The following is a 57,671-nucleotide window of genomic DNA, read 5'->3' as shown; positions in this document are numbered from 1 at the left end:
GCCATGCTCTCTGGTGAGCAACTGCCATTGCATAAAACAACGTTAGATAATCTTTATGCCGGTACCATAAACGGTGATGGTAACCTAACCGCAAAAGTTAATCACAGTAACCAAGAATCATTTTTAAGTCAGTTAATTCGCTTAAGTGAAAGCGCCCAAAGCCATAAACCTAAATTGGCACAACTGTCAGATAAAATAGCCCAATATTTTGTTGCTATTATCCTAGTTGTTGCCATTGTTACCGCAATATATTGGTCTCAACATCAACCAGCAGAAGCATTTTGGATCACCTTATCTGTTTTAGTGGTCACTTGCCCCTGTGCTTTGTCATTAGCAACACCTACGGCATTAACTTGTGCAACCACTCGCCTGAACCGTGAAGGGATCATGATTAAATCAGCACATGTGCTAGAAACTATGCCGGAAATTGAGGTGATGGCTTTTGATAAAACTGGTACCTTAACGACGGGTGAATTTACCATTACAGAAGTAAAAATTTATGGCGTATTTGCAGATAAAAACGCTCCAGATGGTCAGCAACAAGTGTTGGCTATTGCAGCGGCCCTAGAGGCACACTCGGCTCACCCCCTAGCAAAAGCCTTTAGCCAGTTTCGTGATTTTAGCCAAACAACAACTCAAGTGGTGGTTGCGCCAGGTGCCGGTATTTCTGGTGTGGTTAATAGCCAGCATTACAGAATTGGTAAAAACTCATGGCTACTCAGTAATAGTGACAACAATGCGCACAGTGCGCAGTGTGTTTTAATGCAAGATGATAACTTAGTTGCTGAATTTTATTTACATGATGGTCTGCGCGAAGATGCTAAAGCATTAATTAATTTTTTACATCATGAAAACATTAAAACTGTCATGTTATCGGGTGATCATCAACAAGGCTGTAATAAACTACAAGCAAAGCTGCAACTTAATAGTGTACAAGCAGATTTGTCTGCACAAGACAAAGTCAACGCTATTAAACTACAGCAAGCCTCACATGCTGTAGCTATGATAGGTGATGGCGTAAACGATACCCCAGTATTAGGCGCAGCGCATTTGTCTATTGCCATGGGCAGTGGTACTGATATTGCTAAAAGCGGTGCGGATGTGATATTACTGAACAATAAGCTCAAAGGTGTGCAAACACTGCGACAGGTATCGTTAAATACTGCGCGAATTATAAAGCAAAATTACCTTTGGGCTTTTAGTTATAATGCCATTGTCTTGCCACTAGCAGTTATGGGCTATATAGCGCCATATATGGCAGTAATTGGCATGTCGGCCAGTTCAATACTAGTGGTAAGTAATTCTTTAAGGTTATTAAAAAAATGAGTGTGATATACGTATTAATTCCCATTGCTGTGTTACTTACCGCCATTGGTATTTACCTCTTTTTTTGGGCGGTAAAAACTGAGCAATTTGATGATTTAGAAAAGCAAGGCTTGAGTATTTTATTTGAAGATGATCATGATAAAAAAAGTATTCATCAAAGTAATAATGCTTCGCCAATAACAACACAGATAGACAAAAAAAATACGTCACAGGAGCAGACAGACGCACAGGTCAAAAAGAATAGTCGATGAGCCTTGATTTTTTCTCCGCGTTTGTCATCGGATTATTAGGCTCAGGCCATTGTATAGTGATGTGTGGTGGTATCAGCACCATGCTCACGACGGCTATTTCTGATACCTCTCGTCATAAAAAATACGCGATTATATTGGCCTATAACTTTGGCCGTATCGCCTCTTATAGTCTTATTGGCGCTCTTGTCGCATTCACCAGCTCAATGGCTACCAAAAATATTGGCCTACCTGTTTCGCTGTTAAAAACTATTGCGGGTATTTTTCTTATCTTATTAGGTTTGTATTTAGGCCAGTGGTTTATGGGGTTAAGCCGCGTCGAACATTTAGGCAGAAATATTTGGCGCTACATTGCCCCACACACTAAAAAATTTATTCCCATTAAAAACGTGCAAAGTGCTTTCGCTTTAGGTGCACTATGGGGCTGGTTACCTTGTGGTTTGGTATATTCTACACTAACTTGGGCATTGGCTAGTGCCGATCCCCTTGATGGTGCCTTAATCATGTTTTTCTTTGGACTAGGCACCTTACCTGCCTTACTTTCAGTATCACTGGGCACCATAAGTATTAAATCATTATTGAGTCATACACTATTTAGAAAGGTGGCGGCCAGCTTAGTGATTTCATACGGAATCTATACTATACTCATTTTATATATATAACGTACCTGATGTAGACATTATATATATAAAAAATCATGGAAAAAGTCATGGAATCTTCATGAAAAATTTTAAAGGATATTATGAGTTATAAATCATGCACTATTCATCAGCATATTCACTGCCAAAACTGTAGTATTAGTGAATTATGTTTACCCTTTTCCCTCAATGATAAAGAGTTAGAATCGTTAGATAATATTATCGACCGTAAGCTGCCGATCCATAAAGGTGAGCAAATATTTAACGACGGTCAACCCATGCATGCCCTTTACGCTATCCGTTCGGGCACATTTAAAACCTACACTATTAATAAACATGGTGAAGAACAAATTACTGGCTTTCATTTAGCGGGTGATTTGCTTGGCTTTGATGCTATTGCCAATGCTCAACATCCAAGTTTTGCTAAAGCGTTAGAGACTTCAATGGTTTGTGAAATTCCTTACAACACGCTCGATAATTTATCGAACAACATGCCAAAATTAAAAAAACAAATTTTGCGTCTGATGAGTACTGAGATCCGTGAAGATCAAGAAATGCTAACATTACTGAACCGTAAAAATGCTGAGCAACGACTAGCAACATTTATCAGTACCTTAAGCATTCGTTACCATGCCCGTGGTTTATCTCCATCTGAGTTTCGTTTATCTATGACCCGCAGTGATATTGGTAACTATATTGGTTTAACCGTTGAGACCATCAGCCGTTTGCTTAACCGTTTTCATAGAAATGGTTTAATTGCAGTTGATGGCAAACTCATTACTATTCTAAGTTTCGACAAATTAAACGAATGTGCCGCACTGTAATGTAATGCTAACACCGGTTTTTTTACATTGCCTTATTAAGATATTTCACGCTATGGTTAGCGTGAAATATTATTTATCGCTGACAGCATAATAATGTGATTTAAGACAACTATTATGGCTTCAAAGTAGACTATTGTTATAAGACTAGTAGGCAATTGATAAAGGAATTAGCTATGGAAAAATATCAAAAAATACTCGCGATTGTTGACCCAACAACAGAAGAGCAAAAAGCAGTAAACCGGGCAATAGAATTAGCGCGTAAAACTGGCGCTAGCATTACGGCATTTTTGACCATCTATGACTTTTCTTATGAAATGACCACCATGCTGTCAAGTGATGAGCGTGAAGCCATGCGCCAATCGGTTATTAATGATCGCACTCAATGGCTAGAGTCTTTACTGGTTGAGCTTGATTTAAGCGGAATTTCTATCGATTGTCGGGTTATATGGCATAACCGTCCCTTTGAGCAAATTATTGCTCAAGTACTCGATAATGGTTATGACATTGTCATTAAAGGTACTCATCAACACGACAAATTCAAATCTGTGATATTTACTCCTACCGATTGGCATATTCTACGTAAATGTCCTTGCCCTGTTTTACTTGTGAAAGAGCATTTGTGGCCTGATAACGGTAATATTCTTGCGGCGTTAAACATTGGTAGTGCAGAGGAAGAACATAAAGCACTTAATAACAAAATCACAGCAGAAGCTAAACAGCTGACCCAAGTCATGAAAGCTAATTTACACCTAGTTAACTCGTTCCCGGGTACGCCAGTTAATATCGCCATAGAAATCCCAGAGTTTAATGCCAGCGATTATAATCACTCGATGTTAAAACATCATCAAAAAGCGATGTTAGCACATGCAACTGCCTTTAATATTGCACCCGAAAACACCCATATTAAAGAAGGTTTACCGGAAGATATCATTCAAAGCATAGCCGCTGAATTAGATGCCGAATTAGTCATACTTGGTACTATTGGCCGCACAGGTTTATCGGCTGCGCTAATTGGTAACACCGCAGAGCATGTTATTGATAGGCTTAATTGTGATGTATTAGCATTAAAACCCGATGGTTACATTTCACCACTTGATGTTAATTAATATCAGCTAACATCACTAATATAAAGTTGAATTGGGCCATTAAACACCTAGTTCAACTTTTCTTGTTTAATCACTTAAACTAAATTATGCGCAGAAATTTATCAGGGGTTTTTTACCAAGATCTCTGATGTAAAATCGCCCCTTTTTTCAAACTAAAAAACACTATTACTGAAGTTTTAACAGCCTTTAGCAAAAGTATATGACGATAATATCTTTAAGGTAAAATGCAAAACGGTTACCTGTAATAACATAATAAGGCTATTATTATGTTATCGGTTATTACTTTTGCTGACAAAAAAATGAGGAAGTAATATTTTTTCAAGGCAATTAAAGTGCAAATTTTTTAACCGACATAACATTGGAATTTATTTATATAATCTATTTTTATACATAAATTGAGAATAGTACATTTACATAGTGCTTATTTATTATATAGCGCGAAGTAATGTTGATTATGGCGGATCATATCAGTTAATTCCAATACATAATCTATGCCACGTTCAGAATAACGAATTAATCCCGTTGCAAGAATTTCTGGCGCTAGTGGCTGTTTTTGATCGCGTAATTGGCCTCTAATCGATCTAAATACCGTATAAGCACCGTTGGTATTAATATTGTGCAAATAACGTGCGACACCTAAACTAATAGAGCTATAAGCGGCAACTTCATGCTTAGCGCCGTTATTACGGCTACCTGGCACCATACCGCAACCTTTCCTATAACACCATACACCAAAAAAGTTTAAACCTATTCGAGCAAAGCGAGAGGTTCCCCAAGCAGATTCATTGGCCGCTTGCACTAAAACAAGTGCTAGTGGAATGATGTCAATTTTAAGCTGTAATTCATATAGTTGTCGTAATAGAGAAAACTTGTTACTGACTTTATATTTTTTGCTCAAACTGCTTACTAAAGTATGTTCTTCCGCACTAAAGGGCTGTTCTAAGGTTAACTGCGCAATTAAGCGTGCCACTTCAGCACGCAAAATCAATATTTTTTTATTTTCAGCTTGTACTGTAGGTTTAATAAAAGCAAAAAAACGACGTTTTTTCTCTTTTACATCACGAATTTTAGCGAAGTCGGGTAAAGTGACCTTGTGTAACGGTTGCTCAACTATCTTAATGACCTTCTTAACCGTTTTCGGTGCTACCAGCACCGGTTCTTCAGTCGGCATACTTTGGGGCAAAGGTAGGAAGGTAAATGGTGCGATTAACCCCGCACTCAGCAAAACTAAAAAAATAAACCCTAAAAAATTTTGCTTATTAAATATCGTCAAGCTAATAGCTCCTTACACCGTCATCTTTAGTCTCATATAGTGAAAAACACGGTAAATCAGGCTGAAAAGGTGTCATTTATTGTCTTGGTTTGATCAGCGGCTATTTCCATCTGTAAACCAAATATTTCTCGGTATAAAATTCCCTTTACGTTATAAAATAAAGGCACTATATAAGCTAAACAAAATAGAAAAAATGCGATAGCGATAAAGCTAAGTTCAGATTCACCCGCCATTACAACAGGTAAAGCTGATATAAGTACAGCTAAAGCCAATATTAGATAAATAGCGAAAATTTTGAACCATTGAAAACGCATAGCTTGAATACTTATTGAAATTGCTTTTATAGGTGACATTTTTTTTTCTACCACCAAAGGCAACGCGAGTGACAAGGCTACCGCCAAAAATATGCCAGGCAAGTAAAATAATGTTAAGCCGATGGTAACCAAGGTTGAGCTTAATAAGGCACTAACAGCAACCCAGCTGCCACGCTTTAAAAAGCCAAAGACTAATTTTGGTCGTGTTTTTAAGCCAACTGAGTGGAAAATACCCATCATTTCAACACCAACGATAAAAGGATAAACCACTAAAGTAACGATAATATTAAGTAAAGTCGCTGATCTTTGATCTTGAATGGCCACTTCAATGCCACCCAACTGGCTGCTCACTAGCATTGAAACCAACATGCCAATCATCAAACAGGTAAACAGCCCCAAATTAATCGCCATGCGCGATTTTAAGGTTATTTGCCAGCCTTCTTTCAATATAGTCGCTACATCAAGGTTATATTCACCTTTTACAGCTTCTTCGACACTACCACCAACGTTTTCAACCGGAAGTTTTTCCACAAAAATATTACCTAATGAGTAAGCGTATCACTGACGCTTGTCTTAATTGCCATTAGTATATCGTAATTCACCACTACCTGTGAATAAGCAGAGAAAAGTTATTAACATTCAGCCTATCCAGTTTACCAAGGTTATAGGGTAAGCCCGTTGACTTGAATGCATCAACACCAATTTACAGGAGATAGAATGCCTTGACACTAACTTGCTAATAACAGTGTTTAACGTTAAAAAGGTCTAAGAATTGTTTTTAATACTCATTAACAAGGTTTTAAAATAGTGAGCGCCTTTCTTCTTGGCTAAAGCGATATTATTATCTGGAATACTCTCAGGGTTTTTATAGATACTCAGTACTTTTTCCATGCTGTGTTCACGAATTAAATGTAAGGTAGGATAGGGAGAACGATTGGTGAAATTGCCCGCATCGTCATAATCAGCCTCAGCAAAGCAATATTCAGGGTGAAAGGTAGCCACTTGGAATATACCTTCAAAACTATGATCAACAATAATGTCATTGGCATAATCAACCAAGTCTAAAAAGCGATTAAAGTCTCTAAAACCTTGATTATAGATTAATAAACTCGTTTCTATTTCAGGATTGTCATGTAAGTAGTGACATTGCGATAAAAATTCAACTAGCGCTGACTTTAGCTGTTCTTTATCGCTAATAAAATAATGAATAGTTTGATTAACAAACTCTTTTTTGGCGAATGGACAAAAATTTAGCCCAATAATCACTTGCTCTAGCCATTGTTTGGTTTGGTCAACTTCATCTATTGTGCTCATAACAACTTTCTCAATGTTCTACTTATTTACATATGGGTGTTCGCTTACTGGTATTGGCTTACTAACCGGCTATTACTAGTGCTCAACAACCGGCTATTATTAGTGCTCAACTACCGCTAGGCTATTAGCTGTTATCACTTTGTTGCAGTTGCCACATTTTGTGGTAATAGCCTTTTTTAACCAATAAACCTTGATGTGTACCCTGCTCAACAATCTCACCTTGTTGCATAACGATAATATTATCAGCGTCCACTATCGTGGATAGTCTATGGGCGATCACTAAACTGGTTCTATGTTCGGCAACTTCTTTAATGGCGCTGAGTATTGCTTGTTCTGACTGACTATCAAGTGAGGAAGTTGCTTCGTCAAACACCAAAATACGAGGGTTTTTCAAAATAGTACGGGCAATAGCAACACGTTGTTTTTCACCACCTGAGAGCTTTAAGCCGCGCTCTCCTACCATAGATTTTGCGCCATCGGGTAATCTGCTGACAAAGTCAGATAAATGCGCCAGCTTAAAAGCCTTATTGACCATTTCTTCATTGGCTTCAGGTGCACCATAATTAACATTAGCAAAAAGTGTATCGTTAAATAACACGGTATCTTGTGGCACAATACCAATATTTTTTCTCAGCGAGTGCTGAGTTACTTGACGTATATTTTGTCCATCAATAGTTATTTTTCCACTGTCACAATCGTAAAACCTAAACAGTAACTTCACTAAGGTAGATTTTCCTGATCCACTTTCACCCACTACTGCCACTTTTTGTCCTGACTTGATAGTAAACGATATATTTTTAATGATGGGTCTTTTTACATCATAGGCAAACGATACACCGGTAAATTTAATTTCCGCATCCGATAAGGTCAAAGTGTCCGCATCGTCATTATCTTCTACTTTGGGTTTCTTTAGCATCAGGTCAAACATGTGCTCAATATTGGCTAATGAGCCTCTAATTTCGCGATAAACAAAGCCTAAAAAGTTTAACGGAATAAATAGTTGCATCATGAAGGCGTTAATCAGCACAAAATCACCTAAGGTCATTTTTCCATAAGTAACTTCATATGCTGCTAAGGCCAACATAGCGGTCATCGAAAAAGAGATAATAAGGGCTTGGCCACCGTTTAAGGCAAATAAAGATAAGCGATTCTTCATTTTTGCCTGTTCCCAAGTCGCTAATTGGCTGTCGTATGCTTTTGCTTCAAAGTCTTCATTAGTAAAGTATTTTACCGTTTCATAATTAAGTAAACTGTCGATAGCTCGAGTGTTACTTGATGAGTCTGCCTTGTTGGCTTCGCGTATAAAACGTGTGCGCCAATCTGTTGCATAAACAGAATACACCACATAGAACATAATAGAAGATAGAGTAATTAGCGCAAACCAAATGCCATAATTGAAAAACAAAATACCCACCACCATGATAATTTCAATTAAGGTGGGGATAATATTAAAAACCATAAAGCGCATTAAAAAATTAATACCCGAGGTACCACGGTCAATATCACGCGATAATCCACCGGTTTGGCGATTTAAATGAAAGTCTAAATCTAACTTATGTAGATGCTGAAAAACCTTTAAGCCAATTCTGCGGATCGCCCGTTCAGTTACTCTGCCAAATAAAGTATCGCGAATTTCTGCAAATATAACTGTAGTTAGTCTTACCAATCCATAAGCACCCACTAGCGCAAAGGGGACTAAATAAACCCGATTTTCTTCTTGATTATCTAAAATATCAACAATATCTTTAAGAATAAAAGGCAAATAAACGCTGGCAACTTTTGTTAGCACTAAGCAGGCTAAGGCTAAAAAGATACGGGCTTTGAATTCAAATAAATAGGGTAGTAAAAGTTTAACAACACGCCAATTAAAGGTGGTAACTTCATTATCTGGTTGATGAGAGGATCTGCGCATAATCGCTAGTAGTTTCCAATTGAATTTCAGTCAAAAGCAACTGTTTTGATGGTCAGTATATTAACATCGATTCTGTACGAATATCTGAAAAACCTGACTTTTGAATTAACATTTTATTGCCGATGAACTTTGTCAGTAGTTGTGCTAACGTGAGACTATTATACTAACAGGGTAACTAGCCATTATGTTTGCCTTAATTAACAATGTTATTGATCGTTGTTTTTTCACGCTTACTTTTATATTAGGTGTGCAACTGCCTGAGTTTATGCAGCAATATCAACAGCGACTCGCTGGTCAATTAGCTGAAGCTAGCTCGCAATTAAACCAATTTGAGAACATCGCTCAGCAACACTTTGATGGCAATCTAATCACCATGATCACACGTTACAAAGACGATGCTGAAGCGTCTATTATCAGCACAGGTGAGCTCATTGAGCGTTTGTCCGTTCGTGTTGAATATCTAACAAGTCATTTAACGCAAATTACCCAAACAGATTACCTCCGTGGCGTTTATCACTTCATTTGGCATTTAGATCAAGAAATTGCTCGTGGTACTGCTGAGCATTTTTCTATGGCTATTCCACTTGAGTTAAATGCTATTGCTACCGGTGCAACGCTGGCAATTGGTGCATTATTATTGAAAGAGTTAATGCTACTTACTATTAAACGTACTTTTAAAACCAAGAAAAATACACTTATTTAAAGTCCTATTTGAAAGAATCGCTATTTTTTTGACAATAAAAAAGGTTGCCAAAGCAACCTTTTTTATACAACATTTTATTCGATACTAATGCAAACTGACTTGCTAACTTATTCGCCGTTACCGTTTTCAACACGACTTTTAAGTTTTTGACCTGGGCGGAACGTCACCACTTTACGTGCTAAAATTGGAATATCTTCACCCGTTTTAGGGTTACGTCCAGGACGTTCATTTTTAACTCTAAGGTCAAAGTTCCCAAAACCAGACAATTTTACTTGCTCGCCTGCTTCGAGTGTTTCACGAACTTCTTCAAAAAAAACTTCAACCATATCTTTTGCGTCGCGCTTACTCAGCCCAACTTTTTCAAATAAATTTTCTGCTACTTCTGCTTTTGTTAGCGCCATGATTCAATCCCTCAGAGATGCATTTAGTTCAGTTTTCAAGGTGTCAACCACAAGGTTAACCACGTCAGTGATATCCTTTTCTTCTAAGGTTTTATTATTGTCTTGCAATATCATTGCTATTGCTAAGCTCTTAAAACCAGAGTCAATACCATTACCTCGGTATACATCGAACAAGTTTAGATCAACTAAATAATTTCCGCCAACCTTTTCAATAAGTTGTAGTACCTTATTTGCACTAACTTGTTCTTCAATCACTACAGAAATATCACGTCTATTGGCCGGAAAGCGAGATATGTCGCGTGATTGCGGTATATTCTGTGTGCAAATTTCAGACAATAAAAGTTCAAAAACTAATGTCCGACCGTTAAGGCCTAATTTCCGTTCTAATTCAGGATGTAAGGCTCCAACATGCCCAACCAGCACACCATTTTTGTGAATAGCAGCAGTTTGTCCTGGATGTAAAGCGTCTACTTCAGACTTTGAAAATACAAATGCACTTTCATCGCTGGTTAAGCCAAGTAACGCTTCAACGTCAGATTTAATATCATAAAAATCTGTTGCTGCTTTTTCAATATCCCAATGTTCTTCGCTGCGTTGACCACTTAGTACACCGGCGATCATATTCTCTTGGCGCACACCATTCTCAACACTTTCATCCGGAATAAAACGTAAACCTGTTTCAAATAAACGCACTCGGTTTTGTTGACGATTTTGATTATAGACAACTGATTGCAATAATCCTGTCCATAAACTCACCCGCATTTCTGACATTTCAGATGAAATAGGATGTGGTAAAGTCATGGTCGCCTGACTAGGATGAAGCTGCGCTTGTACTTTTGGATCAACAAAACTATAAGTAATCGCTTCTTGATAACCACGGTTAACTAAAACATGACGTAATTTGCTTAAAGGTAACTTGGCTTCTTTTTGCTCGCGCATTGCTAAGGTTGCTTTTGGCGAAACATTTGGAATATTGTTGTAACCAAAAATGCGGGCTACTTCTTCAATTAAGTCAACTTCAATGCTGATATCAAAACGATATGCCGGTACAACAACCGTCCAAACTTTATCTTGACCTGTCCCCTTTTCTGCGACAGTAAAGCCTAGGCGCGTTAATATTTCGCTAACCTTGGTATCATCAATGTGATGACCAATACGACTATCAAGTTTTGTCCGACGAAGTATCACTGTTCGTTCGGCAGGAATATGTTCTTTTGATGCCGTTTCAACGATTGGACCTGCTTCACCACCGACAATGTCAAGTAAAAGCTTGGTAGCACGTTCCATAGCATCGCGTTGTAGTTCAGGGTCAATACCACGTTCATAACGATGTGACGCGTCAGTATGTAAACCGTATTGACGGGCTTTGCCTAAAATAGCTAAAGGTGCAAAGAAGGCACTTTCTAGAAAAATATCTATTGAGTCACTCGTAACACCTGAAGCTAAACCACCAAAAATACCCGCCATAGCGAGTGCTTTTTCTTGGTCTGCAATGACGAGTGTTTGTGGTGATAGGCTGACTTCATTACCATCTAACAGGGTCAACTTCTCGCCTTCATTGGCGTAACGTACGTTTATACCACCCTCGATTGCTGATAAGTCAAAAGCATGCATCGGATGGCCTTGCTCTAATAAGACATAGTTAGTTACGTCAACCACAGGGTCAATTGAACGTGTGCCACAACGACGAAGTTTTTCTACTATCCATAAAGGCGTTTGAGCCTTAATGTTAATATTTTTAATTACTCGCCCTAAATAGCGCGGGCAAGCTTTTTCAGCTGATAAAGTAATGGCAAGGGTATCGTCAATAGTTGGCTTAACGGCTGTAATGTTTGGCTCAGTAACGCTTAAGCTATTTAATACGCCTACTTCGCGTGCTAGCCCTTTTAAGCCAAGACAATCACCACGGTTTGCGGTTAAGTCAACATCTATGGTTACATCGTTAAGATCAAGGTATTCGCGCACGCACATACCGATCGGTGCGTCACTTGCTAGCTCCATGATGCCGTCAGCACTTTCAGATAAACCTATTTCTGACTCACTACACAGCATACCGTTTGATGCTACGCCACGCAGTTTTGCTTTTTTAATTTTAAAGTTGCCCGGTAAAACAGCACCCACGGTGGCAACCGCAACTTTTAAGCCTAAACGACAGTTTTTGGCACCACAAACAACATCAGCGAGCTCGCCATTATTGTAATCAGGTCCTAAATTGATTTTTGTTACTTGTAGTTTATCAGCATCAGGATGCGGGCCACATTCAACCACTTCACCAATCAACACGCCACTAAACTCACCTGCAACAGGTTCTACGGCGTCCACTTCAAGGCCAGCCATGGTAATTTGATGTGCTAATTCATCTGAAGATATAGCAGGGTTTACCCACTCACGTAACCAAGATTCACTAAATTTCATTATATGGCTTTCCTACTTGAACTGTTTTAAGAAGCGAAGATCATTTTCAAAGAATGAACGTAAGTCATTTACGCCGTAACGTAACATGGTTAAACGTTCCACCCCCATACCAAAGGCAAAGCCGGTATAAATTTCAGGATCAATGCCAACACTGCGCAGTACATTTGGATGCACCATGCCACAGCCTAATACTTCTAGCCATTTGCCATTTTTACCCATGATATCTACTTCTGCAGAAGGCTCAGTAAAAGGAAAATATGATGGGCGGAAGCGAATTTCTACTTCTTCTTCAAAAAAGTGATGTAAAAAGTCATGTAAAACACCTTTCAAATGCGTAAAACTGACATCTTTATCAACCATCAGCCCTTCTACTTGATGAAACATAGGTGTATGGGTTTGGTCATAATCATTACGATAAACTTTACCGGGTGAGATAATTCGCAATGGCGGTTGTTCTTTTTCCATGGTACGAATTTGCACGCCAGAGGTCTGAGTACGTAGCACTAACTTAGGATTAAAATAGAAAGTATCGTGATCTTGGCGAGCAGGATGATGCTCTGGAATATTTAAAGCATCAAAGTTATGAAAGTCGTCTTCAACCTCAGGTCCTTGCTTTACTGAAAAGCCTAAATCACCAAAAAAGCTCTCAATACGCTCTATAGTGCGAGTCACTGGGTGTAAACCGCCTAACTCATCACCACGACCTGGCAAGGTTACGTCAATAGATTCCGCAGCAAGTTGTTGCTTAATAACTTGTGCTCGTAGTAATTCACCACGTTCAGTTAACAACTTTTGCACTTGCTGTTTAGCGATGTTAATCACTTGACCCGCTTTGGGCTTCTCTTCTTTTGACAACTTACTTAGGCCTTTCATTTGTTCAGTGAACAAACCTTTCTTTCCTAAGAAGTTAACGCGAACTTGGTCAAGTTCTGCAGGATCAGTCGCCGCAGCAATGGCTTGTTCTGCCTGCAATATAATATCGTCTAAATTCATGAGTTCCTCTAAAGCGTGTTTAAAGCGCCGATAGTTTTTTTAGTATAAAAATATCGGGCATTAACATCGGCCTAATATTGGCCTTTAGCTAGACTTTTTCGATTAATAAAATGATGGCTAATTTTACACAAAAAATCGTCGATAAAGTAGGGTAAATCTACGTTTTTCAAGAAAAAAGTGCTATTTAACTTTTACTTTTATAAAAGTAACTGATTTTAACCATAATGGCGTTTGGAATTAAAGATAAACTAGGTGGGGATATTAGGAAAAGGCTTGTTACAGCCTTTTCCTATGACAGATTAAATAGTTAGTGCTTAAAGGTTATAACCCACCTCGTCATGTTCAGTTATATCTAACCCGGTGATTTCTTGCTCTTTCGACACACGTAATCCCTTGGTCATTAACGCCACTAGTTTAAATAATAGGTAAGAGACAATCGCGGTATAAATAATAGTCGCACCAATACCAATCAGCTGCACGGTTACCTGTCCTATCATGGTACTAATACCTTCAGCGTAACCAAAACCACTAAAGGCTCCTAGCTCAGTTGAGGCAAAAATACCCGCAAGTAATGTACCTAAAATACCGCCAATACCATGTACAGGAAACACATCTAATGAGTCATCAATTTTCAATTTTTGTTTAATGTAAACCGTACAATAAAAGCAAACAACACCCGCTGAAACACCAATAATTAAAGCACCTCCTGGCCCAACAAAACCTGATGCGGGTGTAATCGTACCTAAGCCTGCAACCATACCGGTTACGGCGCCAAGCACACTGGCTTTACCAAACTTTTTCCACTCGATAGCCGCCCAAGTAAGCGCGCCAGCTGAAGCAGACAAATGAGTGACTAACATGGCCATTGCTGCATCACCATTCGCCGCTAGAGCACTTCCACCATTAAAACCAAACCAACCAACCCACAACATACCAGCGCCTGTCACTGTCATTGTTAGGTTATGAGGCAACATTGGCGTTTTTGGGAAACCGTGACGAGGCCCTAACACTAACGCTGCCACAAGTGCGGCAACACCAGCAGTAATATGAACAACAATACCACCAGCAAAATCGTAAACGCCCATTTGTGCTAGCCAGCCCCCACCCCATACCCAATGAGTAATTGGTGCATAAACCACTAACAACCATAAGCCTGAAAACAGCAATACCGCAGAAAACTTCATTCTTTCAGCGTAAGCACCAATAATTAGCGCCGGTGTGATCACCGCAAAAGTCATTTGAAACAGCATAAATAGGCTTTCAGGAATATCCCCTGCAAGGGTTTCTTTGGTCATGCCAACCATAAGCACTTTACTAAAGTCGCCAATCCATGCATTACCTTCGCCAAAGGCTAAACTGTAGCCGACAATAAACCATAAAATGGATGAAACACCCGCAATAGCAAAACATTGCATCAAAATTGATAGAATATTTTTTCGACGCACCAAGCCGCCATAAAATAAAGCTAGCCCCGGTAAGGTCATCAATAATACCAGTGCTGTGGCTGTTAATATCCACGCGGTATTGGCACCATTAAGGCTTGCTTCTTGAGCAAAACTTGGTAGAGAAAAAGTTAAAGCGAAAAGTGTGATAATTATTTTATTCATTTTTACATCCACTATTTAAATTTTTTTAGGCTTTATACTGAGCAGCCAATTTTATTTTTATTGCTCGATAAAGCTTGATTAAATAGCGTCATCATCTACTTCACCGGTACGAATACGGGTAATGTGCTCAATATTGGTGACAAATATTTTGCCATCTCCTATTTTTCCAGTCTGAGCAGCGCTAACAATAGTGTCAACAACCCGTTCAGCAAAATCATCCTTGATCGCTATTTCAAATTTTATTTTAGGGAGAAAGTCGACTGAATATTCTGCGCCACGGTAAAGTTCGGTATGACCTTTTTGACGGCCAAAGCCCTTCACTTCTATAACTGTCATACCCTCGATACCAATTTCACTTAATGCTTCACGGACATCATCCATTTTGAAGGGTTTAATAATTGCTGTTACTAATTTCATTCGCTCACCTTTAGTGCATTCACGGTCAATTTAAGTTTGAATCTTATTATTTGAGTAATACTAAGCACCATTTGTACCCAAAATAAAAAGCACTTTAAATACAAGTAATTAGGATGTTAAAGTAAGATAAAGACAATTGATCCGCACCAGAAAAGTGCAAGAAAGAAAGGTAAAGGGTCGATTTTGGTGCAAGCTTTTCTTTTTGCATCAAAAACGAACAATTAAATATATCTAGTGGATTAAATATTATTTAAAGGTGAATGGTTCAATCTTCACATTAGCAAAGGCGAAAAATATCAATACTCATTATCGCTATTTTGCACATCAATGTGCTGATGCTATGAAGCTATGCTCTTAAAAGAAGTTAAGTCATGAGTCTGATGCCTGAGCAATTACCAAGATGGCTAGCAACAGTCATGTAATCGCAGCATACCGCTCGTCCTGAGCATAAAAAAGCCCCGCTATTGCGAGGCTATTGCGAGGCTATGTAAAGCTAAAACTAAACGTTAATCAATTAGTTGATATTCATTACGTAAAATATCAATAATTTCTTGTTTAGGATTAGTCGATAACACTATCTTTTTATTGGTTATTTTTTCAGCGATCGCAATATAGGTTGCTGAAACTGCCATTAATACCTCTGCAGGTAACTCATTGTCACGGGCAAGTGCTTCACGTTCAGTCATGCGGTCTTTATTCAGAAGAATATCAGGGTCTGGGAAGTGCTTAAGTAATAATTGACGAAAGCCCTCTTTAGAGTTTTCCACAATTTCACCTGCGCGATACTGCTCGCCGTCCCAAATACGTGATGAATCAGGTGTGCCTACTTCATCCATATAAATAAGCTTGTCGTCGCCGTTACGGTCTTTAACATAGCCAAACTCGAACTTAGTATCGACAAAAATTTGATCAAGTTTCGCTAACTCAGCTGAAATAACATCAAAACCTTCAGTTAATAACTTTTCATACAGAGCGATATCGCCTACTGATTTAAAATTAAAGTCAGCGAAATTATCTTCAATATTTTGTCGAGTTATATTGACATCATCTACTGCAGGCACATCAGGTATACCTTGTAAAACACCTTTAGTTGATGGTGTTTGTAGCAATACTGGCAATTTACTGTCTTTTTCAAGGCCATCGGTTAGCTTTATACCACAGAATTCGCGTTCGCCTTTAGCATACGATCGCCACATTGAACCGGTAATATATTGTCGACATATGGCTTCAATCATCACAGGCTTAGCTTTTTGCACAATCCAAACAAACGGGTGCGGTATGTCAAGAATGTGGCTATCAGCTAACCCTTGCTCTTTAAATAACTTAAACCAATGATTAGAAATGGCATTTAATGCTGCGCCTTTACCAGGAACACCTTTCATACCACCTTCGCCGCGCCAAATACAATCAAACGCTGAGATGCGATCACTGATCACCATAATCGCTAATGGGGTATCTTGGGCAACATCATAATTTTTTTCTTGAATTAAGCGACGACTATCGATTTCAGTTAACCAATAAACAGAACGAACTTTACCGCTATGAACGGCAACATCAGTACGAATAGGTAAATCATTATTTACCGCTAAAATTTGATCAGCAAGACTCATAATAAGACCTTTACTTCCTATAATTGAACATGAACTTTTAATTAAACAAACTTATACCCATTGGGCTAGTTTATTGCTCAGTTTGATATTGTACTCAACTCGCTTAATTTGCTTAATTAACGATTCAACTTTCTTGACTTTTCAGTCAATTTTTTAAAGATTAAAAAAAGAAAAGGACGCCTAGGGCGTCCTTTTCTCAGAGCTAATATCTCAAACTATACTAAAGAAGCTTGCGCTTTTTCAACTAAGAATGTGAAAGCTGCTTTGTCGTATACTGCAATGTCAGCTAGGATCTTACGATCGATTTCAATAGAAGCCTTTTTAAGACCATTAATGAAACGGCTGTAAGATAAACCATTTTGACGAGCTGCTGCGTTAATACGAGCAATCCAAAGTTGACGGAATTGACGCTTACGTTGACGACGGTCACGGTATGCGTATTGGCCAGCTTTAGTTACAGCTTGGTAAGCAACACGATAAACGCGACTACGAGCACCGTAGTAACCTTTAGCTTGCTTTAGAACCTTCTTGTGACGTGCACGCGCTTGTACACCACGTTTTACTCTTGCCATTTTCTATCTCTCCTATTAACCGTGACGTAAAAGTTTTTTAACTGACTTAATGTCAGCTGCCGAAATCATGCATTTCGCACGAAGATGACGTTTAACTTTAGTACGGCGTTTAGTCAAAATATGACGAAGACCGGCTTGTTTAAATTTATAGCCTGTGGCTGTCTGTTTAAAGCGCTTTGCAGCACCTTTATTGGTTTTCATTTTAGGCATGTTAATAACTCCGCATTGTTATGCCAAATATAAAGTAAACTAGGCGAGAATTACTCAGTGCTTAGCGGTTACGCTAAGATGTCGAACTCTACTTGTAGGCCTTGTTTACCAGCTTAAAGATAATAGCGGTGAGCTCAATATTTCAAAAAACATTGAGCTACTTGCAAACCGGGTATTATCTATTTTTTAGGGGCTAGAACCATCACCATTTGACGCCCTTCCGCTCTACGAGGGAAAAACTCAACTACGGTCAATTCTTCTAAATCGTTTTTAACACGAGTTAAAATTTCAAGACCAAGCTCTTGGTGGGCCATTTCACGGCCACGGAAACGTAATGTTACCTTGACCTTGTCGCCGCCTTCTAAAAAGCGTTTCAGGTTGCGTAGCTTTACCTGATAATCGCCTTCATCTGTACCAGGTCGGAATTTAATTTCCTTAACCTGTATTTGTTTCTGGTTTTTACGTTGCTCTTTCTGCTCTTTAGCCTTCTCATAGATAAACTTACCGTAATCCATAACTCGACAAACAGGAGGTTTTGCTGTTGGGCTGATTTCTACAAGATCTACACCTGCGTCCTCCGCTTGGTCCATAGCTTCATCGAATGAAACTATGCCACCTGGTTCGCCGTCATATTTAATTAAACGAACTTCATTGCCTAGAATACCTGTGATTAACTCATTTAAACGATGCGCTGGCTCTTTTTGCCCGCCACGTTGTCCACCTTTAATAGCCATGTTCCTCCAAAGAACGTTGTTACCAAGTGAGCGCTAGTATTAGCTTACTTGGATAAAATAATAATGTACGTGTTCATTTTACAAAGTGTTTAGCGACGAGTTTTCACTTCATCAGATAATTTAGCAATAAAGTCGTCAACCGACATTGTTCCTAAATCTTCACCACTTCGCGTTCGTACTGCAATTTCGCCAGTTTCCATTTCTTTATCACCGACGACTAACAAATACGGAACACGCTTTAAAGTATGCTCGCGGATTTTAAAGCCTATCTTCTCATTTCTCAAGTCTAGTTTTGCTCTAAATCCACTTTCTTTTAGTTTTTTTACAACTTTTTCACAATATTGACCTTGTTTATCAGTAATATTCATCAGAGTTGCTTGAATTGGCGATAACCAAGTTGGAAATTTTCCAGAATACTCTTCGATCAAAATACCAATAAAACGTTCAAGTGAACCTAAAATGGCACGATGAATCATGACCGGGATGTATCTTTCGTTGTTTTCACCGACATAAGTTGCGCCTAAACGCTCTGGCAGTGCAAAATCGAGTTGCACAGTACCACATTGCCAAGCACGTCCCAAACAATCCATTAAGGTAAATTCAATTTTAGGGCCGTAAAAAGCCCCTTCACCGGGTAAATACTCAAAAGCGATGTCGCTATCGGTTAATGCTTTTGCCAAACCGGCTTCCGCTTTATCCCAAATTTCATCACTACCAATGCGACTTTCAGGTCGAGTTGATAATTTAACGATGATATCTTCAAAACCAAATGAGCCATATACGTCATAAACCATTTCAATACATTTGGTGACTTCGGCTTGCACTTGCGATTCCATGCAGAAAATATGCGCGTCATCTTGAGTAAAACCACGTACCCGCATCAAACCATGTAAAGAACCCGAAGGTTCATTGCGATGACAACAGCCAAACTCAGCAATACGCAAAGGTAAGTCACGGTATGATTTTAACCCTTGGTTGAATATCTGTACGTGCCCTGGGCAGTTCATCGGTTTTATTGCGTATTCACGCTTTTCAGACTCAGTGGTAAACATGCCATCGGCATATTTATCCCAATGACCTGATTTTTCCCAAAGACTTCGGTCCATCATCATCGGTGCTTTAACTTCGTCGTAATCGTATTCGCGCAACTTTTCACGAATAAATTTTTCTAACTCAGTGTAAATAGTCCAACCATCGTTATGCCAGAAAACCATGCCTGGCGCTTCTTCTTGCCAATGAAATAAATCTAATGTTTTACCAATTTTACGGTGATCACGTTTTTCAGCTTCTGCTAAACGAACAATATAAGCTTTAAGTTGTTTTTTATCAGCCCATGCCGTGCCGTAAATACGTTGCAACATTTTATTGTCTGAATTACCACGCCAATAAGCGCCAGCTACTTTCATTAATTTAAAATGATGACAATGGCGCATGCTTGGTACATGAGGACCACGGCACATATCGACATATTCTTGATGATGATATAAAGCAGGTGTATCTGTTTTCTCGATATTTTCATCAAGAATTTGTAATTTGTAACTTTCACCACGCTCGGTAAACGCATCGTAAGCGTCTTGCCATGAGCCTGTTTTTTTAATCACTTCATAACCGGTACGGGCTAATTCAGTCATGCGTTTTTCAAGTTTAACTAAATCGTCTTCCGTAATTGACTCTTCAAGGTCAATATCATAATAAAAACCATTATCAATCGTTGGACCAATCGCCATTTTAACGTTCGGATATAGCTGCTTAATAGCATGACCTAATAAATGAGCACACGAGTGACGAATGATCTCAAGACCTTCAGTATCTTTACTGGTGATAAGTTGTAGCGCTGCATCTTCTTTAATTAATTCACAAGCATCGACTAACTCACCGTTAATGCGACCAGCAATGGTAGCTTTTGCTAAACCAGGACCGATATCTAAGGCAACCGCCATAACAGAGGTAGCTTGTTCAAAAGTGCGTTGACTACCATCGGGAAGCGTAATAACAGGCATATATTTTCCTTTGTTCAGTGGTGGCACATACGAAGTGTCACTTGAATTAAATTATTTTGGCAATAAAATTTCGCCGTAGGGTAACCGAAAATAAATTTTAAGTACAGTGTTGACGCTATCATTGAGCATAAAAAGTAAATTTATGTTACTCAGTTTTATTATTAATATGTTACTTATATTGTATGAATTAGTTATACTGATTAGGATATTGTCTCTTTCAAAGTCTCACGCTACCCGTCGATAATTTTATAGTTAAAAATGCGTAACGGCTTGATAAAATAAACATGTGTGGACATGATACCGACTCAATAAAGTTACTCATATGTATAAAAACATTAATAAGATGTAAAAAAAAATAAAAATAAAATGAAACTTAATGTTAAGATTAGTCAAAATATTGTAAAGGCAATATGACTGTTATTAGCGGATTTCTGATAACGGAATATTAAAATATGAATAAACTTACCGCTAAATATTGGCAAACAACCACACTTTTGATTATATTATTTTTCATCATTGTTTATATATTTTTTGTTTCAACTTTATCTAGAGAAATAACTACTTTTCATCACGGCCACCCCGCTATTACTTATGAATTACCTCAACAACAATTAACTGATGTTGATGGCTATTTAAGCCATATTTTATTCATTGATAACTTAGCCAGAGATAATGATCAGAAACTGGTTGTTAAAATAGCAAAAAAGCATGATAACTGGTTAGTAACACCATTAAATTTCATTTTATTTAATATTATATTAGCCGTACTCTATCCTTCCTTAGCGCTACTTTTGATTGGTTTTATCGCTGTTTTTTTAATTTTGAATTATCAAAAAAGTAAATTAGAAGATATTTTTGCTATTACTGATGGCATAGCAAACACCTTCGGTGAAAAGCATTCATACAAACCAGAATATTCTGTAGTAGCTAATCTAAACTATGCGTTAGAAGATATAGCACGATGTGCAAAACAATATAAAATAGATGCTGAGCAAAGTGCATTTTGTGACACATTAACAAAGTTAACTAATCGCCACACTTTCTTGGAGCACATTGAAAAGCAGTTAACACAGAGTGAAGAAATAAAAAGTGGGCTATTATTTATTGACCTTGATGGCTTCAAACAAGTTAATGACTCGTTTGGCCATTCATTCGGTGATGAAGTACTAATTCAAGTTGCTGAGCGACTAAACTCACTTGTTCGCAGTAATAAACTAAATTTCAGCCAATCAAGTAACTTTATTGAAAAAAACTTAGCTAGACTTGGTGGTGATGAGTTTACTATTTTTCTTTTTGATATAAAAAATTCAGAGTTTGCTATTAATATTGCAAAATTTGTCTTATCAGAACTAGAACGTGAATTCACTTTAGGTAATAAAACGATTAAAATTAGTGCTAGCATCGGTATTGCTATGTATCCTGAAAGTGCCAGCAAACCTAATACATTAGTACAATTAGCTGATGTGGCAATGTATCGCGCTAAGAAAGATGGACGTGGGGTTTATAGAATTTACTCTCCTGAAATGGGTAGCCAATTAAGGCGCTATCATTATTTATTAGAAGAGATGAGACAAGCCTTATATAACCACAGCTTCTTTTTAAGCTTCCAACCTATTATTCATGTTGAAGGTTGTGTGATCAGTTATTTTGAAGCACTTGTTCGATGGCAGCACCCCGTGGAAGGGGTTATTTCACCCACAGAGTTTATTCCAATCGCAGAAGAGTCTAATCAAATATTACCACTAGGTGATTGGATATTAAATGAAGCCTGTCGTCAAATGTTTGCTTGGTATAACGCTGGAATGAAAAAAACCAAAATTTCTGTTAATGTTTCTGTTATTCAACTTAAGCATCGTTCACTTTATCAGTGGGTTATGGATACACTGATAAAAACTGGATTACCACCTTCATCATTAATGCTTGAAATTACCGAGTCTTGCTTCCTTGATATATCAGATGAAATTATCACAGAATTAGAGAAACTTCGCCAAGAAGGTGTTTTTATTGCTATTGATGATTTTGGTACAGGTTTTAGTTCATTAGCAATATTGGCAACATTACCTGTCGATATTTTAAAAATTGATAAAATGTTTGTTAATGAAGCCACTAGTAGTATTAAATACAAGAAAATACTAAAATCAATCATCGACATGGCCTATCAACTTGATTTAAAACTAGTTGCTGAAGGTATAGAAGATATTATACAACTAGAATTATTAAAGTCGTTAGGGGTTAAATACATCCAAGGATTTTTAATTAGTCATCCTGAAAATTCAACGATTGTTGGCAATAAAGTATTACATCAAGGCACAAATCATCTTGCACACAAGGGTGCCGGTGTATGGCAACCCAATCCATCAAAAATAATTAAACCGATGAACTAGTGTCGTCTTAATTACCTTATTGCACAAACACAGTTTATACCAGCGATATTTTATGATAGGGAATAGGTATTTGTGTCAAGCTTTTAATCTCAGCGTTATACTTTTCTCAATGACTCATTTAAAGCGCTTAAGTTACTGTCTGCTAACTTTCTTGCTGCTGTTAAGCAATAATGTTCCAGCAAATGATTTATCGTCATGGAACATCTGGAAGCAAAATAGTGAATTAAGTGTTTTTTATCGTGCTAGTCAATATGACGATGTGATTGAAATTAAGGCACAGGCTAAGGTTAGTTCAAGTTTAGCGGGGTTTATCTATTTTATTGAAGATTTTAATCAGGTTCCACATTGGCTAGACAATGTAGAGTTTGTTAAATGCATTAGCAAAAGTTCAAGTACAGAAAGTGTATTTATTACTCGATTTAAAGGCTTATGGCCAATCTCAGCACGTGAAATAGTGACCCACTCTCGTTATTGGCAAAACGAGGATCTATCGATTGAGATTGCGGTTAAAGACGCTAGTAACGCCATAGAAAAAAACCAAGATGTGATACGTATGAACCTACTTAGCGCTCATTGGACAATAGTACCTATGAGCGCTGATCGCATAGCAATAACTTACCAGTTTATGGTTAATCCTAAAGGTAATATTCCACTATGGCTAACTACACCCATCACACTGAATAGCATTTGGACCACACTATACAATATTCAAAGCCAATTACCCCAAAGTAAATGGCAACAAAAAGTTAACGATGATATCCAAGAAATACACTAACCGTAAAGCGCTTGTGAACGCCGTACAACCAAACTGTAACATGAGATATTAAGCCGAGGCTGTAGGCTTAACTAAAGGCTTTAGTTAAACCTAACTGACTCATCAGGGAACATTATTCACTTTAATGAGTTAAACAATGACAACTCACTTAACATTTTATTAATAATGCTTCAGCATCGAAAGCGCCATGGCTTCGGCGACTTTAATACCATCAATACCCGCAGACAAAATACCCCCTGCATAGCCTGCACCTTCACCCGCCGGATATAACCCTTTTGTATTTAAACTCTCATAGCTATCTTTATCACGGGTTATACTAATCGGTGAAGAAGTGCGGGTTTCAACAGCAGTTAATGTTGCTTCAGCCATCGAAAAACCTTTAATTTTGCGTTCAAATGCTGGTAATGCTTCACGAATAGCTTCAACAGCGTAGTCAGGTAAAATTTCACTTAAATCGCAGTATTTAACACCAGGCTTATAAGATGGCGCTACAACACCATGTTCGCCACTTTTTCGTCCCGCAAGAAAATCACCCACTAGCTGTACCGGTGCATCATAGTTTTCACCACCCAGTTTAAAGGCCGCTTCTTCTAACCGACGCTGAAACTCAATGCCCGCAAGTACGTTGTCTTTGCTACCATTTTCGTCATAATCTTCTGGTGAAATACCGACGACAATAGCACTATTAGCATTACGTTCATGGCGTGAATATTGGCTCATACCATTAGTGACTAAACGCCCTGCTTCTGACGCGGCGGCAACTACTGTGCCACCAGGGCACATACAAAAACTATAAACTGAACGGCCATTTTTACAATGATGAACAAGCTTGTAATCCGCCGCACCTAAAATGGGGTTGCCCGCATTGTCGCCAAAACGAGCATCGTCAATGACTGATTGTTCATGCTCAATTCTAAAGCCAACAGAAAATGGCTTGGCTTTTATAAAGACACCTTTTTCATGCAACATAGTAAAAGTATCACGTGCGCTATGACCGATAGCCAAAGCAATGTGTTTAGTGTTTATTACCTCACCTGTCGATAGAGTTAAACCGGTAACCTGCCTATTGTCGTTGTCATCTTGCATTTCAGCAAAATGAATATCATCTACACGTTGTCCAAAACGAACTTCGCCGCCAAGTCGGTGAATTTCTGCCCGCATTTGTTCCACCATAGTGACTAATTTAAAGGTACCAATGTGTGGTTTACTGACGTATAGAATTTCACTTGGCGCGCCGGCATCAACAAACTCATGTAATACTTTGCGGCTATAATGCTTCGGGTCTTTGACTTGGCTCCAGAGTTTGCCGTCAGAAAATGTACCAGCACCACCTTCACCAAATTGCACATTGGACTCAGTATTAAGAATTTTTTTCCGCCAAAAACCAAAAGTGTCTTTAGTACGCTGGCGTACTTCTTGACCGCGCTCTAAAATAATGGGTTTAAAGCCCATTTGCGCTAAGAGTAAGCCCGCGAATAAACCACAAGGTCCCATACCAATAACCACTGGACGCTCGATTAAATCTTCGGGTGCTTGACCAACAAACTTATAACTTGTATCAGGGCTAACTTTAATATTTTGATCATTGACATGCTCAGCAATAAGCTGTTCATTTTGTGTTGTTTCTACATCTAAGGTATACATCAAAATGATCTTACTCTTCTTACGTGCATCATAGCCACGTTTAAAGATTGAAAAACTGGTAAGCTGCTCAGCGGTGATTTTTAATGTTGCAAGAATAACTTGCTCTAATTCTTCCGGTTGATGATTTAGTGGTAATTTGACGTTAGTTAAACGCAACATATCGTGTATCCAAAGCGAGACTAGGGTGAAAATTGGCGCTATTTTACCTGATAGTACTAGCGATACCAAATACAAAGCTAAAACAATAATTGAATTTGTTTATAAGCTAGGTATGATCTGACCTTTCATAGTAGTAATGCTAGTCGATTTGATAGCTCAATAAGATAAAATAAGTGGAATAAAATGGCGTTTGTAGTTACTGATAATTGTATTCAATGTAAATACACTGATTGTGTCGCAGTTTGTCCTGTTGATGCCTTTCATCAAGGACCCAATTTTTTAGTCATTAACCCTGACTCATGTATTGATTGCGACTTGTGCCCTGTTGAATGTCCCGTTGGCGCGATTTATCAAGAAAATGATGTGCCAGAAGATCAAAAAGACTTTATTGAACTAAACGCTGAACTGGCAAAAATATGGCCCGTGATCACCGAAATTATTCCTGCACCTGTTGATGCAGAGCAATGGGATGGTGTACCTAATAAAATTAATCATCTAATCACTGAAGTTGATTAATTAAGCGCATGAAATTGCCAACAGTTTTACAACGCGTTTTACCTCCACTCACTAAGGGCTTTACCCAAACAATGCTTTGCCCTTCAGTGGCAAGTTTTTTAGGCGATATTTAGCCTAGAAAAACTAGCATTTTAGCTAAAAAGATTCATACTAAAACCTACCATTCCTCAAGCTTAAAATCTAGGAGCAATCATGCCCCATAAGATTAAAGAACAACGCATTGAATGCCCACATTGCGGCCACCCTATACATTTGGCCTTAGACGCTAGTGCAGGTGACCAAGATTATTATGATGAATGCCCCGCTTGTTGCATGGAAATGCACTTGAATTTACATATTGACGAGTATCATCAAAAAATTTTACTAGGTGTTGGTAGTGATAATGAACAGTTTTTTTAAACAGTCGTTTTATTAAAAATCACTATTGTCCTCTTAAGTAAATACCTAACAATCAAGCAACATTGTTAGGTATTTACTCGACAACGATTAACTGCACTTTAGTTAAGTACTAGCAAGTCACATTCGGGTATAAAAATACTCGCGTCAAAACTAATGTTAGCTTAGTTTCATACGTTCAATGGTTTCAACAATCGTCATGGTTTGTTGATCGAGTTCAATATTCACTTTATCGCCAATCACCGCATTCTGTAAATTGGTGCGCGCTAAAGTTTCAGGTATCAGGTAGACCGAAAATAACTCTCCTACTTCAGCACCTAGCGTTAAACTAATGCCATTAATACTGATAAAACCTTTGGAAAATACATATTTTTGGTATTCAGGCGCTAAGATAAAACTTAACGTGCAGTTGTCCTGACTATCGATACGATTAGCCAAAACAGCTTGAGTATGAACATGGCCACTGAGCATATGACCACCGATTTCATCACCAATCTTTAACGAGCGCTCAACATTAACTTGTGTACCCAATTTAATATCAGCAAGGTTAGACACCCGTAACGTTTCATCAATAACATCAAAACTTATAAAGCTACTATGATCACTTAGATGGCCAAACTCAACAGCCGTCAAACAAACACCATTTATCGCCACACTCGCACCAATTTCAAGATTAGCTATTAGCCTAGAATCTAACGAGATTTTTAATCTTATCGCATTATTTTTACGCATTATCGCAATTACATCAGCTTGTGATTGCACTATACCTGTAAACATATATCATCCAACAAATATTCTACTTTTTGCTATCTTAGCAAGAATAACCTAATGATATAATTGCTTTGATGAACATTAATCGTTTTTTTTCCAATAGTAAAAATTTAATGAAATTGGCTTACCCAATTTTAATCGCTCAATTGATCCAAAATTTAATGGGTTTTGCCGATACTGTTATGGCTGGTCGTGTTAGTGCCACTGATATGGCCGCCGTAGCCGTAGCTAGCAGTGTCTGGTTGCCCTTAATTTTAGCCATATCAGGTCTTGTGATGGCATTGGCCAGTATTGTTTCGCAATTATCGGGTGCCAAACAGTTTGACCAAGTGGCAAAAGCCAGTTATCAAACCGCTTGGATAGCGGTTTTTTTCTCAATAATCATCATTATTCTCTACTACATTGCCACCCCTATGTTAATCGACTCTATTTCGATGGAGCCTAAACTCAAACATCTAATGTTTGACTATTTAGGTTACATTGTTTGGGGCGGCCCAGGCTATTGTCTGTATTTGGTTTTGCGTAATTATTCAGAAGGTTTGTCTTTTACTCGCCCAACCATGATCATTAGCATATTAGGCTTGTTGATTAACATACCCGCCAACTATATTTTTATTTATGGTGAGTTTGGTATGCCTGCACTAGGTGGTGCTGGTTGTGGTATTGCCACAGCTATTGTTTACTGGGTAATGTTCCTTGGCATGCTTGCCTATGCTTATTTTTCAAAACATCTAAAACATGCGCCATTGTTTAGCAAATTCTATTGGCCACAATGGTCAGAAATTAAAATTATATTAGCTTTAGGCACACCCATAGCATTTTCATTACTTTTTGAAGTAAGCTTATTTGCCGCCGTAGCCATAATACTTGTGCCCTTTGGCGCTAATGTTGTTGCCAGCCACCAAATTGCTATTAACTTTTCTGGTTTGGTTTTTATGGTGCCATTAAGTTTAGCGATGGCAGTGACCATAAAAGTGGGTTTTGAAGTGGGTAATAAAAACTTTGAAAAAGCTAAGGAACTCTGCCGATATTCAGTTATTTTAGGACTGGTTATTGCGGTAGTAACCGCAGCCATTACCTTATTGTTCAGCACACAAATTGCCACTATCTACACCGCAGATACCAAAGTACTTGAACTGGCTGCCAGCTTAATGCTTTTAGCCGCTTTATTTCAGTTCTCCGATGCTATACAAGTTATTTCAGCGGGTGCACTTCGTGGCTATAAAGACACAACGTCTATTTTGTATATCACCTTCTTTTCCTACTGGGTTGTCGGTTTGTCTTTTGGTTCAATACTGGGCTTAACCGATTGGATAGCACCAGCATCAGGTCCTTATGGTTTTTGGATAGGCTTTATTTCTGGCTTAACAGTAGCGGCCGTATTACTGGCTTGGCGCTTAAAAATAGTGCAAAAGCGCTTTGATCAACACGCCGTCTTGGAAAGTTAATCGAACGTTTTAACGCTGTACTCTAAAGCCTTACCTTTAGACTATTTAAAATAGCTGGTAACTTTTATTGAGCTATTTGTTGCTTAAATAAGCAAGCACAACACCCAGTGCTGAATTAATCAGCAATCGCATCATATTTTAGATAAAACTGCTTGCACTTGCTAAAACAGATCGCTAACATAGCGCTTCGTTGAGTCACTCAACAATTTACTTAGAAATAACGCTCGCTTAGCTCAGTTGGTTAGAGTACTTGCATGACATGCAAGGTGTCACTGGTTCGAGTCCAGTAGCGAGCACCAAATTACAGAAAAAGGGATAACAGAAATGTTATCCCTTTTTTGTTCCATAAAAAAATGTTACAGCTAATCTAAATAACTATCTCTTATTGATTTGTAGATGGTATCTAAAGAAATTCCCTTCAACGAATGACCAATTTACTACGGACGGACTTTTAAACTAAATAAGTCTGATTATAAGAAGTCTTTGGGGGATAAATACATTGTGGTGGAGGCAATCCAAACAGCCACACTTCGTCACACGAGTCGTCTGCTGCGGTTACTTCCAGATTGCCTTTAAATAATTTATAAAAAGTAAATTTATCTTCAAATTGTAGTAATTATAATGGCTATATATTAACGAACTATAGCTGTTCACTTATGCCACAAAGAATACCTTAGCTAACAAACGCCAAACAAGGTTTCGGATTAGATTTTCTATCGATCAATTAAACTATGCCACCCATAATAACGACAGCAAATAATAGCTGATTAGTTGTTGCGCTCAAAGATTAAAAAAATGATTAAAATACCCTTTTATAAAATAAATGACTACCAAGTTTGCTCGTTACTACTCATCTGCGTCAACGCATTGAATTTTATTCGAGTTTATTTTATTACCCTAAAGTAATCATAAATGTCAACTAATTAATAAGGAATATTAAGCGCTATTCAAACAGGCTTGAGCATTTGCTAACCCATGTGTTCGTTGTAAGCCAACATGTTCACTAAATTCACACAAATGCTCTGCTGTACCGACTGCTCCCGTAAATATACCTTCAAAATCTGAGGTGAGTTTTAACCAACTTTCATTACTTATGTGTAACCTAACAAGTATATTCGCTGTTTTGGGGTTAATGGCTCCACGCTTATCTTCGCGAAGAACACGGCCAGTTTCATCAACAAGTGATAAGTAGTCGGCGAGGCTAAAGCGAATACCTGTTGTTTTATGTTGATGTTCATTGCCCGTAAATGGCATTAACGACGCAGGTTGCTCACCTTTTATCGCGGCTTTTATCCGTAACTGAATACTAGTGAAATCTGATTGCTCTGGCGTAGCGGCAATACCTGCGCGTACGGGGTTTAAATCAACATAAGCCATGCACGACAGTAAAGCGCCCTCATCAAGCAGTGCTTGAGATTTAAATCGCCCTTCCCAGAAGTGCCCTGTACACTTATCCTCTCGGTTAGCTTGTCGGGCTATGGGTTCGTTAAGCGAGCGCATAAACCAACTGATATCAATTAAACGTTTTTTATAAATATCAGCAGTGCTTTCAACCATGGCCAGTTGAAATTTATCAAGCGGTTGTTTATTTTGATATTTTTGTGTTAATAATGTGCCGTTGAATAGCTGGTGCCAACGCTGAAGTACCTCTGCAGTTGACCACTTTTTCGCTTGCTCACTAGCAACATGTAATACGATATGTAAGTGATTATGCATTACAGCATATGCACAGATATCGATAGCAAATACCTGCGCTAATTGAAAAATACGTTTTTCAATCCATGTCCGTCTATGCTCATAACTAGCGCCTGTTTCCTTATCTACCCCACACAAAAATGCTTTTCGTACTGTGCGACTGCAAATGTGATAAAAGGGCGTATCTAATAAACTAATTTGTTGTGAGCGAGGCTTAGGCATAATAATCACCAGACTTAATCAAGGTAAATTAAGTCTAGCTTAGTGATGGAAATATAACCATGCTATTATGGGTGGCCTGATAAGTTTTTATAAGTTTTTTTCAGTCAAAGTTTATTGAAGAGCGTATAATCTTTATCAGTTAGCAATCCAATTAATTATTATAGTCCAATTTATAAGCTATTTTTAGAAGAGCATTATTGATTGAATCAACTTCACATTTTTACCGTGCAACTTATTGTAACTCAGGATGATTTGACACCGCTTTTAATTGTAATTTTTATAAACTGTCACACTCTACTAATTCAAAACCTTCTTCGAAAGTTGAGCTTTCAATAAATCCAAGATTTTCAGCCTCATTTAAATCTTTTTTATTAATAGTGAAAATATGGACCTGCCCTGTTTCCCCAGAGCAAACAGCGGGAAAATCAATCCCTTTATGAATTCCGCATTTTTCGGACTTAACTGATATCCCAGAATCAGTTAGATAACCTTTAGTCGTGCTAATAGGGATGGCATTATCTTGGCATTGTAGTTTTCCATTTGAGATAACCACTTCGATACTAATCTCACTACTACTGCCACCATCACACGCTATTAATATTGGGAATACTAAAAAAAATAAGGATTTAATTTTCATTGGAATACTCTAGTAGTTCGATTAGTTTTACAAAGCTTATTGTCAATAAATCGATAAATAAAAAAGTCATTAATCTTGCATGAATAGTGTAAACCAGATACCTTTTTTGTGTGAATTGACTTGGTCAACATTCGCCTTGGATTGTTGTACTTGGGCATAGAACACCTCATCTATAGTTAGATTTTGATGTCCGTTAAAGCGAGGGAAGATCACACCCATCGTAATAAATCGCAAAACTATTTTTTGGGCTGCTCGTTATCATGGGTGTCTTGTTAATTTTGGGTGTCTTATCATGGGTGTCTTGTTAATTTTTAGGCTGCTCGTTATCATGGGTGTCTTGTTAATTTATGGGTGTCTTATTAATTTCTTTTGTTAATTTATGGGTGTCTTATTAATTTCATTCGGCGTTTATTGGTCATCTTTACTGCTTTATCGCCTCATAGTATAGAGTTGGAGAAAAATTAAATGGATTGGAACAAACTAATTCCTCAAACTCTGTAATAGGCACTGGACGACTAAACAAGAAACCTTGGTACTGACTACACCCATTATTAAACAAAAACTGGCGCTGCTCATCGGTTTCAACACCTTCGGCTATTACATCATAGTTTAGGCTACTAGCTAGGTTAATAATTGTTTGTATGATTGCAGCATCATTAGGATCTGTTGTGATATCACGAACAAAAGATTGATCTATTTTTAATTGCTTCAGTGGTAATAGTTTCAGACATGAAAGAGAAGAGTATCCTGTGCCAAAATCATCCAAAGAAAACTCAATGCCGAGTTGATTAAGTTGTCGCATTTTGTCAATGATAATATCAACATTCTCCAACACCATGCTTTCGGTTAATTCCAGTTTTAAACAGCGCGGATTTATGTTCTTTGAAGAGATGATATCTTTTACAACGTTCACAAAATCGTCTTGTTGAAATTGTAAGGCACTAACATTGACCGATATCTGCCAATGCTCTCGGTTAGGGGTATTTTCCCATACTTTAAGTTGCTGACAAGCAGTCTTCAAAACCCAACACCCTATTGGAATGATTAAGCCGCTCCCCTCTGCCAAAGAAATAAAGTCAAGTGGCGAAACCATTCCTCGTATTGGGTGAAACCAGCGTAACAAAACTTCCGCACCTTGAATGCCTTTAATTTCATCTATCTGAATTTGATAATGCAATTCAAGCTCATCATTATCTATTGCTTGGCGAAGGTCAGCTAGAATAGCAGTGTTTTTTTCTAATGCAATCTGCATGGCAGGATCGAAAAAACGAATGGTGTTTCTACCTGCCGCTTTTGCCTGGTACATAGCAACGTCAGCTTGCTTTAGAACCTCATCCTGACAGGTTAAATTTGATTTGAATATACTGATGCCGATACTGGGCGTGCAGTAAAAAATCATTTCATTTTTGCCGGCTAAATTTTCTTTGGTAGATAATTTATAAGGTTTACAAATAGACAGTCGTATTTTTTGAGCCATTCTATCGGCAAGATGACTTGCAGTCACGTCATCATCACCAAGGTTGTCAATGATGGCAACAAACTCATCTCCCCCTAATCGAGCCACAAGGTCTCCCTCTCGAAGAGTCTCTTTCATTCTAGCGGCAACAGCAATGAGTAACTGATCGCCCATATTATGGCCTTGGGTATCATTAAGGATTTTAAAGTGATCAAGATCGATAAAAAAAAGTCCGCTAAATCGTTCGTCACGAGAATTAGCTGCCATCATGATTTGCAATCTGTCTTGCAACATTCTACGGTTAGGAAGCCCAGTTAGCGGATCGTAAAAAGCAAGTTGTTTAATTTGCTCTTCATAACTTTTACGTTCTGTAATATCTCTGCTAACACTCATTAAACCGTAACGAGTACCATCTAAACCATCAAAGGTTTTCTTGATAGTTTCATGAAATACCTTGGCTCCGTCAGGATAAACAACCCACTCATCTTGACTATATAATTTTCCACTAGCAATAATTTCTTGCTCATTAAGACCTGCATTAACTGTGGTTTTAAAACCTCCCGTGAGCTCTTGATCCACTTTCCCCTTAAGCTCTTGCTCTGTCAGACCAACGTACCTCTCAAAAACCTGATTACAGCCTAGGTAACGTCCTTTAGCATCTTTAAAGGATATTAAATCAGGTAATGAATCAATCAAGCCTCTCAACATACTTTGCTCGCGGTTTAACAGTTTTTGACTTTCAATCAGGTCCTGTGCGGATTTACGGCGATCTTGTTGGCGCATTAGTACCAAGCCCACTAACATAGTACAAACGGGGAAAATGAAGATTAAGGGCGCCATAATCGCGTTTATGACTTGATAACGCACATGCTCGGGCAATAGAAGCATACAAAACAGTACTGCTATTTGAATCAGCATACCGAATGCGTATAACTTTAACCAATCAAGCGTCAGTTTTTTTTGTTTCAAAGTATAGGCTAACAAATAACCCAAGCAACCAGGAATAATGACAACTAAGGAGCCTACTAACGCTCCTGCCCCACCAATATAAAGCCTTAAGCTTACCATCATAGCAGCGGCAATCAGGGTTGGTACCAATCCAAAAAATAAACCACAAAGGCTGATAAGGACCCAGCGTGTGTCAAAGAACAGTCCAGGAGACAACTCCCATGAAGTATTCATAACTGCCAGACCGAGTATACCGACAAGTAATCCGGATATTAAATCACGTACGGTTTTATTCTTGATAGATTCTAGATTCAGAGCATCGTAAATAACGCCTAAAGAAATTAAGAGCGCTGCATTGTAGAGTAAAGCGGTAAAGCTGCTAGTATCCATCCCTAGTATCCTTCTCTAATTGAACACCTTTAAAAGTTGGTGAGTATTTCACCTTTCAAAATCAACAATAACTGTATGTCTTTCATAATCTTGGTGTTTTTTAATAATAATACATGACGGTGTTTATTTAAGATAAGAACAAATCGCTAACTAATCAAATTGCCGTAACAAAAAACATGACAAGATCTTTAAGCAAAAATTTTGGTAAAAACCTAATCTAAAATAGTATTTTACTCCACAGTTTAATGTCTCGAATGTGCCAGTAGTAACCCTTTCAAACTAAGCCGTAACTGTCAGTTTTCGGCTATTTGAAACATAACGTACACAAACATAATGGCATGGTCAACTAAATTCAGATACCATAGTCAAGGAACCATTTTAAATTCTACGTTAATTAACTCAAAATAATTTGGACTGTGGTAATCCAAGTACAAATGAAGTCAATAGCTGTTGTACCACATCGTTATGTAATTCCATATGTCTTGCTGTGCCTCTGAGCGCGTTTGGTAACTTTTCCAATGTAGCCGTTGCTTCCACAAACAAAATATCATCTGATTACTAGCACGCAGTGAACTATCGTCATTAAGCCACTCTTTTCTATCACTATCTAAATCTAAATCTACAAATGTAAGCTTAATATTATCTGACTTTTCAAACTAGGCTTTATCTTCTATTCATTTTTAATAATAAATGACTCTGCATCAATTGTAAGCTTAAGGTTCACAAATAGTTTTTGTGCTTTAAATGTTAATTGCTGCGTTCCAATCATCTGATTTCATTTGCTTTATAGCCGCTGTGATACTTCCTCATTGATATTGATAAGTCTAAGGGTTTCCTTTAAGATCATCTATATTAGACTAGGTTGTGGTAAATACTTACGTACAAGACACAAGGTGTCACTGGCTTAACGCTAGTAACCAACAATGTATGAGGTTAATTAACCCTCGATAAGCCTGAAAAGCCTTTAAATAAGCTGCTTAGGTTTTTTTATGTCTTAGCGATGTCATACCACTTTATGACATCCTAAGTTTTCATTTACTAAAAATAACACTAACAATGGATTAATAAATGCATACGCTATCTCAGTTAAAATCTGGCAAACTCAGGGGTATTAAGCGTTTAAAGTTATCTGAAAACTTAAGCTCATTCCCATTAGAAATTCTGTCATTAGCAGATAGCTTGGAAATTCTAGATTTATCTGACAATCAATTAACCTCGCTACCCAAGGCGTTAATTAAGCTAACAAAACTTCAAATAATTTTTGCTTCAAACAATCGCTTCCAAGTATTACCTGAAGTGCTTGGGCGCTGTGAAAACCTAGAAATGGTTGGTTTTAAATCAAATCAAATTGAGCAGGTGCCTGCTAACTCCTTACCAAAGAATTTACGTTGGTTAATCTTGACCGACAACTGCCTTGAAACCTTGCCTGACGCTTTGGGCGAACGGCCAAAATTACAAAAACTAGCATTAGCAGGCAATAGGTTAACCAAACTACCCTTAACACTAGCGCAGTCAAGTAACCTTGAGTTAGTGCGTATATCAGCGAATAATTTAACTGAATGTCCCGAGCAATTACTGAGATTACCTAAACTTGCATGGCTGGCCTTTTCCGGTAATCCTTTTAGCTTTGCTAACCTCAAGATTGCATCAGTTCCATCACTGTCCTCAGCAAGTTTTACCTTAAAAAAGGTACTGGGACAAGGTGCTTCAGGCGTTATTTCAAGTGCCACTTGGACTGATAGTCCATCAGTATTCCCAGATAATGTTGCGGTGAAAGTTTTTAAAGGCAAAGTAACCAGTGATGGCTACCCAGAAGACGAATTACAGGCCTGTTTAAAAGTCGGCGATCATCAAAACCTTGTCCGTTCTTTAGCACAAGTCAATGAGGAAGACTATTTAGCCTTAATCATGAACTTAATACCGGCTAATTTTAAAAATTTGGGTTTACCGCCAAGCTTTAAAAGCTGTACCCGTGATACTTTTCCAGAAGGCTTTACCTTAAGTGTTAGTCAAATTGATAAAATAGTGTTGCAAATGGAAGACGTGTTTGAACATTTGCATGCAAATCAAGTATCTCATGGTGATTTATACGCGCATAATACCTTGTTTGATGAAAACGCTAATATTATTTTTGGCGATTTTGGCGCCGCGACTATGTACCACATGCTCACTGGCGAGCAGCAAGCATTAATCCAGCAAATTGAACGTCGTGCACTTTCTTGTTTGATTGAAGATTTATTAAGTATTTGTCATGAACAAGAACAAAACAGCCCACAATTTAAAATTATCCAGCAGAAAATTCATTAATATTACTTTAAGTCTAACAAACGATAAAGCTCAACAAGCTGCTAATAATCAGTATATTTAGGGCCCTATAACAAAATCTGTTAAAAGGCCCTATGCAACTAATGGTTCGAAAAAAGTCACCTGTAATTTATTACAATTTCAATGCCCTGTCATTCGCGTAGAGTGAGAAGCCTGACTCGACCCTGTAAAAGATTTTGGATAGCTGTTCTAATTTTTTTAAAACTAGTCTTGTCGATTGCCTATTATTTTCAGCAATCATTGCTGTACTAAAATTTTTTTGCCAAGCTTAAAGCTTGCTTCTAGCCTATTAATGACCATCTTTGCCTATACTGTGTGTTTATATATACCCTCGATTTCAGTCCTGAACTATCTGCATAGTCACGTAAAGTAATGCATCAGAATAAAAACCATCACCACGGTTGATATATTGTTAAATAAACAGCCATTATAAATTTAGCAATACTGGTGAGTATAGCTAAAACGTTAATAGACAAATGGCCCATGTGAACTAATACAAAACCAGCGAATCGCTCTAATCAGTAACTTTAACTGTATTTTTTCATTTTATAACCTGCAATTTTAAGCAAATTAATGAGATACTAGTTGTTCTTGTTCTACTAAAATTGAAGCTACAAATATAATCTTTATGAATTACACCTCAATTGACGAATTAAAAAACGCTTGGATCTTTAAGCATAAAAGCTTACCTATTAGCGATAGCGACAAAACAAAAATTAAACCTATGATCAGTACTCGTGCCAAAGTACTTTGGGATGGCGCCATCAGTAAACAAGTTGATCACCCAGACTTTTTTAAAAAAGGTGACTGGCCAGAAAATGCGGCATCTTGGCTTGATAACGGTAAATGGGAAAATATTTGGGATAGTGAAGCATGTTTATTACCCGAGATCATTTTAGCGCACCTAAAATGGGATAATAATACCGTGGTTTATTATTGTAGTTCACGAGATAACGTTATTGAAACCACTTGGGCAGTATTTCAACGTTGCTGGAAGAATTTTCTGTTTATGGATGACGGAGCAATCTTAATTGGTAAAAAGCGCAATGAAACGGTGCAATTTCTTTCAACCGGTTATTTTAAGGTTGGTCAAAAACCCAGTTAATTTAAACATGGGCACTTGGCCCCTTCAATGCTATAGCCACTTGCTAAAGCATTGCCGATAGCTTGGGGCTGTGATTGTTATCTTGTTGATTTTTAATATTCGCCATCAATTGTGAGCTTTTTTGTATGGCTGTTATTAATTGACTAATAATGGACTAATAATTAGCTACAGAGCTATTTAAGAATCATATGGTAAGCTAAAAATCCTATAATTTTAGAACGTTATGAGCCAATAAGTTAGGATTTAACGTTAAGCTTTTAAAGTGCTATAAACTAGAAAAGGTAGCTTATCGCCACCTTTTACTTGCTTAAGTCTCTTCCAACTCTTCATCACCCGATAGTAACACCGCAAACCAACTGCCTTCTGCAGAGTTTTCTAAGGCTATTTTAATGATCATGGTCAAAGGTACTGACAATAGCATGCCCACTGTGCCTAATAACCAGCCCCAAAATATTAATGAAATAAATACCACTAGGGTTGATAGCCCAAGGCCTCGACCCAAATAACGCGGTTCAACCACATTACCCATTACCGTGTTTATAGTTAAATAGCCTAAACCAATAAAACCTGCTGCCGCTGGGCCTAATTGCAAAACAGCTAGCGACATTGCCGGTACGGCTGCGATAATTGAGCCAATATTGGGAATATAGTTCAGTAAAAAGGCCAACACTCCCCACAGTAAGAAAAAGTCTAAACCAAACACCCACAACATTAATGAAACACAAATGCCGGTAGCAATACTCACCAAGGTTTTAATCGCAATATAATTATTTACTGAGGATAAAAATCGGTCAATTTGCTTTAAGCGAGCTTGCGGATCGTCAAGCGCTAAATGTAATTTACGCGGTACCGATGACGCTTCAAACAACATAAAAATAACCGTAATTATGATTAAAAATAAATTAGCCATAACGCTGCCCAAACCGCTGAGCATATTAGCTGCTAAGCCCATGGCTGCAGCGGGATCAAAGTATTCAATGAGTAATTCTGACGATATGGTAATGTTGTAGTCATTAAGTTGTTGGGTTAACCAAATAAACTGTTCTTGAAGTTGCGCGCGATAAACGGGAATAAGTTGGGATAACTCGTTTAACGAGTTACCCACAAGCCCGGCCAATGACAGCGCAATAGAAACAAAGATACCAATAACAAAGATAACCGCTATCGGTTTGGGAATTTTATAGCGCGCCGCCATCACCACTAATGGGTTACAAATAATGGCAATAAACGCTGATAATAAAAACGGTACTAGTAATGTCGCTGCGGTTTTTATCCCCGCTAGCACAACAAATAATGCCGCGGTAACCAATAAAAATTTCACCGCGCCTTCGGACTTGCCTTGTAAAGCCATTTTTTAAACCCAGTTGGTTATCTAATATAGTATAAGCTATTAAAACTATACGCGATTTCATAGCATGGCCGCTAGTATTAAAAGCGATATAGTTTTTATCAGTCGAGAAAGTTACATGGTTCGCCGGATTAAGGTAACGCTCGACAATTTTAGTAAACGCCAACAACTGAGCATACCAATTAAGCCAACAAAGAATGCGCCTGCGCCAATACCTACTAACCAATACTGAAAGTGAAAACTGCCTGACATATTAAATACTTGGCTTTGCAAAATATAAACCGCTATTTCCATACCAACACTTGCCATGAGTCCAGCAATAGCCCCTAGTGCTACGAATTCATATAACACGCTATTACGCAGTAAGCTGCCTTTAGCCCCCAATGTTCTCAATATCGCTAGTTCGCGCTCTCTTTCTTCCATACTGGCTTGTACTTGCGCTATTAACACTAAACTACCGGCAAGTACGACCAAAATCAGGATCAGCTGAATTGCCACCGTCACTTGCTCAATAATGCCATTGAGCTGCGCCATAATGGCAGCAAAGTCCATTACCGTAATAGTGGGAAAGTTGGCCAAAAAGCGATAAACCATGTCTCGGTTATCATCTGATATTGACCAAGCTGAAATAGATGTCGTCGGAAATTGCTCAAGTACACTCTGGTTAAAAACCATAATGAAGTTTAACTGCCGACTTTGCCAATTTACCTGACGAATGCTAGTCACAGGCACGGTAAATTCATCCGAGCCGAGTGTGAAAGTTAGCTCATCACCTAATTTAACTGCCAAGCGTTCTGCTATGTTACTTTCAATTGACACTTGAGGTGTTTCGTCGCTAACTTGCCACCACTGGCCAGCAATAATTTCATTTTCATCCGGTAACTCAGTACGCCAGGTTAAGCCAAGTTCACGGCCCATACCTTGCCGAGTTTCTTGCTGCTTAGTTTTCTTAGCTTGTTGTTTTTCAGTGTCATCAGTTTTTTCAACGTTTTTCACTTGACTGTCATCATCTTTATCGACAGTCTTTACACCGTTTATAGCGGATAAACGACCACGGTAGATATGATAGAAGCCTTGATTGGCAATATTCTTTTCTTCAACAAAGGTTTTTAAAGGCTGAATTTGATCTTGAGTGATATTGATCAGGTAATGATTGGGCGTATCATCAGGAAACTGTTGCTCCCATTCTAATAATATTGAGCTTTTCATTACTGTGATCAATAACAACAACATTATAGCGATAGTAAAACTGACCAGTTGTACGCTATTTTCACTAGCTCGGCGTTTTAAGTTTGCTAAGGCCAAATGCCAAGACTTTCCCGCTTTAGTGCCGACACTGCGGCCTGCGCTCATTAAGCCACGGCCAAACAACAACAAGATAAAAGAGACAACAACACCACCGAATAACAACGCAGCGCTCATCACTAAGTCTTGACTGAAAACCAACAGTAATAAAAATAACGCCAATAAAGGCGGTAACTGATACCAGCCAAAGCGCGCGACTTTTTCTTGGCTAAAACCACGAATAACATTTAAGGGTGAGCTTTTTACTAAGGTCATAATCGGGTGAATAGCAAAAGCAATGGCACATAATAAACCGGTAAATATCGCCGTTAAAAAAGGCACAAAAGTCAGCGGTGCATCAGCCAATGATAAATAACTCGCAATAGCATTAGCACCCAGTAGCATCAAACCATAACCCACCACTAATCCTGCTGCGATACTTAAACAACTCAATAAGGTCCAATGCAGGCAATAAAGTTTTCTAACATGCGAAATTGATGCACCTAGGGCTTTAAATATTGACACGTTAGGCTGATGACGTTGACCATAACGACGACTGGCCACAGCCACCGCAACAGCCGCTAAGACAATGCCTAACATGCTTGCTAGCGAAAGAAACTTCTCCGCGGTGTCTAATATTCTTGATAAACGATTTTGTGCTGCTTTGGCATCATACCAACGTTGTGATTCATTGATTTGTGGTTTAATCCATTTTTCAAAGCTTTCAATAGCCTGGGTTTCACCGGCAAATAAGTACTTATAGGTAATACGACTGCCAGGCTGAATAAGCTCAGTTTTGGGCATATCGGCAATATTTAAAATAACTGTTGGCCCGGCGATAAAGGCGCGGTATGAACGATCAGGAATATCAGTAACAATACCGGCAATAATGAGTTGTGCAACACCTATCTCAATCACTTCGCCAATATTAACATTCAAGCGACTTAACACACTGGGCTCAACCCAAACTGTGCCTAGTTTAGGGGCATTGGCAACAACACTCGCGATTTGCGTCAGCGAGGTTTTAATTCTAAGTTCACCGCGCAAAGGGTAAGTATCAGATACCGCATCGAGTTCACTGAGTAACATATTGTCGCCCGCAAACGCCATCGACTCAGTTTCAATTTTCCGGGCATATTGTAGTGCTAATGTCTGACTTTTCTCGATGATGCTAGTGTCAACTTCTGACGACATACGCAGTACACGATCGGCGCCTATAGTATTGGTGCTATTTGCCACTATGGCATACTTAATTTGGCCAGAAAATCCGGTCAGTGAAAACACTGTCGCAACGGCAAGCATGATAGCGATAAATATAATGGTCAGTTCACCACGGCGAAGCTCATGATGTAATAAGCGTAGTGATTGAGTAAACCACATGCTTGATGCTTTTTCTTTAACAATACTCATCGTTAACCTACTTGTGAAACTGAAGTTTTGCTTTCAAGATCATCATGGCTTGTGGTTTGGCTATCAGCCTGATTTTCATCTGTGTTTGCTAATGCGGTCTCAATCAAGGGTTCAGTTAAAGCACCACTGTCCATTTCAACTTGCCGCTGGCATCTTGCCGCTAATTTAGCATCGTGAGTCACCAACACTAAGGTGGTACCCTCTTTAACATTCAAATCGAATATTAAGTCAATAATATGTTGGCCCGTCTTACTGTCTAGATTGCCCGTGGGTTCATCAGCGAATAAAATATCTGGCTTAGCAATAAATGCCCGTGCAATAGCTACCCGCTGTTGTTCACCGCCAGAGAGCTGAGAAGGGTAATGTTCCATTCTGTCAGCCAAACCTACTTGCGCCAGTAAAGCTTCGCCGCGTGCTTGCGCATCAGGCATATTGGCTAACTCGGCTGGCAACATCACATTTTCAAGCGCAGTTAAGCTGTTAATTAACAAAAATTGTTGAAAAATAAATCCCACATGCTGCGCACGAACTTGACTACGCTGCTCTTCATTAAACTGGTGTAAGGGCTGGTTTTTAAGATACACTTGTCCGGAACTTGGTAAATCTAAACCCGCTAAAATCGATAATAATGTCGTTTTACCTGAGCCAGACGAACCGACAATGGCAATTGATTCGCCCGCGGCAACAGTTAAATTAAGTGGTTGAAGCAAAACTAGCGTTTTATCTTCAACTTGCACTGATTTAGTTAGGTCTTTAACGCTTAGAATACTCTCGGAATTTACATGCATGAAAAATTATCCACTTTTTATATTATTTATTAGCTTATTTTTTATTTCTACAGCAAATACTGCTGCACAAAACAAACAGGTCAATACGGTTGATAACAGCATTAGTATCACACCCACCCGCAATATTTTACTGTTAGGTGATAGTATCAGTGCAAGTTATGGGATGAAACCCACACAAGGCTGGGTGCACTTACTTAATCAAAAACTTACCAAACAAAAACAAGCTTACACAATAATAAATGCCAGTGTTAGTGGTGAAACGACGAGTGGTGGATTATCTCGGCTAGCAGGTATTTTGGCGAATGAAAAAATTGACTTGTTACTAATTGAACTAGGTGGAAATGATGGTTTACGTGGTTATTCACCGAAAGTCATTAAAAATAACTTGTTACAAATGGTCAAGCTAGCGCAAGATAAAAATATAAAAGTTTCAATGATTAAGATAAAAATAACGCCAAATTATGGACCAAGATACAATGAAATGTTTGAGCAAATTTTTGAAGATGTCGCCAATACTAGCAATATCACCTTACTGCCCTTTTTTATGGAAATCGTTGCCACTGATAAAGCACTTATGCAAGCAGACGGTATTCACCCTAACGCGCAAGCACAGCCAATTATCGCTGACTATGTTGAACAGCAACTTAATGAAATAATGACACTGGAGCCTTAATTTAACATGGAATTTATTTGGATCGGTTTTGCTTTTATTTGTGGTTTATTGACAAAATTAGTGGCTCTACCACCCTCAATCGGCTATTTGTCGGCCGGATTTATCTTACTCTTTTTAGGCTATGAAGCCGATGGCATGGTCAGCGTATTAGCCGATATTGGCATCACCTTGATGCTATTTACCATTGGCCTGAAACTCAATATAAAAGACTTACTCAAGCCAGAAGTTTGGTTGGGCAGTCTAAGCCACAGTGTTTTATGGTTATTAATTGGACTCGTACTGTTAAAAACCATCGCGCTTATTACTCTTCCTTTTGTTAGTGGCTTAAGTCTCACTACATCAGCACTCATCGTATTTTCATTAAGCTTTAGTAGTACGGTATGCGTGGTTAAACTTATGCAAGAGCACGGTGAAATGCGCGCCCGCCATGGTAAACTGGCAATTGGCATATTAGTGATGCAAGACGTCATTGCGGTGATATTTCTTGTTGTTGCCACAGGTGAACTACCTAGCCCTTGGGCGGGCTTGTTATTGCTTTTCATACCATTAAAATCCTATATTAACAAAGTCATTAGTCAGGTAGGCCATGGCGAACTTATTCCATTAATGGGCTTTTTTATCGCTTTCGGTGCTTATGAGTTATTTGAATTAGTTCAAATTAAGGGCGACTTAGGTGCGCTTTTAGCGGGTATGTATTTAGCTTCTCATAGCAAAGCCAGTGAAATAAATAAGTCATTACTGAGTTTTAAAGATTTATTCTTGATTGGTTTTTTCTTATCGATTGGCTTTACTGCCCTACCCACACTAGAGATGCTAGCTATAGCGTCAGTATTAACTTTATTACTACCCGTTAAATTTTTACTGTTTTTCTTTATTTTAGTCAAACTTAATCTCCGTGGTAGAACCGCATTTTTATCAGCGTTAGCCTTAAGTAATTATAGTGAATTTGGTCTTATTATTGCCGCACTTAGCACTGAAGCAGGCTGGCTATCTTCCGAGTGGCTAGTGATATTGTCATTAGCAGTGGCATTGTCCTTTATTATTACTAATGTACTTTATAACTTTGCCCATGATTACTTTGCCAATAATAAAGAAAAATTTAAGCGCTTTGAAAGTAAAAATCGTTTAGTCGAAGATGATTTTGTTCAACCTTGCGAAGCACCCATTGCAATTATTGGCATGGGCCGTGTTGGTATCGGCGCTTATAGAGCCTTGAGTGCTCAGATAGACAATCAAGTTTGGGGCTTAGACACAGATAAAGACAAAGTAAAATGGTTAAATGAAAACGGTATTCACACCTACCTGGGTGATGCTGAAGATGCTGACTTTTGGGAAAAAATTGATCTGAGTAAGATTGAACTCACACTGTTAGCACTACCTTCTGTACAAGACATTAAGAATATAACCGCGCAAATAAGGCGCACTAATTATCAGGGCAAGATCGCCGCTATTGCCCGTTATGATGATGAATTGATTACCCTTGAAAGCTTTGGCGTAGACAAAGTGTTTAACTTTTATAACGAGGCTGGTGTTGGATTTGCTGAAGAAAGCTTGAGTTTAATTAACAAGCGTAATAGAAATAAGTATGCGGCCTACGAGTGAATTACCCCCTTGGGTCGCATACCCAATAATTAACCTTGTTGATTAAAGTTCAATAAGGTTAATTATGCAAATTCAAGGAGTGAACTGCTCCTTACATCTCAGTCCATAGCCAGCTCGGTAACTGCTGCTACATGACACTAATGACTCACATCCCTCTAAAACATGGCTCACGGCATTAAAAGCCTTTGACGTCGATGCAGGTACTTATGTTTAATCAGCAACCATAAGCATGTGCAATCAATCCCAATAACGTTTTTACTTCTTCTTTTCTCCCTGCCCTGCATTTTTTTATTTTTACGAGCAGGAATGAATAAGGAAGGAACGAGTAGCGGCGTAAAAAATTTAAGAGCAACAGAGCAGCTGATATTTTATTTCTCCTACTGCTGTCTTTATTTTTTCCCTGTAAATTATTTTATTGTTTTTTACAGGAAGGACAGAGTGACCAAGGAAGGTGTAGAGGTTTAAAAACATTTAGATCTGCTGCATTTATACCACGTTGGTCAATTACTTGTTTTAATGGGCATGATTCAATGAGAATAAACACTGGAAATGTAAACTCATAACATGAGTACCAGTGACTTGATATTGGGTATTCGATAGTTAATAAATTTTAGGCATAAAAAAACCGACATGAGTCGGTTTTTTTATTTCACTTTTAAGCACTGCTTATTTTGACTAAAAGTAAAATAATAAGTGGCATCCCTAAGGGGATTCGAACCCCTGTTACCGCCGTGAAAGGGCGGTGTCCTAGGCCTCTAGACGATAAGGACACTAAAAATTATGATAACCGTTCGATAACGATTTCATGTTTTGTAGTTGATTGTTAAATATTATAAAAAATTTATCAATCTAAGTTAATGGTGGCATCCCTAAGGGGATTCGAACCCCTGTTACCGCCGTGAAAGGGCGGTGTCCTAGGCCTCTAGACGATAGGGACACATAAATACCAATAGAACACTTAAATATAATTTTACTGTATAAAGCTCTAGCCTAGTGAACTTATAGTAACGCTACATATTCTATAGTATGTGTCAAAAAAACACTTACCAGTAAACTTGTCTAACTAAAAATGAGTGGCATCCCTAAGGGGATTCGAACCCCTGTTACCGCCGTGAAAGGGCGGTGTCCTAGGCCTCTAGACGATAAGGACACATTATAAACTCGAAACACTTAGTATAATAAAATCGTAGAAAGCTCTAGCCTAGTGAACTTATGATTTAGATTATATATTTCTTATTTGTGTAATAAAACACGAACTCATTTTCTTTTTTACTTCCGTAGAAGTCTTCCGAAGAAGTGGCATCCCTAAGGGGATTCGAACCCCTGTTACCGCCGTGAAAGGGCGGTGTCCTAGGCCTCTAGACGATAAGGACACTAAAACGATAAAACAAAATATAAACTACTTTGCTTCTGTAGTCCGACAACCTCGCGGTATATCCAACTACATTATCTTTTTAACTATTTTTCATTTACGTTATCAGCACAAATGAAGAATAATATTATTGGTGGAGCTATGCGGGATCGAACCGCAGACCTCTTCACTGCCAGCGAAGCGCTCTCCCAGCTGAGCTATAGCCCCACATCGAAATAAAATAAGTGGCCTAATACTTACCCTAATTCTTCTCTCAATAAGTAATCAAGTTACTCGTTGAAAGCGAGGCGCATTCTAAGCAGCGACCAAGATACTGTCAACCCTTATTTTAAATATTAGGCCATTTATTTAAAAGATTTCATCTAACTGATTACTTATAGTACAAGTTGACTAAATTTTGCCTTATCAACTATTTATAAGCCCGATATTTTATATAATTTACTGGTGTTAAAATAACAGCGCTGTTGTTACTGATAATTTCCGCTAAAAGCGTTATAAACTATAGCGAGTTACTTTATTTATAGTAAATAAAGCGTTATGGTTGATCATCAATTAAAAAAATAATAGTTATATGCAGCTAAAAGAACTCAATGTTGTTGCGATTGGCGGTGGCCACGGTTTAGGGCGTGTACTTTCTACGCTGTCATTTTTAGGAAATCAACTGACCGGTATCGTTACCACCACCGATAATGGTGGCTCTACTGGCCGTTTAAGAAAACGCAGTAGTTCAATCGCTTGGGGCGACTTACGCAATTGTCTAACTCAGTTAGTTGATGAGAAATCGGTCGGCAGTCAACTGTTCGATTTCCGCTTCGATGGTAATGATGAACTCGGTGGCCATAACCTAGGTAACTTAATTCTTTATGGTCTAGGAGAAATACACTCGCGCCCGCTTGATTCTATTAAGCTTGTTCGACGGTTATTAAGAGTTAAAACACCCGTATTGCCTATGTCTGAAACCCCAACAGATTTAATGGCATTTTATTCAAAAGGCCGCTGCCGCATCGGTGAAGTATCAGTGGATAATATGTCAGAGATGCCAAAAAATTTAATGTTAGCGCCGTTAGTTAAAACCTTGCCCAGTTGTGTAGAGGCCATATTAAATGCCGATTTGGTTATTTTAGGACCGGGCAGTTTTTTGACCAGTGTTATACCCCCCTTACTAGTGCGTGATATTAGTAATGCATTAAACCAAACCAATGCTCATCGCGTGTTCATTGATAATATCGTCGCTGAAAATAGCCCTGCTGCTGCGTTGTCATTAGATGAAAAATTAGTCTGGATTGAAGAAAACGTCGGTTGTCTGCCAATTGATAGCGCGATATGTCACGATGCTAGCATCACATCAACACGTATAGATGTTTATCATCATGAGCTATGTAGTGACACTGTTAGTCACTTTCATAGCCGTGATAAGTTAATTGCGGCATTAAATTTTTGTATTTCAAAAGTAAATAACCGCGCTGAAGCTATGCAAAAACCCCTAGTTAATGCTAGCTAACGATTATTCTTCTCCAACTCAGCCGTTAGCGTAAGTCGAATTAAAATTTAAAAGATTAAGTGCGAATAATTAAAACCAAAAAGCCAACGATGATCTCGTTGGCTTTTTGTTAGTATTAACATTTTCAAATTTTTACTAATTATGACTCTCATCTTGACTAATGCGGCTGGCAACAGCGCCCATTTGATCTTTATATTTTGCATCCTCACGTTTGTTGTAAGGACGTTCGGCACTTGACGACATGGTTTCAAAGTTAAGCGCGGCAATTTTCATTTTTGGGCGCAATGCCAAAGGTAATTTGCCGCTATTATAAAACTCTAACACTATTTGACCTGACCAACCGGGATCAATTCGATGAGCAGTAACATGCACCATGAGGCCTAAACGTGCCAATGATGAACGACCATCTAACCAGCCAACGATATTGTCTGGTAAGGTTACTGACTCATAAGTAACAGCCAATGCTAACTCTCCCGGATGCAGAAAAAAAGCTTCGCCATCTGGAATATAAATTTCCTCGCTCATGACAGCATTCATCGCTTTTTGCATTTCGTCTTTTGGGCCGCTTAAGTCGATATAAGGCGCCGTGTGATCTTGAAAGACGCGAAATTCATTACCTAAGCGAATATCAACACTGACCCCAGAAATCATACTGCTATCTGGCGCTGGCGAGATCCCGATCTGTCCTTTGCGAAGGCTTTCTTCTATATCTTTGTCACTTAATCTCATGATTATTCTTCTTAAACTCAGTTGTTATAGCAATTAAGTTAATCAATTCAGCGCGTAGCGAGAACAATTTTAATTGCTATTATGTCGACGAAAATAACTTGGTATTCGTTTTGTATCTTAAAATGGTCTTGGTTTTACTTTATTCAACTAGCACTTTTGCGGTTGTTGGGCTGCGCATATCTAGTTGATAGTATAATTGCGCAGCAACTTTGCGCGCTATACTACGATACAGCAGCGCCACTTCTCCAGTGCTATTTTCATTTATTACACAACTACCGTTATCAGCGTCTTCTCGAATACGAATGTCGAGGGGGAGTTGTCCGAGTAATTCTGTTTTTGCCTCATTAGCGATGCGCTTGCCACCACCATCACCAAATAAGTGCGATTGATGACCACAGTTTTCACACTGGTGATAACTCATATTTTCAATAATACCGAGTACAGGCAGCTTTACTTGCTCAAACATCGCCATACCTTTAATGGCATCAGCTAAGGCAATATCTTGCGGCGTAGTGATCACCACAGCGCCTGCTACCGGTACTTGCTGCGCTAAAGTTAATTGAATATCACCCGTGCCCGGAGGCATATCAACAATCAGATAGTCTAAGTCAGGCCAGTCAGTTTCATTGAGTAATTGCGAAAAAGCCCGACTCGCCATTGGGCCTCGCCACACGGTAGCGTTGGCATCATCCACTAAGAAGCCAATTGACATAGCACTTAACCCTTTAGCCTCAAGTGGTGTGATCAATTTACCGTCATTTGAACTCGGCTTTGCGCCTTTTAGACCCAACATGGTAGGCACCGAGGGACCGTAAATGTCTGCATCTAAAATACCGACGTTACATCCTTCGGCAATTAAACCATAAGCTAAATTAACCGCGGTGGTTGATTTACCCACACCGCCTTTACCAGAAGCAATTGCAATGATATTTTTTATACCTTTAATGCTGTGTTCTCTAACCGGCTCAACATGATATTCAACATCAAAATTAACTGGTTGCTGCACTATTTCTGTCAATTGTTCTGCAATATCATGTAGTTCACCGTCACATGGAAACGGTAGTGACATTTTGATCAGGATAGTTTTTTTAGCTATAACCATAGTGACAGCCTGAGCAATAATGAGGGGTCCTTGAGGGAAAATATCGGAGCGGTAAGCTTCAAGAAAAACATTAATAGCCTTTTGGCTTTCAACACTGACTACATTTTTAGAAAAGAAATTTGATAACATAGTTAAAACACACTTTTTATCTAGCCTTTATAACACAAAGGTGATAATTCTTAATGAAAAGTAACCACAAATTCTGTACCATTCCCTGCATAATTACCACCAATAATATGTAAACTTTATATGTCGTTATCAAAGTCATCTGTGCAATCTGCAGAGAAGCGTAAAATTTTAGTTACTTGTGCCCTCCCTTATGCCAATGGTTCTATTCATTTAGGCCATTTATTAGAACATATTCAGACTGATATTTGGGTTCGTTTCCAGCGTATGCGTGGTCATGAAACTTACTTTGTTTGTGCTGACGATGCTCACGGCACGCCTATCATGTTAAAATCACAAGAGCTTGGTATAACACCGGAAGAGTTAATCGCTGGTGTTCGTGAAGAACATATGGCTGATTTTGCAGACTTTCATATCAGCTATGATAATTATCACTCTACGCACACCGATGAAAACAAGGCCTTTGCTGAAGAAATTTATAATCGCTTACATGCTAATGGTCATATAAAAACGCGGGTTATTTCACAGCTATATGATCCAGAAAAAGGCATGTTCTTACCTGATCGTTTTGTTAAAGGCACTTGCCCTAAATGTAAAAGTGAAGATCAAAACGGTGACAGTTGCGATAACTGTGGTGAAACTTATTCACCTATGGAAGTGTTAAACCCACGTTCAGTGGTTTCTGGCGCAACACCAGTATTACGTGACTCAGAGCATTATTTCTTTGACCTGCCGGCTTTTGGTGACATGTTACAAGCATGGACTCGCAGTGGCGCACTACAAGAAGAAATGGCCAATAAGTTAGCTGAATGGTTTGAACAAGGCTTGAAACAGTGGGATATCAGTCGTGATGCACCCTATTTTGGCTTTGAAATTCCCAACGCACCGGGTAAATATTTTTACGTTTGGTTAGATGCACCTATTGGCTATATGGGCAGTTTTAAAAATCTTTGTGATAGAACCGGTATCGACTTTGATGCTTTTTGGCAACTGGACTCAGAAGCCGAGCTATATCACTTTATTGGTAAAGACATCATTTATTTTCATAGTTTGTTCTGGCCAGCCATGCTTGAAGGCGCCGGCTATAGAAAACCAACCTCGGTTTATGCCCATGGTTTTGTTACCGTTAACGGTGCAAAAATGTCTAAATCAAAAGGAACCTTTATCAAAGGTCGCACTTATTTAGATCATTTAAACCCTGAATATCTACGTTATTATTACGCCGCAAAACTGACTCACCGTATTGATGATTTAGATTTAAACCTAGAAGATTTTGCCCAACGAGTAAATTCAGATTTAGTTGGTAAAGTGGTGAATATTGCGTCACGTTGTGCCAGCTTTATTACTAAACGCTTTGACGGCATGCTATCAGAAAATATTGATAACCCAGCCTTAGCTGACGAAGTCATGGCCGCAGGTGATAGTATTGCTTCACATTACGAGTCGCGAGATTTTGCTCGTGGTATGCGTGAAATCATGGCACTGGCTGATAAAGTTAATGAATACATCGCCATTAAAGAACCATGGCAGCTAGTTAAAGACGAAACTAAACAACAAGAAGTGCAAGACATTTGTTCGCTTGGCATTAACATGTTCCGCATTTTGATGATTTACTTAAAGCCGGTACTACCAGTTTTAGCAGACAGTACCGCCACATTCTTAAATGACGAACTTATTTGGCCAGGCCATAAAGTCCTACTAACCAACCATAAAATCAATAAGTTCAAAGCCTTATTACAACGTGTTGACATGGATAAAGTTAATGCGATGACTGATGCGTCAAAAGACAATTTAGCCGTAACAACTGAAGCAGCTGAGCCGAAAAAAGATAAAAAAGCAGAAAAGAAACAAGCAGCACCTGAGAAAAAATTAACCGGTGAGCCATTAATAGATGATCCTATTTCGCCTGAAATTCAATTTGATGATTTCGCGAAAATAGACTTACGTATTGTAAAAATAATTAATGCTGAACACGTCGAAAAAGCAGATAAATTACTGCGTTTGACTTTATCGTTAGATGACCAAGAAGGTGGTGAAACACGCCAAGTGTTTGCTGGGATAAAATCAGCCTATCAACCTGAAGATTTAATTGGCAAGCTCACAGTGATGGTGGCTAATTTAGCGCCACGTAAAATGCGCTTTGGTATGTCAGAAGGTATGGTTTTAGCCGCAGGTCCCGGTGGTAAAGACTTATGGATACTTAGTCCAGATGATGGCGCACAAGCGGGCATGCGTGTTAAGTAGTCGGTAAACCACTACTTTAGGCGTTAATCGCTATTAAATTAACACCACTAATGAAGGCAAACCTTGAACATCAACAAGGGTTTGCCTTTTTAATATCTTGTATCGCATACCCGTTCCACCTCAATATGCAGTTTTAGCGCTTAGTTTCCTAAGAGTAAATCTATAGCTTGAAGTGGCGCCAGTAACTCCCTTTAACTATGCAAATTAATCATGCAACAAAATAATTATCAGCTAATATGATCACAGTTAAGCTCAGTAAAATCTCTTTATCTAGCCAAATTATGCTTGCCATGGCGATAGGGCTCATCATAGGTAGCTTTGGCGTAACCTTATATGCCATGGTAAACCATCTTGCTGATGCCTTTGTTATGCTCTTGCAAATGACAGCACTGCCTTATATTGCCTTGTCACTTATGGTCGGTATTGGCGGTTTATCTGCTAGCAAAGCCAAGTCTGCGCTTAAAAGCAGCGTAATACTGGTCATATTGCTAATAGCACTGATGTTATGCTTTATTTTAATGGCGCCATTATCATTTCCTAATTGGCAAACTGCTGAGTTTTATAGTGCTAACACTATAAAAGTGAGTCAAGAACTTAACCTTGTTGAACTATTTATTCCGTCTAATCCTTTTAATGCCTTCGCTAATGCGGTGATCCCTTCGATGGTATTTTTTAGTGTTTTTATTGGTATTGGCTTAATGCCAATTAAAAATAAACGCCAAACCCTAGCCGTGCTAGGCAACTTAAAACAGTCGGTCAGTAATATTAGCAACCTAGTCATGCGTTTTGCCCCTGTTGGTGTTTTTTGTATTGGTTGGCGCGCTGCAGCAACGCTTGATGCCTCACAACTCGATGGCTTAATGATCTATGTTGCTAGTGCCTTGGTACTGGCACTTTTGCTGTGCTTTGTGATGTTTCCTGCCCTGCTCGCCACTATTACCCCTTTTGGTTATCGTGCCATTTTAAAAGCATCAAGAGAAGCTATGATCACGGCATTCGCCACGGGCAGTTTTTTTGTCGTTATACCGATCATTGTTGAAAAAACCAAACAGTTAATCGCCTCACAATATCCTGATATTGACAATGTGGATAAAGTCTCTGATGTGCTCGTACCTATTAGTTATAGTTTACCGGTTGGCGGTAAACTATTGTCGTTGCTATTTGTTTTGTTTGCCGCATGGTTCTCTGGTGCCTACATCGGCTTTGAAGATTATGTAAAGTTAGTGGTGATGGGTATTCCGCAATTGTTTGGCACTAGTACTTTGGCCATGCAAAACCTTTTAGAGTTATTTAACGTTTCTCATTCAATGTTTGATTTTTTTATTGTTTCTGAAAACTTAGTTGTCGGTCGTTTATCGGCACTGCTTTCAGTGACTTTTGCCAGCTGTTTACCTTTACTGGTTGCAACAAGTATGGCTAAAGCTTTTCGCATCAAGAAAAAAGTCTTAATCAGAAATCTAGCCATTATTCCCCTCTTATCTATTTTTGCCTTCATCAGCTTAAAGTTTGCCTTTAGCTCAATCAGTTATCAGTACGAAGGCTATGCTAAATTTATAAAACGTGACTTTCTCATGGAAAGCGTTCATAGCATATATTTGGATGATGTTCAGAAAAATAGCGATATTTTTCAGCCCTTTGTTGGGGTGCTTACTCGCGTAAAACAACGTGGTTTTATCCGCGTGGGTTATTTTCGTGACGATTTGCCTTATTCATTTCATAACAATAACGGCAAACTTGTTGGCTTTGATATTGAAATAATGAACCAGCTCGCCATTGATTTAAATGTTAGCCTTGAGTTTGTGAAGATATTTCGCCATCAAGCAGAATCATTATTAAGCTCAGGTTATCTAGATATCACCACAGGTGTGCCCGTTATTCCAGATAACATGATGAGATTTACCTTAACTATGCCTTACAGCGAGCAAAATTTGGCAATTATCGTCAAAGATAAAAGGCGTGCGGAATTTACCCACTGGGATAATATCCTCCAGCGAGATGATCTCATTTTGGGTATCCCTGAAAACTTTTATTATAAAAAAGCCATTGCTAAAACATTTACGCATGGCAAAGCTTGGGAAATATCAACACCGCGGTTATTCTTTAAGCCAGAATTTTCCCATATTGACGCTATGCTTTTTGGCGCGGCAGCATCTTCGGCTTGGACCTTACTCAAGCCAAGCTATACCGTAGTAGTACCTAAACCTGAGTTAGCGCCACTTTACATGGCTTTCCCGATTAATAAAAATGATCATGGCTTTGAACTATTTATGCGTAATTGGATCTCAATGAAGCAACAAAGTAAAACTATTGATAAACTGTTCAATTATTGGATTAAAGGCGATATGAGTTTAGTGAAATAGGATGTTCAGCTTTGACATCAACGTCAACGTAAATAAATACGGGTTTAAAAATGCTTAAAAAATATAAAACAACACCAAGGTTCGTTAAATACAGCACTAACATCATCTTAATGCTGGTATTATTGACTGCAGGTTGTGCAAAAACAAATGACATATCAACAAACCTAGACCGGGAGAATTTCAAAAATTATTTTTCCCCAACTAGGGTAAAAATAGTGACAAGTGAAAAAGAGTTTACTGGTCACTATAAGTTTCTCGGTTTGGTTGAAGGCGAGTCTTGCCAAGAAAAAGCTTATCATGCAGTCCCGAATGAAATTGATGCCCGCACAGAAGCACGACGCCAAGCCTATAAACTTCAGGCAAATGCCATCATTTTTAGCCAGTGTGTGATGATAGAAGCAGATGAAGCCGCAAAATATTGTCTTGCCTCTACTGTTTGCTATGGCCGTGCCTATAAGGTTGAGCAAGATAAAAATGACTGATAGCGTTAGTTTAAATGTTATTGGCACTATCGACTCACCCTATAAAGAAAAGTTTGCCATCCCTAGACAGCCGGGTATTGTTACCGCGGCTCAAGGGCAGTTGCGCCTAACGGGTTTGGCTAATAATGCAGAATTAGTAAGAGGCTTAGAGCAATTTAGTCATATTTGGTTATTGTTTATTTTTCATGGCACACAAGCCCAAGGATGGAAGCCGCTAGTGCGACCGCCACGTTTAGGCGGTAATAAGAAGCTTGGCGTATTAGCAACTCGCTCAACGTTTAGACCTAACCCTATAGGTATGTCTGTTGTTAAACTTGACCGAATAGAGCAACAGTCTTCACAGGTAATTTTACATATCAGTGAATTAGATTTACTTGATGGTACGCCAATCGTCGATATTAAACCTTATGTCCCTTATGCTGACATTATCGAAAATGCCCATGGTGGCTATGCTCAAGAACAACCCAGCAGTAATATTGACGTGATATTTTCCAACGCAGCACACCTTACCTTAACCGACAACATCGGCCACTGCCCAACACTGCAAAGCCTTATCGAACAAGTACTAAGCCAAGACCCTCGCCCTGCCTATAAAAAAAATAGCAAAGACGACAGAATTTACGGTATGACCTTGTATGATTTTAATATTAATTGGCAAATGACAGCCATAGCAACCTTGAATGTTATCGCGATTGAAAAAATTGTCAGTATAACAAAGAGCATTGAATAACTTTAACGCGGTCAATTTACAATAACTGTCCGATTATCGTGACTATTCATTAAGCACTATGTAAAACTCAATAAAACTCAGTTATAACTTTTTATCTAAGGATATTCGTTGAAGACACTAAGTACCCTACACCATAAAGCCAGTATTGAACTGCTGTTATTAGCCGCTATTTGGGGCGCGTCATTTATGTTTATGCGGGTCGGTTCGCCAGAGTTTGGTCCGATAGTTTTTGCCACATTACGTACGGGCATAGCGGCTATCTTCTTGATCATGTGCTTAGTTTTATTTAAAGAAACTAATGCACTAAAAGGACGTTGGCGAGATATTTTTGTAGTTGGGGCGTTAAATACCGCAATACCCTTTACTCTATTTAGTTTTGCCACCTTAACGCTAACGGCGGGAACAGCATCAGTGTTAAACGCAACAGCTCCCATGTTTAGCGCTATAGTCGCCTACATCTGGTTAAAAGATAAGTTAAGCCTAAGTGCCATTTTTGGCTTGATTATTGGCTTTTTTGGGGTGTATTTATTAGTGTCAGATAATTTAAATTTCGACATTGAATTTACAGATAAATCATTTGAAAACAATGCATTATTGCCAACATTAGCGGCGATGTTAGCCGCACTTTGTTATGGCATTTCAGCTAATTATACTAAAAAAAATCTCAGCACAATAAAACCGTTGGCCTTAGCTGCTGGTAGCCAAATTTCCGCTACCGCAATGTTATTACCCTTGAGTTTATTTTTTATCCCTGAAACGTTACCAAGTGCAAATGCCATCTGGTCAGTGCTTTTGATTGGTGTTATCTGTACCGGTGTCGCCTATATTTTATTCTTTCGACTTATCGCACAACTTGGCCCAGCAAAAGCGATATCAGTAACCTATTTAATTCCTGCCTTTGGTATTCTATGGGGAGCATTATTTTTAGGTGAAACCATCAGCTTAATCATGCTGTTGGGCGGCGGTATTATTTTGCTTGGTGTTGCATTAACTACTGGGGTTCTGCGAAGGAAATAAGGCAATAAAAAGGCTGTTTAACACAGCCTTTTACATCACTACGCCAATCTAAAGCTATTGAAGTTATTTTTGTTTAACTACCTTACCTGCTTTCATCACAAAATCGACATCAAGTAGTTCATTAATATCGTTTAAAGGGCTAGCATCCATAGCAATAATATCGGCAACTTTACCCACATCTAATGTACCTAAAGTTGCTGATTTGCCAATTAAGTCGGCGCCATTAATGGTCGCAGAAACTAAAATATCTTGTGGAGTCATACCCGCGGCAAACATTAATTGTGCTTCTCGAGCATTATAACCATGTTTTGAAACGCCGCTGTCTGTACCGTAAGCTATTTTCACACCCGCTTTATATGAACGTTTGAAGTTTTCAATCATGTCACCACCGACACGAATAGCTTTAACGCGAATCGCTGGGGACATAAAGTCAGTAGTTTTCGCCATATTAACCACGGTATCACCCGCCATCAATGTTGGGACTAAATAAGCACTACCTTTTTTAAAGAGTTTAATGCTTTCTTGGTCGGCATAACTACCGTGTTCAATACTGTCAACGCCAGCACGTAATGCCGCATTAATACCAGCAGCAGCATGTGCATGACTCGCCACTTTACGCCCAAGCGAGTGCGCCGTATCAACCACTTCTTTTAATTCATCATCAGCCATTTGCTGACCCGTGCCGGTATCAGTATCGGATAACACACCGCCAGTAGAAGTGATTTTAATCACATCAGCACCAAACTTAATGGCATGACGAGTCGCTCGTCGACAATCATAAGGGCCATCACAAATAGTTTTTGCGGTATGTAATGCCATCAAATCAGGCGCCATGCCGTCAACATCGCCGTGCCCACCAGTCACCGCGACACTGCTACCAGCAGCAATGATAGTTGGCCCTGTTATCCAACCACGCTTGACACCATCGCGCAGGGCATAAATTTGTTCAGCACTGCTGCCTAAATCACGTACGGTGGTAAAACCAGCCATTAAAGTTTTATGAGCAAAGTAGGCACTTTTCATTAATATATCTGCATCAGATAAGTTAACTATCTCACTATCGTTATTAGGGCCAAGTTCACCTTGTAAATGCACATGCATATCCATCAGGCCAGCCATGACAAAACTCGATGATAAATCAATTAATTTTGCGTCTTTGGCAAAGCGACTTATCTCAACAAAACCAGATTTAAGCTCAGTAACTTTACCATCACTTATCACTAAGGTTTGTTGCTTAAGCGGCGTCTTGTTGGCAGTAACTAATAATTCGCCCGCATGAATAACGGTCGTTTGCGCCAATGCTGACTGAGACAAGGTGGTACTGACGAGTAACGCTAGGGTTGTTAATGATGATTTTAATGTAAACATATTCTGGACCTTATTGTTATTGGATGACCTGAAGGTATTATAAAAAT

47 protein-coding genes, 6 tRNA genes and 1 pseudogene (1 of these 54 only partly in view) are annotated in these 57,671 nt (G+C 38.6%); 22 read left to right on the top strand and 32 right to left on the bottom strand.

Annotated elements, in window-relative coordinates; translation table 11 throughout:
- From H4J46_RS01900 to uspE, 5 genes are all read left to right on the top strand, one after another.
- A protein-coding gene (locus H4J46_RS01900) for a heavy metal translocating P-type ATPase (RefSeq protein WP_182231883.1) crosses the window boundary here: on the top strand, nt 1-1,326 show its 3' portion. Its footprint begins 1,074 nt before the window's first position; 1,326 of the gene's 2,400 nt are visible here — the last part of the coding sequence; its start codon lies beyond the left edge, outside the window; the stop codon is at nt 1,324-1,326.
- Nucleotides 1,323-1,577, top strand: a complete 255-nt coding sequence (gene ccoS, locus H4J46_RS01895) for a cbb3-type cytochrome oxidase assembly protein CcoS (protein ID WP_182231882.1) — start codon at nt 1,323-1,325, stop codon at nt 1,575-1,577. The genes H4J46_RS01900 and ccoS overlap by 4 nt, the downstream gene beginning before the upstream one ends.
- Nucleotides 1,574-2,236 (top strand): sulfite exporter TauE/SafE family protein, encoded by a 663-nt coding sequence (locus H4J46_RS01890; RefSeq protein WP_182231881.1) that lies wholly within the window; start codon nt 1,574-1,576, stop codon nt 2,234-2,236. Before ccoS ends, H4J46_RS01890 begins: the two co-directional genes overlap by 4 nt.
- Before the next feature lie 80 nt (nt 2,237-2,316).
- Nucleotides 2,317-3,036: a fumarate/nitrate reduction transcriptional regulator Fnr gene (gene fnr / locus H4J46_RS01885; protein ID WP_182231880.1), complete on the top strand. Its 720-nt coding sequence runs from the start codon at nt 2,317-2,319 to the stop codon at nt 3,034-3,036.
- A gap of 173 nt (nt 3,037-3,209) precedes the next feature.
- Entirely contained in the window at nt 3,210-4,142 is a 933-nt protein-coding gene (uspE, locus tag H4J46_RS01880) for a universal stress protein UspE (protein ID WP_182231879.1), read from the top strand.
- A gap of 421 nt (nt 4,143-4,563) precedes the next feature.
- Here uspE and H4J46_RS01875 read toward each other — a convergent pair whose 3' ends face one another.
- From H4J46_RS01875 to H4J46_RS01860, 4 genes are all read right to left on the bottom strand, one after another.
- Complete coding sequence (locus tag H4J46_RS01875; RefSeq protein ID WP_259365648.1) at nt 4,564-5,415, bottom strand: glucosaminidase domain-containing protein; 852 nt, start codon at nt 5,413-5,415, stop codon at nt 4,564-4,566.
- 56 nt (nt 5,416-5,471) lie between these two features.
- Nucleotides 5,472-6,260 (bottom strand): hypothetical protein, encoded by a 789-nt coding sequence (locus tag H4J46_RS01870; RefSeq protein ID WP_182231878.1) that lies wholly within the window; start codon nt 6,258-6,260, stop codon nt 5,472-5,474.
- 234 nt (nt 6,261-6,494) lie between these two features.
- A complete protein-coding gene (locus H4J46_RS01865; protein WP_182231877.1) occupies nt 6,495-7,043 on the bottom strand; it encodes a DUF1415 domain-containing protein in 549 nt (182 codons plus the stop codon).
- Between the two features lie 124 nt (nt 7,044-7,167).
- Entirely contained in the window at nt 7,168-8,955 is a 1,788-nt protein-coding gene (locus H4J46_RS01860) for an ABC transporter ATP-binding protein/permease (protein WP_182231876.1), read from the bottom strand.
- A gap of 184 nt (nt 8,956-9,139) precedes the next feature.
- Here H4J46_RS01860 and H4J46_RS01855 point away from each other — a divergent pair, with 184 nt between their 5' ends.
- Nucleotides 9,140-9,658, top strand: a complete 519-nt coding sequence (locus H4J46_RS01855) for a DUF2937 family protein (RefSeq protein ID WP_182231875.1) — start codon at nt 9,140-9,142, stop codon at nt 9,656-9,658.
- Nucleotides 9,659-9,765: 107 nt separating this feature from the next.
- Here the strand turns inward: H4J46_RS01855 and H4J46_RS01850 are convergent, their stop codons facing one another.
- From H4J46_RS01850 to thrS, 10 genes are all read right to left on the bottom strand, one after another.
- The gene (locus H4J46_RS01850; RefSeq protein WP_182231874.1) at nt 9,766-10,059 is read right to left on the bottom strand and encodes an integration host factor subunit alpha; all 294 of its coding nucleotides are present in this window, start codon (nt 10,057-10,059) and stop codon (nt 9,766-9,768) included.
- A 3-nt stretch (nt 10,060-10,062) separates the two neighbouring features.
- Nucleotides 10,063-12,474, bottom strand: a complete 2,412-nt coding sequence (gene pheT / locus H4J46_RS01845; RefSeq protein ID WP_182231873.1) for a phenylalanine--tRNA ligase subunit beta — start codon at nt 12,472-12,474, stop codon at nt 10,063-10,065.
- Between the two features lie 12 nt (nt 12,475-12,486).
- A complete protein-coding gene (gene pheS, locus H4J46_RS01840) occupies nt 12,487-13,467 on the bottom strand; it encodes a phenylalanine--tRNA ligase subunit alpha (RefSeq protein WP_182231872.1) in 981 nt (326 codons plus the stop codon).
- A gap of 314 nt (nt 13,468-13,781) precedes the next feature.
- Complete coding sequence (locus H4J46_RS01835; protein ID WP_182231871.1) at nt 13,782-15,074, bottom strand: ammonium transporter; 1,293 nt, start codon at nt 15,072-15,074, stop codon at nt 13,782-13,784.
- A 78-nt stretch (nt 15,075-15,152) separates the two neighbouring features.
- Nucleotides 15,153-15,491: a P-II family nitrogen regulator gene (locus H4J46_RS01830; RefSeq protein WP_182231870.1), complete on the bottom strand. Its 339-nt coding sequence runs from the start codon at nt 15,489-15,491 to the stop codon at nt 15,153-15,155.
- A gap of 506 nt (nt 15,492-15,997) precedes the next feature.
- Nucleotides 15,998-17,101: a phosphoribosylaminoimidazolesuccinocarboxamide synthase gene (locus H4J46_RS01825; RefSeq protein WP_182231869.1), complete on the bottom strand. Its 1,104-nt coding sequence runs from the start codon at nt 17,099-17,101 to the stop codon at nt 15,998-16,000.
- Between the two features lie 215 nt (nt 17,102-17,316).
- Nucleotides 17,317-17,673 carry a 50S ribosomal protein L20 gene (gene rplT / locus H4J46_RS01820; RefSeq protein WP_146878581.1) on the bottom strand — a complete coding sequence of 119 codons (357 nt, stop codon included), beginning with the start codon at nt 17,671-17,673 and terminating at the stop codon, nt 17,317-17,319.
- A 15-nt stretch (nt 17,674-17,688) separates the two neighbouring features.
- Entirely contained in the window at nt 17,689-17,883 is a 195-nt protein-coding gene (gene rpmI / locus H4J46_RS01815; protein WP_146878580.1) for a 50S ribosomal protein L35, read from the bottom strand.
- A gap of 179 nt (nt 17,884-18,062) precedes the next feature.
- The gene (gene infC, locus H4J46_RS01810; protein WP_182185186.1) at nt 18,063-18,617 is read right to left on the bottom strand and encodes a translation initiation factor IF-3; all 555 of its coding nucleotides are present in this window, start codon (nt 18,615-18,617) and stop codon (nt 18,063-18,065) included.
- 89 nt (nt 18,618-18,706) lie between these two features.
- Nucleotides 18,707-20,617 carry a threonine--tRNA ligase gene (gene thrS / locus H4J46_RS01805; RefSeq protein ID WP_182231868.1) on the bottom strand — a complete coding sequence of 637 codons (1,911 nt, stop codon included), beginning with the start codon at nt 20,615-20,617 and terminating at the stop codon, nt 18,707-18,709.
- A 452-nt stretch (nt 20,618-21,069) separates the two neighbouring features.
- On the opposite strand from thrS, the gene H4J46_RS01800 reads away from it, so the two are divergent.
- Nucleotides 21,070-23,001 (top strand): bifunctional diguanylate cyclase/phosphodiesterase, encoded by a 1,932-nt coding sequence (locus H4J46_RS01800; protein WP_182231867.1) that lies wholly within the window; start codon nt 21,070-21,072, stop codon nt 22,999-23,001.
- Nucleotides 23,002-23,110: 109 nt separating this feature from the next.
- Nucleotides 23,111-23,776, top strand: coding sequence for a hypothetical protein (locus H4J46_RS01795; RefSeq protein WP_182231866.1), 666 nt, complete (start codon nt 23,111-23,113; stop codon nt 23,774-23,776).
- Nucleotides 23,777-23,935: 159 nt separating this feature from the next.
- Here H4J46_RS01795 and H4J46_RS01790 read toward each other — a convergent pair whose 3' ends face one another.
- Nucleotides 23,936-25,579, bottom strand: coding sequence for an NAD(P)/FAD-dependent oxidoreductase (locus H4J46_RS01790; RefSeq protein ID WP_182231865.1), 1,644 nt, complete (start codon nt 25,577-25,579; stop codon nt 23,936-23,938).
- Between the two features lie 183 nt (nt 25,580-25,762).
- Between H4J46_RS01790 and fdxA the strand changes: the two genes are divergently transcribed.
- Nucleotides 25,763-26,095: a ferredoxin FdxA gene (gene fdxA, locus H4J46_RS01785; RefSeq protein WP_182198247.1), complete on the top strand. Its 333-nt coding sequence runs from the start codon at nt 25,763-25,765 to the stop codon at nt 26,093-26,095.
- 192 nt (nt 26,096-26,287) lie between these two features.
- On the top strand, nt 26,288-26,494 hold the full coding sequence (locus H4J46_RS01780; protein ID WP_182231864.1) for a CPXCG motif-containing cysteine-rich protein: 207 nt from the start codon (nt 26,288-26,290) through the stop codon (nt 26,492-26,494).
- 156 nt (nt 26,495-26,650) lie between these two features.
- On the opposite strand, the gene H4J46_RS01775 is transcribed toward H4J46_RS01780, so the two are convergent.
- Complete coding sequence (locus H4J46_RS01775) at nt 26,651-27,268, bottom strand: riboflavin synthase subunit alpha (RefSeq protein WP_182231863.1); 618 nt, start codon at nt 27,266-27,268, stop codon at nt 26,651-26,653.
- A 68-nt stretch (nt 27,269-27,336) separates the two neighbouring features.
- Between H4J46_RS01775 and H4J46_RS01770 the strand changes: the two genes are divergently transcribed.
- Nucleotides 27,337-28,710, top strand: coding sequence for an MATE family efflux transporter (locus H4J46_RS01770; RefSeq protein ID WP_182231862.1), 1,374 nt, complete (start codon nt 27,337-27,339; stop codon nt 28,708-28,710).
- Nucleotides 28,711-28,932: 222 nt separating this feature from the next.
- Nucleotides 28,933-29,009: transfer RNA gene (locus tag H4J46_RS01765), tRNA-Val, on the top strand.
- A 637-nt stretch (nt 29,010-29,646) separates the two neighbouring features.
- Here H4J46_RS01765 and H4J46_RS01760 read toward each other — a convergent pair.
- The 4 genes and pseudogenes from H4J46_RS01760 to H4J46_RS17615 all read right to left on the bottom strand — a co-directional run.
- Nucleotides 29,647-30,627 (bottom strand): transposase, encoded by a 981-nt coding sequence (locus tag H4J46_RS01760; protein ID WP_182231861.1) that lies wholly within the window; start codon nt 30,625-30,627, stop codon nt 29,647-29,649.
- A 277-nt stretch (nt 30,628-30,904) separates the two neighbouring features.
- Nucleotides 30,905-31,264, bottom strand: a complete 360-nt coding sequence (locus tag H4J46_RS01755; RefSeq protein WP_182189677.1) for a hypothetical protein — start codon at nt 31,262-31,264, stop codon at nt 30,905-30,907.
- Between the two features lie 421 nt (nt 31,265-31,685).
- Nucleotides 31,686-34,058, bottom strand: a complete 2,373-nt coding sequence (locus tag H4J46_RS01750; RefSeq protein WP_182231860.1) for a bifunctional diguanylate cyclase/phosphodiesterase — start codon at nt 34,056-34,058, stop codon at nt 31,686-31,688.
- Between the two features lie 365 nt (nt 34,059-34,423).
- A pseudogene (locus H4J46_RS17615) lies at nt 34,424-34,597 on the bottom strand (IS3 family transposase); the annotation flags it as partial.
- 529 nt (nt 34,598-35,126) lie between these two features.
- Between H4J46_RS17615 and H4J46_RS01745 the strand changes: the two are divergent.
- Nucleotides 35,127-36,365 (top strand): leucine-rich repeat-containing protein kinase family protein, encoded by a 1,239-nt coding sequence (locus H4J46_RS01745; protein ID WP_182231859.1) that lies wholly within the window; start codon nt 35,127-35,129, stop codon nt 36,363-36,365.
- Nucleotides 36,366-37,011: 646 nt separating this feature from the next.
- Nucleotides 37,012-37,488 (top strand): DUF2947 family protein, encoded by a 477-nt coding sequence (locus tag H4J46_RS01740; RefSeq protein WP_182231858.1) that lies wholly within the window; start codon nt 37,012-37,014, stop codon nt 37,486-37,488.
- Between the two features lie 307 nt (nt 37,489-37,795).
- On the opposite strand, the gene H4J46_RS01735 is transcribed toward H4J46_RS01740, so the two are convergent.
- The 3 genes from H4J46_RS01735 to H4J46_RS01725 all read right to left on the bottom strand — a co-directional run bounded on the left by H4J46_RS01735 (nt 37,796) and on the right by H4J46_RS01725 (nt 42,318).
- Nucleotides 37,796-38,839, bottom strand: a complete 1,044-nt coding sequence (locus H4J46_RS01735) for an AI-2E family transporter (protein ID WP_182231857.1) — start codon at nt 38,837-38,839, stop codon at nt 37,796-37,798.
- A gap of 111 nt (nt 38,840-38,950) precedes the next feature.
- Complete coding sequence (locus H4J46_RS01730) at nt 38,951-41,530, bottom strand: ABC transporter permease (protein ID WP_259365647.1); 2,580 nt, start codon at nt 41,528-41,530, stop codon at nt 38,951-38,953.
- Between the two features lie 2 nt (nt 41,531-41,532).
- Nucleotides 41,533-42,318: an ABC transporter ATP-binding protein gene (locus tag H4J46_RS01725; protein WP_182231856.1), complete on the bottom strand. Its 786-nt coding sequence runs from the start codon at nt 42,316-42,318 to the stop codon at nt 41,533-41,535.
- Between H4J46_RS01725 and H4J46_RS01720 the strand changes: the two genes are divergently transcribed.
- On the top strand, nt 42,317-42,991 hold the full coding sequence (locus H4J46_RS01720; protein ID WP_182231855.1) for an arylesterase: 675 nt from the start codon (nt 42,317-42,319) through the stop codon (nt 42,989-42,991). The genes H4J46_RS01725 and H4J46_RS01720 overlap by 2 nt on opposite strands.
- Before the next feature lie 6 nt (nt 42,992-42,997).
- Nucleotides 42,998-44,593 carry a cation:proton antiporter family protein gene (locus H4J46_RS01715; RefSeq protein ID WP_182231854.1) on the top strand — a complete coding sequence of 532 codons (1,596 nt, stop codon included), beginning with the start codon at nt 42,998-43,000 and terminating at the stop codon, nt 44,591-44,593.
- 694 nt (nt 44,594-45,287) lie between these two features.
- Here H4J46_RS01715 and H4J46_RS01710 read toward each other — a convergent pair.
- The 5 genes from H4J46_RS01710 to H4J46_RS01690 all read right to left on the bottom strand — a co-directional run bounded on the left by H4J46_RS01710 (nt 45,288) and on the right by H4J46_RS01690 (nt 46,172).
- A tRNA-Glu gene (locus H4J46_RS01710) sits at nt 45,288-45,363 on the bottom strand.
- Between the two features lie 91 nt (nt 45,364-45,454).
- Nucleotides 45,455-45,530, bottom strand: a tRNA-Glu gene (locus H4J46_RS01705).
- 137 nt (nt 45,531-45,667) lie between these two features.
- A tRNA-Glu gene (locus tag H4J46_RS01700) sits at nt 45,668-45,743 on the bottom strand.
- A 147-nt stretch (nt 45,744-45,890) separates the two neighbouring features.
- Nucleotides 45,891-45,966 (bottom strand) — tRNA-Glu (locus H4J46_RS01695).
- Between the two features lie 130 nt (nt 45,967-46,096).
- Nucleotides 46,097-46,172 (bottom strand) — tRNA-Ala (locus H4J46_RS01690).
- 364 nt (nt 46,173-46,536) lie between these two features.
- On the opposite strand from H4J46_RS01690, the gene yvcK reads away from it, so the two are divergent.
- A complete protein-coding gene (gene yvcK, locus H4J46_RS01685) occupies nt 46,537-47,466 on the top strand; it encodes a uridine diphosphate-N-acetylglucosamine-binding protein YvcK (protein ID WP_182231853.1) in 930 nt (309 codons plus the stop codon).
- Between the two features lie 135 nt (nt 47,467-47,601).
- Here yvcK and dcd read toward each other — a convergent pair whose 3' ends face one another.
- Nucleotides 47,602-48,195: a dCTP deaminase gene (gene dcd / locus H4J46_RS01680; protein ID WP_182231852.1), complete on the bottom strand. Its 594-nt coding sequence runs from the start codon at nt 48,193-48,195 to the stop codon at nt 47,602-47,604.
- Between the two features lie 139 nt (nt 48,196-48,334).
- Entirely contained in the window at nt 48,335-49,426 is a 1,092-nt protein-coding gene (gene apbC, locus H4J46_RS01675; RefSeq protein ID WP_182231851.1) for an iron-sulfur cluster carrier protein ApbC, read from the bottom strand.
- A gap of 120 nt (nt 49,427-49,546) precedes the next feature.
- Here apbC and metG point away from each other — a divergent pair, with 120 nt between their 5' ends.
- Both metG and H4J46_RS01665 read left to right on the top strand, forming a co-directional pair.
- The gene (gene metG, locus H4J46_RS01670) at nt 49,547-51,667 is read left to right on the top strand and encodes a methionine--tRNA ligase (RefSeq protein WP_182231850.1); all 2,121 of its coding nucleotides are present in this window, start codon (nt 49,547-49,549) and stop codon (nt 51,665-51,667) included.
- Nucleotides 51,668-51,903: 236 nt separating this feature from the next.
- On the top strand, nt 51,904-54,027 hold the full coding sequence (locus tag H4J46_RS01665; protein WP_182231849.1) for a cation:dicarboxylate symporter family transporter: 2,124 nt from the start codon (nt 51,904-51,906) through the stop codon (nt 54,025-54,027).
- Here the strand turns inward: H4J46_RS01665 and H4J46_RS01660 are convergent.
- Nucleotides 53,999-54,181: a hypothetical protein gene (locus H4J46_RS01660; RefSeq protein ID WP_182231848.1), complete on the bottom strand. Its 183-nt coding sequence runs from the start codon at nt 54,179-54,181 to the stop codon at nt 53,999-54,001. The two genes, H4J46_RS01665 and H4J46_RS01660, sit on opposite strands and share 29 nt — an antisense overlap.
- A 61-nt stretch (nt 54,182-54,242) precedes the next feature.
- Here H4J46_RS01660 and rcsF point away from each other — a divergent pair, with 61 nt between their 5' ends.
- The 3 genes from rcsF to H4J46_RS01645 all read left to right on the top strand — a co-directional run bounded on the left by rcsF (nt 54,243) and on the right by H4J46_RS01645 (nt 56,256).
- Nucleotides 54,243-54,509, top strand: a complete 267-nt coding sequence (gene rcsF / locus H4J46_RS01655) for an Rcs stress response system protein RcsF (RefSeq protein ID WP_182231847.1) — start codon at nt 54,243-54,245, stop codon at nt 54,507-54,509.
- Nucleotides 54,502-55,239: a tRNA (N6-threonylcarbamoyladenosine(37)-N6)-methyltransferase TrmO gene (gene tsaA / locus H4J46_RS01650; RefSeq protein WP_182231846.1), complete on the top strand. Its 738-nt coding sequence runs from the start codon at nt 54,502-54,504 to the stop codon at nt 55,237-55,239. Before rcsF ends, tsaA begins: the two co-directional genes overlap by 8 nt.
- A 108-nt stretch (nt 55,240-55,347) precedes the next feature.
- Entirely contained in the window at nt 55,348-56,256 is a 909-nt protein-coding gene (locus H4J46_RS01645) for a DMT family transporter (RefSeq protein WP_259365644.1), read from the top strand.
- A gap of 63 nt (nt 56,257-56,319) precedes the next feature.
- Here the strand turns inward: H4J46_RS01645 and H4J46_RS01640 are convergent, their stop codons facing one another.
- Complete coding sequence (locus H4J46_RS01640) at nt 56,320-57,624, bottom strand: amidohydrolase family protein (RefSeq protein WP_182231845.1); 1,305 nt, start codon at nt 57,622-57,624, stop codon at nt 56,320-56,322.
- Between the last annotated feature and the right edge of the window lie 47 nt (nt 57,625-57,671).

Origin of the sequence: Colwellia sp. MB02u-6 (assembly GCF_014077095.1) — a bacterium.
Classification (GTDB): Bacteria; Pseudomonadota; Gammaproteobacteria; order Enterobacterales; family Alteromonadaceae; genus Cognaticolwellia.
This window is presented reverse-complemented; position numbering and strand designations above follow the sequence as displayed.

What these genes read in the sequence shown, in the direction of transcription:
- ccoS (WP_182231882.1), top strand. Translation starts at nt 1,323, where the DNA reads ATGAGTGTGATATACGTATTAATTCCCATTGCTGTGTTACTTACCGCC.
- H4J46_RS01890 (WP_182231881.1), top strand. Translation starts at nt 1,574, where the DNA reads ATGAGCCTTGATTTTTTCTCCGCGTTTGTCATCGGATTATTAGGCTCA.
- fnr (WP_182231880.1), top strand. Translation starts at nt 2,317, where the DNA reads ATGAGTTATAAATCATGCACTATTCATCAGCATATTCACTGCCAAAAC.
- uspE (WP_182231879.1), top strand. Translation starts at nt 3,210, where the DNA reads ATGGAAAAATATCAAAAAATACTCGCGATTGTTGACCCAACAACAGAA.
- H4J46_RS01865 (WP_182231877.1), bottom strand. Translation starts at nt 7,043, where the DNA reads ATGAGCACAATAGATGAAGTTGACCAAACCAAACAATGGCTAGAGCAA.
- H4J46_RS01860 (WP_182231876.1), bottom strand. Translation starts at nt 8,955, where the DNA reads ATGCGCAGATCCTCTCATCAACCAGATAATGAAGTTACCACCTTTAAT.
- H4J46_RS01855 (WP_182231875.1), top strand. Translation starts at nt 9,140, where the DNA reads ATGTTTGCCTTAATTAACAATGTTATTGATCGTTGTTTTTTCACGCTT.
- H4J46_RS01850 (WP_182231874.1), bottom strand. Translation starts at nt 10,059, where the DNA reads ATGGCGCTAACAAAAGCAGAAGTAGCAGAAAATTTATTTGAAAAAGTT.
- pheT (WP_182231873.1), bottom strand. Translation starts at nt 12,474, where the DNA reads ATGAAATTTAGTGAATCTTGGTTACGTGAGTGGGTAAACCCTGCTATA.
- pheS (WP_182231872.1), bottom strand. Translation starts at nt 13,467, where the DNA reads ATGAATTTAGACGATATTATATTGCAGGCAGAACAAGCCATTGCTGCG.
- H4J46_RS01835 (WP_182231871.1), bottom strand. Translation starts at nt 15,074, where the DNA reads ATGAATAAAATAATTATCACACTTTTCGCTTTAACTTTTTCTCTACCA.
- H4J46_RS01830 (WP_182231870.1), bottom strand. Translation starts at nt 15,491, where the DNA reads ATGAAATTAGTAACAGCAATTATTAAACCCTTCAAAATGGATGATGTC.
- H4J46_RS01825 (WP_182231869.1), bottom strand. Translation starts at nt 17,101, where the DNA reads ATGAGTCTTGCTGATCAAATTTTAGCGGTAAATAATGATTTACCTATT.
- rplT (WP_146878581.1), bottom strand. Translation starts at nt 17,673, where the DNA reads ATGGCAAGAGTAAAACGTGGTGTACAAGCGCGTGCACGTCACAAGAAG.
- rpmI (WP_146878580.1), bottom strand. Translation starts at nt 17,883, where the DNA reads ATGCCTAAAATGAAAACCAATAAAGGTGCTGCAAAGCGCTTTAAACAG.
- infC (WP_182185186.1), bottom strand. Translation starts at nt 18,617, where the DNA reads ATGGCTATTAAAGGTGGACAACGTGGCGGGCAAAAAGAGCCAGCGCAT.
- thrS (WP_182231868.1), bottom strand. Translation starts at nt 20,617, where the DNA reads ATGCCTGTTATTACGCTTCCCGATGGTAGTCAACGCACTTTTGAACAA.
- H4J46_RS01800 (WP_182231867.1), top strand. Translation starts at nt 21,070, where the DNA reads ATGAATAAACTTACCGCTAAATATTGGCAAACAACCACACTTTTGATT.
- H4J46_RS01795 (WP_182231866.1), top strand. Translation starts at nt 23,111, where the DNA reads ATGACTCATTTAAAGCGCTTAAGTTACTGTCTGCTAACTTTCTTGCTG.
- H4J46_RS01790 (WP_182231865.1), bottom strand. Translation starts at nt 25,579, where the DNA reads ATGTTGCGTTTAACTAACGTCAAATTACCACTAAATCATCAACCGGAA.
- fdxA (WP_182198247.1), top strand. Translation starts at nt 25,763, where the DNA reads ATGGCGTTTGTAGTTACTGATAATTGTATTCAATGTAAATACACTGAT.
- H4J46_RS01780 (WP_182231864.1), top strand. Translation starts at nt 26,288, where the DNA reads ATGCCCCATAAGATTAAAGAACAACGCATTGAATGCCCACATTGCGGC.
- H4J46_RS01775 (WP_182231863.1), bottom strand. Translation starts at nt 27,268, where the DNA reads ATGTTTACAGGTATAGTGCAATCACAAGCTGATGTAATTGCGATAATG.
- H4J46_RS01770 (WP_182231862.1), top strand. Translation starts at nt 27,337, where the DNA reads ATGAACATTAATCGTTTTTTTTCCAATAGTAAAAATTTAATGAAATTG.
- H4J46_RS01760 (WP_182231861.1), bottom strand. Translation starts at nt 30,627, where the DNA reads ATGCCTAAGCCTCGCTCACAACAAATTAGTTTATTAGATACGCCCTTT.
- H4J46_RS01755 (WP_182189677.1), bottom strand. Translation starts at nt 31,264, where the DNA reads ATGAAAATTAAATCCTTATTTTTTTTAGTATTCCCAATATTAATAGCG.
- H4J46_RS01750 (WP_182231860.1), bottom strand. Translation starts at nt 34,058, where the DNA reads ATGGATACTAGCAGCTTTACCGCTTTACTCTACAATGCAGCGCTCTTA.
- H4J46_RS01745 (WP_182231859.1), top strand. Translation starts at nt 35,127, where the DNA reads ATGCATACGCTATCTCAGTTAAAATCTGGCAAACTCAGGGGTATTAAG.
- H4J46_RS01740 (WP_182231858.1), top strand. Translation starts at nt 37,012, where the DNA reads ATGAATTACACCTCAATTGACGAATTAAAAAACGCTTGGATCTTTAAG.
- H4J46_RS01735 (WP_182231857.1), bottom strand. Translation starts at nt 38,839, where the DNA reads ATGGCTTTACAAGGCAAGTCCGAAGGCGCGGTGAAATTTTTATTGGTT.
- H4J46_RS01730 (WP_259365647.1), bottom strand. Translation starts at nt 41,530, where the DNA reads ATGAGTATTGTTAAAGAAAAAGCATCAAGCATGTGGTTTACTCAATCA.
- H4J46_RS01720 (WP_182231855.1), top strand. Translation starts at nt 42,317, where the DNA reads ATGAAAAATTATCCACTTTTTATATTATTTATTAGCTTATTTTTTATT.
- H4J46_RS01725 (WP_182231856.1), bottom strand. Translation starts at nt 42,318, where the DNA reads ATGCATGTAAATTCCGAGAGTATTCTAAGCGTTAAAGACCTAACTAAA.
- H4J46_RS01715 (WP_182231854.1), top strand. Translation starts at nt 42,998, where the DNA reads ATGGAATTTATTTGGATCGGTTTTGCTTTTATTTGTGGTTTATTGACA.
- yvcK (WP_182231853.1), top strand. Translation starts at nt 46,537, where the DNA reads ATGCAGCTAAAAGAACTCAATGTTGTTGCGATTGGCGGTGGCCACGGT.
- dcd (WP_182231852.1), bottom strand. Translation starts at nt 48,195, where the DNA reads ATGAGATTAAGTGACAAAGATATAGAAGAAAGCCTTCGCAAAGGACAG.
- apbC (WP_182231851.1), bottom strand. Translation starts at nt 49,426, where the DNA reads ATGTTATCAAATTTCTTTTCTAAAAATGTAGTCAGTGTTGAAAGCCAA.
- metG (WP_182231850.1), top strand. Translation starts at nt 49,547, where the DNA reads ATGTCGTTATCAAAGTCATCTGTGCAATCTGCAGAGAAGCGTAAAATT.
- H4J46_RS01665 (WP_182231849.1), top strand. Translation starts at nt 51,904, where the DNA reads ATGATCACAGTTAAGCTCAGTAAAATCTCTTTATCTAGCCAAATTATG.
- H4J46_RS01660 (WP_182231848.1), bottom strand. Translation starts at nt 54,181, where the DNA reads ATGTCATTTGTTTTTGCACAACCTGCAGTCAATAATACCAGCATTAAG.
- tsaA (WP_182231846.1), top strand. Translation starts at nt 54,502, where the DNA reads ATGACTGATAGCGTTAGTTTAAATGTTATTGGCACTATCGACTCACCC.
- H4J46_RS01640 (WP_182231845.1), bottom strand. Translation starts at nt 57,624, where the DNA reads ATGTTTACATTAAAATCATCATTAACAACCCTAGCGTTACTCGTCAGT.